The 56,916-nt window shown below is 69.5% G+C and carries 50 protein-coding genes and 1 riboswitch (2 of these 51 running past the window's edge); of the genes, 22 read left to right on the forward strand and 28 right to left on the reverse strand.

The window, feature by feature from the left end; genetic code table 11:
• The 4 genes from EIZ45_RS29965 to EIZ45_RS29980 form a co-directional block, all read right to left on the reverse strand.
• A protein-coding gene (locus EIZ45_RS29965; protein ID WP_238604301.1) for a S8 family serine peptidase crosses the window boundary here: on the reverse strand, positions 1 to 610 show its start. The gene continues 695 nt to the left of window position 1, outside the view; the window shows 610 of its 1,305 coding nt (coding positions 1-610); the start codon lies at positions 608 to 610; its stop codon lies beyond the left edge, outside the window.
• Positions 611 to 767: 157 nt separating this feature from the next.
• Complete coding sequence (locus tag EIZ45_RS29970; RefSeq protein WP_134667045.1) at positions 768 to 2,339, reverse strand: ATP-dependent DNA ligase; 1,572 nt, start codon at positions 2,337 to 2,339, stop codon at positions 768 to 770.
• A 69-nt stretch (positions 2,340 to 2,408) separates the two neighbouring features.
• Entirely contained in the window at positions 2,409 to 4,088 is a 1,680-nt protein-coding gene (locus tag EIZ45_RS29975) for a PstS family phosphate ABC transporter substrate-binding protein (RefSeq protein ID WP_134667043.1), read from the reverse strand.
• A 91-nt stretch (positions 4,089 to 4,179) separates the two neighbouring features.
• Positions 4,180 to 5,541, reverse strand: coding sequence for a PLP-dependent aminotransferase family protein (locus EIZ45_RS29980; RefSeq protein WP_134667041.1), 1,362 nt, complete (start codon positions 5,539 to 5,541; stop codon positions 4,180 to 4,182).
• Between the two features lie 88 nt (positions 5,542 to 5,629).
• On the opposite strand from EIZ45_RS29980, the gene EIZ45_RS29985 reads away from it, so the two are divergent.
• Positions 5,630 to 6,529 (forward strand): DMT family transporter, encoded by a 900-nt coding sequence (locus EIZ45_RS29985; RefSeq protein WP_240690803.1) that lies wholly within the window; start codon positions 5,630 to 5,632, stop codon positions 6,527 to 6,529.
• A gap of 3 nt (positions 6,530 to 6,532) precedes the next feature.
• On the opposite strand, the gene EIZ45_RS29990 is transcribed toward EIZ45_RS29985, so the two are convergent.
• On the reverse strand, positions 6,533 to 7,930 hold the full coding sequence (locus EIZ45_RS29990) for a class II fumarate hydratase (protein ID WP_134667039.1): 1,398 nt from the start codon (positions 7,928 to 7,930) through the stop codon (positions 6,533 to 6,535).
• Between the two features lie 165 nt (positions 7,931 to 8,095).
• Here EIZ45_RS29990 and EIZ45_RS29995 point away from each other — a divergent pair, with 165 nt between their 5' ends.
• Positions 8,096 to 9,067 carry an NAD(P)/FAD-dependent oxidoreductase gene (locus EIZ45_RS29995; RefSeq protein WP_134667037.1) on the forward strand — a complete coding sequence of 324 codons (972 nt, stop codon included), beginning with the start codon at positions 8,096 to 8,098 and terminating at the stop codon, positions 9,065 to 9,067.
• A gap of 1 nt (position 9,068) precedes the next feature.
• Here EIZ45_RS29995 and EIZ45_RS30000 read toward each other — a convergent pair whose 3' ends face one another.
• The 6 genes from EIZ45_RS30000 to EIZ45_RS30025 form a co-directional block, all read right to left on the reverse strand.
• Positions 9,069 to 9,821 (reverse strand): trypsin-like serine protease, encoded by a 753-nt coding sequence (locus EIZ45_RS30000; protein ID WP_134667035.1) that lies wholly within the window; start codon positions 9,819 to 9,821, stop codon positions 9,069 to 9,071.
• Between the two features lie 19 nt (positions 9,822 to 9,840).
• A complete protein-coding gene (glpX, locus tag EIZ45_RS30005; RefSeq protein ID WP_037816866.1) occupies positions 9,841 to 10,893 on the reverse strand; it encodes a class II fructose-bisphosphatase in 1,053 nt (350 codons plus the stop codon).
• Positions 10,894 to 10,982: 89 nt separating this feature from the next.
• The gene (locus EIZ45_RS30010; protein ID WP_037367840.1) at positions 10,983 to 11,207 is read right to left on the reverse strand and encodes an exodeoxyribonuclease VII small subunit; all 225 of its coding nucleotides are present in this window, start codon (positions 11,205 to 11,207) and stop codon (positions 10,983 to 10,985) included.
• Positions 11,204 to 11,659, reverse strand: coding sequence for a hypothetical protein (locus tag EIZ45_RS30015; protein ID WP_037816682.1), 456 nt, complete (start codon positions 11,657 to 11,659; stop codon positions 11,204 to 11,206). The genes EIZ45_RS30010 and EIZ45_RS30015 overlap by 4 nt, the downstream gene beginning before the upstream one ends.
• A complete protein-coding gene (gene xseA, locus EIZ45_RS30020; RefSeq protein ID WP_134667033.1) occupies positions 11,659 to 12,924 on the reverse strand; it encodes an exodeoxyribonuclease VII large subunit in 1,266 nt (421 codons plus the stop codon). The genes EIZ45_RS30015 and xseA overlap by 1 nt, the downstream gene beginning before the upstream one ends.
• Positions 12,921 to 13,556, reverse strand: a complete 636-nt coding sequence (locus EIZ45_RS30025; protein ID WP_037816679.1) for a lipid droplet-associated protein — start codon at positions 13,554 to 13,556, stop codon at positions 12,921 to 12,923. Before EIZ45_RS30025 ends, xseA begins: the two co-directional genes overlap by 4 nt.
• A 150-nt stretch (positions 13,557 to 13,706) precedes the next feature.
• Here EIZ45_RS30025 and EIZ45_RS30030 point away from each other — a divergent pair, with 150 nt between their 5' ends.
• A complete protein-coding gene (locus EIZ45_RS30030; protein WP_043828136.1) occupies positions 13,707 to 14,717 on the forward strand; it encodes a 4-hydroxy-3-methylbut-2-enyl diphosphate reductase in 1,011 nt (336 codons plus the stop codon).
• Positions 14,718 to 15,134: 417 nt separating this feature from the next.
• Here EIZ45_RS30030 and EIZ45_RS30035 read toward each other — a convergent pair whose 3' ends face one another.
• Both EIZ45_RS30035 and rmuC read right to left on the reverse strand, forming a co-directional pair.
• Complete coding sequence (locus tag EIZ45_RS30035) at positions 15,135 to 16,034, reverse strand: DUF6542 domain-containing protein (protein ID WP_167756593.1); 900 nt, start codon at positions 16,032 to 16,034, stop codon at positions 15,135 to 15,137.
• Positions 16,035 to 17,150: 1,116 nt separating this feature from the next.
• On the reverse strand, positions 17,151 to 18,065 hold the full coding sequence (gene rmuC / locus EIZ45_RS30040; RefSeq protein ID WP_037816668.1) for a DNA recombination protein RmuC: 915 nt from the start codon (positions 18,063 to 18,065) through the stop codon (positions 17,151 to 17,153).
• Between the two features lie 229 nt (positions 18,066 to 18,294).
• Between rmuC and EIZ45_RS30045 the strand changes: the two genes are divergently transcribed.
• Positions 18,295 to 19,449, forward strand: coding sequence for an exonuclease SbcCD subunit D (locus tag EIZ45_RS30045; RefSeq protein WP_167756594.1), 1,155 nt, complete (start codon positions 18,295 to 18,297; stop codon positions 19,447 to 19,449).
• On the forward strand, positions 19,446 to 22,409 hold the full coding sequence (locus EIZ45_RS30050) for an AAA family ATPase (protein WP_134667027.1): 2,964 nt from the start codon (positions 19,446 to 19,448) through the stop codon (positions 22,407 to 22,409). Before EIZ45_RS30045 ends, EIZ45_RS30050 begins: the two co-directional genes overlap by 4 nt.
• A 388-nt stretch (positions 22,410 to 22,797) precedes the next feature.
• Here the strand turns inward: EIZ45_RS30050 and EIZ45_RS30055 are convergent, their stop codons facing one another.
• Positions 22,798 to 23,301, reverse strand: a complete 504-nt coding sequence (locus EIZ45_RS30055) for a methylated-DNA--[protein]-cysteine S-methyltransferase (RefSeq protein ID WP_134667025.1) — start codon at positions 23,299 to 23,301, stop codon at positions 22,798 to 22,800.
• Positions 23,302 to 23,314: 13 nt separating this feature from the next.
• Positions 23,315 to 24,724 carry a DNA-3-methyladenine glycosylase 2 family protein gene (locus EIZ45_RS30060; RefSeq protein WP_134667023.1) on the reverse strand — a complete coding sequence of 470 codons (1,410 nt, stop codon included), beginning with the start codon at positions 24,722 to 24,724 and terminating at the stop codon, positions 23,315 to 23,317.
• Between the two features lie 102 nt (positions 24,725 to 24,826).
• Here EIZ45_RS30060 and ychF point away from each other — a divergent pair, with 102 nt between their 5' ends.
• Positions 24,827 to 25,909, forward strand: a complete 1,083-nt coding sequence (gene ychF, locus EIZ45_RS30065) for a redox-regulated ATPase YchF (protein ID WP_134667021.1) — start codon at positions 24,827 to 24,829, stop codon at positions 25,907 to 25,909.
• A gap of 59 nt (positions 25,910 to 25,968) precedes the next feature.
• Positions 25,969 to 26,541, forward strand: a complete 573-nt coding sequence (locus tag EIZ45_RS30070; protein ID WP_134667019.1) for a hypothetical protein — start codon at positions 25,969 to 25,971, stop codon at positions 26,539 to 26,541.
• A 53-nt stretch (positions 26,542 to 26,594) separates the two neighbouring features.
• Here EIZ45_RS30070 and EIZ45_RS30075 read toward each other — a convergent pair whose 3' ends face one another.
• Positions 26,595 to 27,185 (reverse strand): cysteine hydrolase family protein, encoded by a 591-nt coding sequence (locus tag EIZ45_RS30075; RefSeq protein WP_134667017.1) that lies wholly within the window; start codon positions 27,183 to 27,185, stop codon positions 26,595 to 26,597.
• Between the two features lie 102 nt (positions 27,186 to 27,287).
• Between EIZ45_RS30075 and EIZ45_RS30080 the strand changes: the two genes are divergently transcribed.
• A complete protein-coding gene (locus EIZ45_RS30080) occupies positions 27,288 to 28,274 on the forward strand; it encodes a GlxA family transcriptional regulator (protein WP_205670144.1) in 987 nt (328 codons plus the stop codon).
• A gap of 541 nt (positions 28,275 to 28,815) precedes the next feature.
• Here EIZ45_RS30080 and EIZ45_RS30085 read toward each other — a convergent pair.
• Positions 28,816 to 29,106 (reverse strand): 4a-hydroxytetrahydrobiopterin dehydratase, encoded by a 291-nt coding sequence (locus EIZ45_RS30085; RefSeq protein ID WP_134667013.1) that lies wholly within the window; start codon positions 29,104 to 29,106, stop codon positions 28,816 to 28,818.
• 24 nt (positions 29,107 to 29,130) lie between these two features.
• Positions 29,131 to 29,242, forward strand: a riboswitch (TPP riboswitch).
• 31 nt (positions 29,243 to 29,273) lie between these two features.
• Between EIZ45_RS30085 and EIZ45_RS30090 the strand changes: the two genes are divergently transcribed.
• From EIZ45_RS30090 to EIZ45_RS30100, 3 genes are read left to right on the forward strand one after another with little or no spacing between them, the layout of a single operon-like run.
• Entirely contained in the window at positions 29,274 to 30,341 is a 1,068-nt protein-coding gene (locus tag EIZ45_RS30090; RefSeq protein WP_078870612.1) for a thiamine ABC transporter substrate binding subunit, read from the forward strand.
• Positions 30,317 to 31,954 (forward strand): iron ABC transporter permease, encoded by a 1,638-nt coding sequence (locus EIZ45_RS30095; RefSeq protein WP_240690802.1) that lies wholly within the window; start codon positions 30,317 to 30,319, stop codon positions 31,952 to 31,954. Before EIZ45_RS30090 ends, EIZ45_RS30095 begins: the two co-directional genes overlap by 25 nt.
• Positions 31,954 to 32,961, forward strand: coding sequence for an ABC transporter ATP-binding protein (locus tag EIZ45_RS30100; RefSeq protein ID WP_134667011.1), 1,008 nt, complete (start codon positions 31,954 to 31,956; stop codon positions 32,959 to 32,961). Before EIZ45_RS30095 ends, EIZ45_RS30100 begins: the two co-directional genes overlap by 1 nt.
• Positions 32,962 to 32,970: 9 nt before the next feature.
• Here EIZ45_RS30100 and EIZ45_RS30105 read toward each other — a convergent pair whose 3' ends face one another.
• Genes EIZ45_RS30105 through EIZ45_RS30115 form a run of 3 tightly spaced genes read right to left on the reverse strand, consistent with a single transcriptional unit; the run spans position 32,971 to position 35,935 of the window.
• A complete protein-coding gene (locus EIZ45_RS30105) occupies positions 32,971 to 33,849 on the reverse strand; it encodes an ABC transporter permease (protein ID WP_134667009.1) in 879 nt (292 codons plus the stop codon).
• Complete coding sequence (locus tag EIZ45_RS30110; protein WP_134667007.1) at positions 33,846 to 34,850, reverse strand: ABC transporter ATP-binding protein; 1,005 nt, start codon at positions 34,848 to 34,850, stop codon at positions 33,846 to 33,848. The genes EIZ45_RS30105 and EIZ45_RS30110 overlap by 4 nt, the downstream gene beginning before the upstream one ends.
• Positions 34,847 to 35,935, reverse strand: a complete 1,089-nt coding sequence (locus EIZ45_RS30115) for an outer membrane lipoprotein carrier protein LolA (protein ID WP_134667005.1) — start codon at positions 35,933 to 35,935, stop codon at positions 34,847 to 34,849. Before EIZ45_RS30115 ends, EIZ45_RS30110 begins: the two co-directional genes overlap by 4 nt.
• A 145-nt stretch (positions 35,936 to 36,080) precedes the next feature.
• On the opposite strand from EIZ45_RS30115, the gene EIZ45_RS30120 reads away from it, so the two are divergent.
• Genes EIZ45_RS30120 through EIZ45_RS30130 form a run of 3 tightly spaced genes read left to right on the forward strand, consistent with a single transcriptional unit; the run spans position 36,081 to position 38,538 of the window.
• Entirely contained in the window at positions 36,081 to 36,791 is a 711-nt protein-coding gene (locus EIZ45_RS30120) for a response regulator transcription factor (RefSeq protein ID WP_037816645.1), read from the forward strand.
• Complete coding sequence (locus tag EIZ45_RS30125; RefSeq protein WP_134667003.1) at positions 36,788 to 38,113, forward strand: HAMP domain-containing sensor histidine kinase; 1,326 nt, start codon at positions 36,788 to 36,790, stop codon at positions 38,111 to 38,113. The genes EIZ45_RS30120 and EIZ45_RS30125 overlap by 4 nt, the downstream gene beginning before the upstream one ends.
• 23 nt (positions 38,114 to 38,136) lie before the next feature.
• A complete protein-coding gene (locus EIZ45_RS30130; protein WP_037816638.1) occupies positions 38,137 to 38,538 on the forward strand; it encodes a (deoxy)nucleoside triphosphate pyrophosphohydrolase in 402 nt (133 codons plus the stop codon).
• A gap of 21 nt (positions 38,539 to 38,559) precedes the next feature.
• Here EIZ45_RS30130 and trpS read toward each other — a convergent pair whose 3' ends face one another.
• Positions 38,560 to 39,525: a tryptophan--tRNA ligase gene (trpS, locus tag EIZ45_RS30135; RefSeq protein ID WP_037816636.1), complete on the reverse strand. Its 966-nt coding sequence runs from the start codon at positions 39,523 to 39,525 to the stop codon at positions 38,560 to 38,562.
• A 177-nt stretch (positions 39,526 to 39,702) separates the two neighbouring features.
• Here trpS and EIZ45_RS30140 point away from each other — a divergent pair, with 177 nt between their 5' ends.
• Positions 39,703 to 40,005 (forward strand): YciI family protein, encoded by a 303-nt coding sequence (locus EIZ45_RS30140; protein ID WP_043828161.1) that lies wholly within the window; start codon positions 39,703 to 39,705, stop codon positions 40,003 to 40,005.
• A 415-nt stretch (positions 40,006 to 40,420) separates the two neighbouring features.
• On the opposite strand, the gene EIZ45_RS30145 is transcribed toward EIZ45_RS30140, so the two are convergent.
• Complete coding sequence (locus EIZ45_RS30145; RefSeq protein ID WP_134667001.1) at positions 40,421 to 40,615, reverse strand: hypothetical protein; 195 nt, start codon at positions 40,613 to 40,615, stop codon at positions 40,421 to 40,423.
• 187 nt (positions 40,616 to 40,802) lie between these two features.
• Here EIZ45_RS30145 and typA point away from each other — a divergent pair, with 187 nt between their 5' ends.
• Positions 40,803 to 42,734, forward strand: a complete 1,932-nt coding sequence (gene typA / locus EIZ45_RS30150; protein ID WP_037816632.1) for a translational GTPase TypA — start codon at positions 40,803 to 40,805, stop codon at positions 42,732 to 42,734.
• A 216-nt stretch (positions 42,735 to 42,950) separates the two neighbouring features.
• Positions 42,951 to 44,681, forward strand: coding sequence for an ABC transporter family substrate-binding protein (locus EIZ45_RS30155; protein ID WP_134666999.1), 1,731 nt, complete (start codon positions 42,951 to 42,953; stop codon positions 44,679 to 44,681).
• A gap of 258 nt (positions 44,682 to 44,939) precedes the next feature.
• Here the strand turns inward: EIZ45_RS30155 and EIZ45_RS30160 are convergent, their stop codons facing one another.
• The 5 genes from EIZ45_RS30160 to EIZ45_RS30180 all read right to left on the reverse strand — a co-directional run bounded on the left by EIZ45_RS30160 (position 44,940) and on the right by EIZ45_RS30180 (position 50,930).
• Entirely contained in the window at positions 44,940 to 45,971 is a 1,032-nt protein-coding gene (locus EIZ45_RS30160) for an ABC transporter ATP-binding protein (protein ID WP_043828402.1), read from the reverse strand.
• Positions 45,968 to 47,065, reverse strand: a complete 1,098-nt coding sequence (locus tag EIZ45_RS30165) for an ABC transporter ATP-binding protein (protein WP_037816629.1) — start codon at positions 47,063 to 47,065, stop codon at positions 45,968 to 45,970. The genes EIZ45_RS30160 and EIZ45_RS30165 overlap by 4 nt, the downstream gene beginning before the upstream one ends.
• Positions 47,062 to 48,021: an ABC transporter permease gene (locus tag EIZ45_RS30170; protein WP_037816628.1), complete on the reverse strand. Its 960-nt coding sequence runs from the start codon at positions 48,019 to 48,021 to the stop codon at positions 47,062 to 47,064. The genes EIZ45_RS30165 and EIZ45_RS30170 overlap by 4 nt, the downstream gene beginning before the upstream one ends.
• Complete coding sequence (locus tag EIZ45_RS30175; RefSeq protein WP_043828404.1) at positions 48,014 to 48,994, reverse strand: ABC transporter permease; 981 nt, start codon at positions 48,992 to 48,994, stop codon at positions 48,014 to 48,016. Before EIZ45_RS30175 ends, EIZ45_RS30170 begins: the two co-directional genes overlap by 8 nt.
• Before the next feature lie 187 nt (positions 48,995 to 49,181).
• A complete protein-coding gene (locus EIZ45_RS30180; RefSeq protein ID WP_043828405.1) occupies positions 49,182 to 50,930 on the reverse strand; it encodes an ABC transporter family substrate-binding protein in 1,749 nt (582 codons plus the stop codon).
• A gap of 657 nt (positions 50,931 to 51,587) precedes the next feature.
• Here EIZ45_RS30180 and mshB point away from each other — a divergent pair.
• The 3 genes from mshB to EIZ45_RS30195 are packed head-to-tail and all read left to right on the forward strand — an operon-like array spanning position 51,588 to position 53,597.
• Positions 51,588 to 52,415, forward strand: a complete 828-nt coding sequence (mshB, locus tag EIZ45_RS30185) for an N-acetyl-1-D-myo-inositol-2-amino-2-deoxy-alpha-D-glucopyranoside deacetylase (protein WP_134666997.1) — start codon at positions 51,588 to 51,590, stop codon at positions 52,413 to 52,415.
• Positions 52,412 to 52,813, forward strand: coding sequence for a hypothetical protein (locus EIZ45_RS30190; RefSeq protein ID WP_043828442.1), 402 nt, complete (start codon positions 52,412 to 52,414; stop codon positions 52,811 to 52,813). The genes mshB and EIZ45_RS30190 overlap by 4 nt, the downstream gene beginning before the upstream one ends.
• Positions 52,806 to 53,597 carry a hypothetical protein gene (locus tag EIZ45_RS30195; protein WP_134666995.1) on the forward strand — a complete coding sequence of 264 codons (792 nt, stop codon included), beginning with the start codon at positions 52,806 to 52,808 and terminating at the stop codon, positions 53,595 to 53,597. Before EIZ45_RS30190 ends, EIZ45_RS30195 begins: the two co-directional genes overlap by 8 nt.
• Before the next feature lie 56 nt (positions 53,598 to 53,653).
• Here the strand turns inward: EIZ45_RS30195 and EIZ45_RS30200 are convergent, their stop codons facing one another.
• Positions 53,654 to 54,412, reverse strand: a complete 759-nt coding sequence (locus EIZ45_RS30200) for a site-2 protease family protein (RefSeq protein ID WP_134667109.1) — start codon at positions 54,410 to 54,412, stop codon at positions 53,654 to 53,656.
• Positions 54,413 to 54,635: 223 nt separating this feature from the next.
• Here EIZ45_RS30200 and EIZ45_RS30205 point away from each other — a divergent pair, with 223 nt between their 5' ends.
• Both EIZ45_RS30205 and EIZ45_RS30210 read left to right on the forward strand, forming a co-directional pair.
• Complete coding sequence (locus EIZ45_RS30205) at positions 54,636 to 54,959, forward strand: WhiB family transcriptional regulator (RefSeq protein ID WP_037355639.1); 324 nt, start codon at positions 54,636 to 54,638, stop codon at positions 54,957 to 54,959.
• Between the two features lie 457 nt (positions 54,960 to 55,416).
• On the forward strand, positions 55,417 to 56,916 hold the 5' portion of the coding sequence (locus tag EIZ45_RS30210; RefSeq protein ID WP_134667107.1) for a glycosyltransferase family 2 protein. It continues 1,806 nt past the right edge of the window; only the first 1,500 of its 3,306 coding nucleotides appear in the window; it begins with the start codon at positions 55,417 to 55,419; its stop codon lies off the right edge, out of view.

Genomic DNA, 56,916 nt, shown 5'->3' on the forward strand with positions numbered 1-56,916 from the left:
TGCGGTGCTCGGTCATGTAGTCGACCGCGTGCATCATTTCCGGCAGCCCGGCGAAGCCCTGCGTCTCGGCGACCGGGGTGGCGGCGACGACGATCTTCGCGCCCGGAGCCATCGCGTGCATCATCGTGACGTCGAGATCGGTTTCCCCGCCCCACGACTGGCAGGTGGCGGTGTCCACCCCGGGATCGGTGCACGCGGGCACCGCACCGGACGGCTGCAGCACCTCGACGTTCGCCGGCGGCAGACCGTGCTGCCGGGAGTACTCGTCCAGCACCTGCTTGACCTTGTCGTCGCCGAACGACACGAGCGTGGCCACGGTGGACCCGGCGCCGGTGATGCCCTGGTTCCACAGCTTCGTGGCGTTGTACGCGCCGCTTTCCTTCGGCAGCTTGGCCATCGCCGCGTTGAGCCGCGCCACCCGCTCGCGCACCGTGGTCGCGCCGACGAACGACTGCGCGGCAGCCGAGAAGTGGTGTCGCGGCGGCTGCTGCGGCGGTGCGGGCGCGGCACTGGCCGGTGCCGCCACCACGGTGGCGGCGAGCGCCACGCCCGCCAGCAGGGTCATCGGCCGCCCGAGTCCCCGGACGGCTGATTTCACCCGGAACGTCATGCTTTTCTCCTATCGACGCAGGCCAGTGCTCCCACTCTCGGGTACGCGGCCACGGGTGCGACATCGACTTTCGTCGGGCGTTTTCCTGAGCACAGCGGGGAAAACTGCCCGATGTCCGTAATGTGCCCACTCATCCGGAGGGCGGGCGCGGCGATCATCATCCGGATGCCTCCTCGGAACCGGACTGCTCCGCCTGGCTGGCGTCCGTCGCCGGACGGCTGCCGCGCAGCAGCCCGCGGACGGTGTCGATGGTGTCGGCCTCGCCGGGATCCTTGTCCGGCCGGTACCGCACCACTCGCGCGAACCGCAGCGCCAGCCCGCCCGGATACCGCGTGCTGACCTGCGCCCCGTCCAGCTCGATCTCGACTACCGTCTCCGGCCGCACGTGGACGGTCCACCGGTCCCGGTGCGTCTCGATCTCCTGGAACCGCTCAGTCTGCCAGGCCAGCAGCTCGTCGGTAAGGCCCTTGAACGTCTTGCCCACCATGATCGGCGGCCCGCCGTCCGGATCGCGCGCGCCGAGGTGCAGGTTCGACAGTTTGCCGGTGCGCCGCCCGTGGCCCCATTCCGCCGCCAGCACCACCAGGTCGATGGTGTGCACCGGTTTCACCTTCAGCCACGCGCGCCCGCGCCGTCCGGCCGCGTAGATCGAATCGAGGTCCTTCACCATCACGCCCTCGTGCCCGGCGTCCATCGCCGCGTCGAGCACTGCCGCCGGCGATTCCGGCCGGACCGAGCCGGGGATCACGTGTTCGCCCGCCACCCGGCGCAGCGCCTCGTTCCGTTCGGACAACGGCGCGTCGAGCAGATCGACCCCGTCCAGATGCAGGCAGTCGAAGAAGTACGGCCGCAGCAGCAACGCCCGCACCTGTTCGTCCCGCGTGCTGCCGAACCGGCTCATCGTTTCCTGGAACGGCCGCGGCCGCCCGTCGTCGGTGAGCGCGAGGGTCTCGCCGTCCAGCACCACCGATTCGCACGGGAGCGCCCGCACCAGTTCGACCAATTCGGCGACGCTGCCGGTGATTTCCCGCAGCGTGCGCGTGTACACGTGCACTTCCGCGCCGCGCCGGTGCACCTGGATCCGCGCACCGTCCATTTTGTACTCGACGATCGCGTTCCCGTGCTCCGTCACGGCTTCCTCCAGCGATTCCGCCGGCGACGCGAGCATCGGCCGCACCGGACGGCCCAGCTCCAGCCCGAATTCCGCGAGCGCCGCCGCGCCCCCGGTGAGCGCCGCCTGTCCGGTGACCGGCAGCCGCCCGGACAGCATGAACGCGCGCCGCACCTGGTCGACTTCGACCTCGGCTGCCGCCGCGACCGCGTCGACCATCACGCCTTCCAGCGCGCCCTGCCGCAGCTCCCCGGTGACGAGCCGGAACACGAACTCCTGCTCGGCCCTGGTCAGGCGGGAGAACAGCGCGGCGAGCACCTCCGCTCGGCGCTTCACCGAACCCGCGCCCGCCGCGGCCGCGACCTCGGTGAGCGCGACGTCGACCTCCGCCACTGAGACGGCAGGCGCGGCCGCGGGTTCGACGGCGAGGTCGGCGAGCGTGCGCCAGCCGGCGCCGAGCCGGTCCTGCGCGGTCTGCCCGGTGAGATACGCGATCACCGCGGGCAGTTCGCCGGGTTCGGCCGCGCGCAGCACGGCGGCCAGCACGGCAATTTTCGTTTTCCGTGACCGCGTGGCCGCCATTTCGGCGGAGGCGGTGACGAGGTCGGTGAACAACACCCGGCCATCATCGCCCCCGCCACCGACAAAAACTCCCGTTCCAGCCTCGACCGGGTGAAAAAGAGCTGGTCAGGCATCCGGACGAGTGCAGTACTGGTCCAGCAGCCCCTGTTTTGTCACACACGGCGTGTACCCTGCGTCCTGCAGTTCCGCCCGCGCCGTGCTGCTGCGCAGGTAGTCGAGGAACTGCTTCAGCAGCGAATCGTTCTCCGGCACGCCCTTGGTGTAGAGATACTCGACTGTCCAGAAGCGATAGCCCGCGTCGATGCTGGTCACGTCGGGGTAGCGGTCGTCGAGTTTCGCCATCGCGACGCGGCCGCCCGCCGCGGCGATCTTGGCCGCGGGCACGTCCGCGTAGCCGATGGCGCCGGGGGTGTCGCCGATCGCGCGCAGCAGTTCGTCGGTCTTGCCGCGTTCGCAGCGCACCACGGTGGCGTGCGGGTCGCGGGTCGGCGTCCGGCAGTCGTCCGAGGACAGTCCCGGCTCTGCGGCACCCAGCACTTTCTGCTCGAAAGTCTTGCGCGTACCCGATTCCTGCCCGCGCCCGACAACCCGGATCGGGACCGACGGACCCTCGCGCAGTTGCGCCCAGTCGGTGTACTTCCCGTTGAAGATGCCGCGCACCTGCTCAGTGCTCAGCCGGTCGACGCCGACGGCGCTGTTCACCACCAGGCTGTACACGAGCACTGCGACCGGTTGCGTGACCAGATCCGGCCCGGCGTCGGAAGCCTTGCCGTCGGAAAGCACTGCCATGCTGTCCTTTTGCTCCGCGGGCAACGGTCCCAGTTCGCGCACCGCGGACACGCTTCCGTCCGCTTGGGTCGTGATTTTCGCGCCAGGACACAGCTTCTGGTATTCGGTCGCGACGCTGTTCATGATGGGCGCGAACGCGCTGGATCCGTGCACTGCGAGGGATCCGTTGCCGCAGCCGGGTTCGGACCCACGCGACACGGCGACGAGGAGCATGCTCAGCAACGCCCCGGTCAGCAGCACTCCGATCGCTCCCGTGACCACCGGCCACGACAGCCAGCGCTGTTTGCGTTCGTCTTTGATTCGCCCGCCGCTGAGCCTTCCGGTGACGTCCAGTTCCTTGGATAACGGCCCGCCGCGCCAGTCGTCCGGCTCGCGCAGCACGACGACGAGTTTGAACTTTTCCCGCCGCTTCAAGGAAAGCTGTTCGAGGCGGACACCGTGCCATTGCGGTGCCGCGGCGGCCGGTGCGTCGGCTTGTCGCAGCAGCGCGGTCAGACGCTGCGGCAGCAACGCTCGCACACCGGACAGTCGCGCGGTTCCGTTTTCCGGCGTAGGCTGATCATGAGTGAAGAATTCAAGCCCGTTCCGTACCACCTCACGCAACCCGTCTTTGGCATCGGATACGCGCGCGTCCCACACCACCCGCCTGCCGAAGGTGAACTGCAGCGGGTGTTCCCAGTCGTCCGGGCCGATGTCGAAGCTGCCGGTGTTGCGGATGCGGATCACGACCACGCTGAGCGGTTCCAGCAGTTGCACGGTGCGCATGAGTTCCGGATCCGCTTGCACCGCACCGTTGTCCGAGTCGCTGAGCGTCACCGGGTTGAGGCCGATCTTGGAGTTGTAGAGCTCCCGGTAGAGCACGCGCCTGCGGCGGATCACGTAGCGGTCGATGACCGGGGCGAGGATGGTCGCGCCCGCGACGACGGCGATGGGCACGATGCCGCGGCTGGACGTGAGCACGTCGGCGAGTGTTCGCACTATTTCCCCGAAGCTCACGGTCGCCTCCCCCTTGCCTGCTCCCGAGAAGGTCAACCCTAAGCGTCAGCAACGGGACCCCTCCCCGGTGCACCAGGTGTTCACCAGCGGTTCAGCCGGCCGACGCGATCCGATCGACAGCGGCGCGGAGCCGGTCCGGAGGGAGCGCGGCGTACCCGAGCACGAGGCCCGGATATCCGGCTGAGGTATGGGAATAAGTCGACAAAGCCGGGGCGTGCACGCCTGCCGCAGCGAGTTTTTCCTGCAGCCGCACGTCATCGGTGCCGTCGGGCAACCGGACGACGAGGTGCAGTCCGGCGGCGATTCCGACCGGCTGCCACTGCGGAAGACGCTCGGTCAGGGCTTCGATCAGCGCGTCGCGACGAGCGCGGTACAGCCGTCGAGTACGGCGCAGATGCCGGTCGTAACCGCCGGTGGCGATCAGATGCGCGAGCGCGGCTTGCGGGAGCGGCGGGCAACCGAGGTCGTGCATTTCCTTGACCCGGGCCACGGCGTCGCGCAGCCGCCGCGGCGGAATGAGCCAGCCGATCCGCAACGCTGGCGCAAGAACTTTGCTGACGCTGCCGATGTACGCGACGTGATCCGGTGCGAGCGCGCGCATCGCGCCCAGCGCGGGACGGTCGTAGCGATGTTCGGCGTCGTAGTCGTCTTCGAGGATGAGCCCGCCGGTTTCCGCCGCCCAGGCAAGCAGTTGCCGACGGCGTTCCGGATGCAACGCGACGCCGAGCGGGAACTGGTGTGCGGCGGTGACCAACACGACGGAGCAGTCTGAAATGGACAGTGCTTCGACGTCGATGCCCTTGTCGTCGACCGGGATTCCGACCGGGGCCAGCCCGTGGTCGCGCAGCAGGTTCGCTTGGCCGTGGTGGCTAGGGTCTTCGACGGCGATGCGCTGGTCCGGCAAGGCATCTGCCAGCAACGACAACGCTTCCGCAGCTCCGCTGGTGATCACGATGTCGTCCGGGTTCGTCGGCAGCGCCCGGACGCGGCCGAGGTAGGCGGCCAGTTCCGCGCGCAACGCGGGGTGTCCGGTCGGATCGGGGTAGCCGAGACCGAGATCTGGGGTCGCGTTCAGGGCTTCTCGTTCGGCGGCAAGCCATTCTGCCCGCGGGAACGCCGACAACGCGGGCAGGCCCGGACGCAAGTCGAACTCCCAGGTCTGCGTTTTCGCTGCGCTGACCCGAGGATTCGGCGCGGGATCGTCGATCGGCGCGACGCGAGTGCCTGACCCGTGCTTGCTCAGCAGGTAACCCTCGGCGGTGAGCTGCTCGTACAACGCGGTGACGGTGCCGCGCGCGACCCCGAGCTGGCGCGCGAGATCGCGGCTCGACGGCAGCCGGGTGCCGACCGCCAGCCGCCCGGTGCGGATCGCGTCGCGCAGCGCGGCCTCGACGGCGCGGCCCCGGCGTCCTCCGGTGGCGGCGGGCAGGAGCAACTCCCGGATGGTCTCCACGGCCACGACAGTACGGCCAAGTGGTCCAGTTAGGCCAGTATTGAGTGGTCCTTCTGAATAGACCACTCTCCGCTGAAGACTGAGCGGCGTGAAACGGTCGATGGTGCTTTCAGGGGTGGCCGGCGCGGTGCTGGTCGGCGGATCGGTGCCGGTCACCGGCATGCTGGACGGGTATCCGGTGATCACCGGGCAGGCGTTGCGGTACGCGCTGGGCGGGCTTCTGCTGCTGGGCTGGGCGAAGGTCACGCGCAGTCCGCTGCCGCGGCCGAAACTGGGCGATCTGCCGACTCTGCTCGGCCTCGCCGCGACCGGGATGATCGGGTTCCAGGCCTGTCTGCTGCTGGCGCAGCGCTACGCGGAACCCAGCGCGGTGGCGGCGTTTCTCGGGGCCAGCCCGCTCGTGCTCGCGTTGATCGCGCCGATGCTGGACGGTCGCCGTCCGTCCGCCGCGCCGGTCGTCGGGTCGGTACTGGCCGGGCTCGGCATCGTGGTGCTGTCCGGCGGCGGATCCGCTTCCGCGCCAGGGCTGTTGCTGGCCGCGCTGGCGATGCTGTGCGAAGCGTCGTTCACCCTGCTCGCGGTGGGATTGCTGCGTCGGCTCGGGCCGTTGGCGACCTCGACGTGGGGCTGTTTCACCGCTGCGGCAAGCGGTTCCGTGGTCGGTACGGTGGTCGATCCGGCCGGAGCCTGGCGGTGGCCGAACGGGCGTGAACTCGTCGCGTTGCTGCTGCTGGCCGTCGTGGTGACCGCGGTGGCTTTCGTGCTCTGGTACAGCTGCGTCGTCGAATTGGGCGCGGACCGGGCGGGCGTGCTGATCGGGCTGATGCCGGTGTCCGGGCTGGCCGTGGCGGTGCTGATCGGGGCGCAACAGTTCGAGCTCAAGGACCTGGCCGGGGTCATCCTGGTCGCCGCGGGAGTCGCATGTGGACTGCGGAAACGCGAAGCGGCTCGCCCGGAATTGTCCGAGCGAGCCGCTACGATCGGCTGACCGCTACTTGCCGCCACGCGCCATCCGCAGCACATCGAGTGCCTCGTCCAGCTGTGCCTCAGTGAGCTTGCCGTCGCGGACGTACCCGCGCTCCAGCACGACCTCGCGGATCGTCTTGAGTTCCTTGAGCGCCTGCTTCGCCACCGCGGCCGCTTCCTCGTAGCCGATGTACTTGTTGAGCGGCGTGACGATCGACGGCGACCCCTCGGCGTACTGCCGCGCGCGCTCGACGTTCGCGGTGACCCCGGCGAACACCTTGTCCGCCAGCAGCCGCGAAACGGCCGCGAGCAGCCGCGCCGATTCGAGCACGTTGCGCGCGATGACCGGCAGGTTCACGTTGAGCTGGAAGTTGCCCGCCGCGCCGGCGAACGCGACCGCCGCGTCGTTGCCGACGACCTGCGCGACGACCTGCAGCGTCGCCTCCGGGATGACCGGGTTGACCTTGCCCGGCATGATCGACGAACCCGGCTGCAGGTCGGGCAACGCCAGTTCGGCCAAGCCGGTGCGCGGGCCGGAACCCAGCCAGCGCAGGTCGTTCGCGATCTTGTTCAGCGACACCGCGACCGTGCGCAGGTGCCCGGAAGTCTCGACCACGCTGTCCTGCGTCGCCTGCGCCTCGAAGTGGTTGCGTGCCTCGGTGAGCGGCAACCCGGTGATCTGCGCCAGCTCAGCCGACACCGCCGCGCCGAAGCCGTCGGGCGCGTTCAGGCCGGAACCGACCGCGGTGCCGCCGATCGGCAGTTCGCCCAGCCTCGGCAGACCGGACTGCAGCCGTTCGATGCCGAAGCGGATCTGCGCGGCCCACGCGCCCGCCTCCTGGCCGAGCGTGATCGGCACGGCGTCCATCAGGTGCGTGCGCCCGGACTTGACGACGTCCTGCCACTCCTCGGCGCGCGCCTCGATCGCGCCGGCGAGGTGCTCCAGCGCCGGGACGACGTCGGTGAGGACGGCCTCGGTGGCGGCGACGTGGATCGTCGTCGGAAAGGTGTCATTGGACGACTGCGAGGCGTTGACGTGGTCGTTCGGGTGCACGTCGCGGCCGAGCGCGCGACTGGCCAGCGTCGCGATGACCTCGTTCGCGTTCATGTTGGACGACGTGCCCGAGCCGGTCTGGAAGACGTCGATCGGGAAGTGCTCGTCGTGGCGGCCCTCGGCGACCTCGTCGGCGGCCTTCGCGATCGCGTCGGCGACGTCGGCGTCCAGGACGCCGAGCCGCGCGTTCACGCGGGCGGCGGCGGCCTTCAACAGGCCCAGCGCGCGGATCTGGGCGCGCTCGAGACCGCGGCCGGAGATGGGGAAGTTCTCGACGGCACGCTGCGTCTGCGCGCGGTAAAGCGCGTCGACCGGGACGCGGACCTCACCCATCGTGTCGTGTTCGATCCGGTATTCCTGTTCAGCCATACCCCCGATTCTGGCCCCGTTTCGCGCAACCGGCCGGGTGTTGTCGCCCACCTCGGTAACCCGCACCCGCCCCACCTCCGCCCTCAACGGAGTGGCATTGCCACACTGGCTACTCTCGATGTGTTCTCGATCACCGCCACCCACCACTGGCATGGAGCGAGCCTCATGGATTACGACCTCGTCGTCATCGGAGCCGGACCCACCGGCCTCTTCGCCGCCTACTACGCGGGATTCCGCGGCCTGTCGATGGCCGTCGTCGATTCGCTGCCCGAACCGGGCGGGCAGGTCACCGCGATGTATCCGGAGAAGATGATCTACGACGTCGGCGGGTTCCCCGCGATCCGCGGCCGTGATCTCGTGCAGGGCCTGGTGGACCAGGCCGCGCCGTGGAAGCCGGATTACCTGCTCGGCCGCAAGGCGGAGAAGCTGGAGAGCGTCGACGGCGGTCTCGAACTGACCCTCGACGGCGGCGACGTGCTGCGCGCGGGCGCGGTCCTGATCACCGCGGGCATCGGCGAGTTCACGCCCCGTCCGCTGCCCGCCGGAGACGGCTGGCTCGGCCGCGGGATGGTCCACTTCGTCCCATCGCTGGCGACTCACGCGGGCCAGCACGTCGTCGTGGTCGGCGGCGGGGATTCGGCGTTCGACTGGTGCCTGGCGCTGCATCCGGTCGCGGCGAGCGTGACCCTCGTGCACCGCCGCGCGAAGTTCCGTGCCGCGGAATCGATCGTGCGGCAGGTGCAGGAACTGGGCGTGCGACTGGTCACGGACGCCGAGGTGGCCCGGTTTGTCGAAGCCCCAGACGGTTCGCTGACGGCGGTCGACGTGACGGTGAAGGGCGGCGCGGACGAACAGCTGCGCGCGGACGCGGTGGTTGCGGCGTTGGGCTTTACCGCGGATTTGGGGCCGATCGAAAGCTGGGGCTTGGAAATCGATCACCGCGCGATTTCGGTGGATTCGACGATGGCGACGGCGCGGCCGCGCGTTTACGCGGCTGGGGACGTGGCGGCGTATCCGGGGAAGGTGAAGCTGATCGCGACCGGGTTCGGCGAGGCGGCGACGGCGGTGAACAACATCGCGGTGGCGTTGAATCCCGAGGCGCATTTGTTCCCGGGGCATTCGAGCAACGTCGAGTGACTCAGCCGGTTTTCTCCGCGATCCACGGCTGATACGCCACCGCCGAGGTCGCGATCGACGGTGCCGATCCGCACGTCGACGAGCGGTTTCCCGGGCGGCTGACCATCCCGGCCAGCGTCCACCGGTCGCCGTCGCGGATCAGTTCCGGGCCGCCGGAATCGCCGTAGCACGAGCCGGAACCGCCGGGGCTTTCCGTGCACAGCTCGGAGGTTCCGTCGAACCCCGCCGTGCATTTCGCGCCCTCCACCAGGTGCGTGTCCAGCTGGCGCAGCGTCTTCGACACCGGGCCGCAATTCGGCGTCGCGCACGTCTGGCCCCAGCCGATCACCCGGACCGGCGTGCCGGGCGACGCCGAACCGCCGATCGCGATCGGCGCGGCCTTCACCGGGGCCGTCAGCCGGATCAGGCCGACGTCGCCGGTTTGCGTTTCGGCGTTGAAATGCGGGTGCAGCACGAATTCCGCCGCTTTCGGAGTTTCCCCGCCCTCGTCCGCGTCGTTGCTGCCGACGCGCAACCCCATCGTCGCCGGGTCCTTCGCGGACAGGCAGTGCGCCGCGGTGACCACCCAGGTCGGCGTGATCAGCGCGCCGCCGCAGAACAGCGCGCCGCCCGAGGTGTGCAGGGACACCGCGAAGGGGTAAGGCTGGTCCGCGTCGGTTCCGCCGACGATCGAGGGCCCGGCGAACGCGCTGCCCGCGCTGAGCACGACTCCGATGAGGACAGTCAGCACCAGCGCGAACAGCCGTTTCGACACCGGGAAACTCCTTGGCAGATCAGGGAAGCGGAGGCACCGCGCCCTCGTCGAGTTCGAGGTTGCCGTCGAAGTTGACGGACGAGTACGCCCGCAGCTTCTCGAGGCGGTGGTAGCCGTCGATCATTCTGACCGTCCCGGACTTGGACCGCATGACGATCGACTGCGTCGTCGCGCCGCCCGCCCGGTAGTGGACGCCGCGCAGCAGGTCGCCGTCGGTGACGCCGGTCGCGCAGAAGAACACGTTGTCGCCGGTGACCAGGTCGTCGTTGAGCAGGATCCGGTCAAGGTCGTGGCCGGCGGCGAGTGCCTTCTCGCGTTCCGCGTCGTCCTTCGGCCACAGCCGGCCCTGCAGTTCGCCGCCGAGGCACTTCATCGCGCACGCGGCGATGATGCCCTCGGGCGTGCCGCCGATGCCGAGCAGCATGTCGACGCCGGTGGTCGGCCGGGCCGCGGCGATGGCGCCCGCGACGTCGCCGTCCGAGATGAACCGGATCCGGGCACCCGCCTCGCGGACCTCTTTGACCAGCTGTTCGTGCCGCGGCCGGTCGAGGATGCAGACCGTCACGTCGCTGACGCTGGAGTTCTTCGCCTTCGCCACGCGCCGGATGTTCTCCGCGACCGGGGCGGAAATGTCCACCTTGCCCGCCGCGTCCGGGCCGACGGCCAGCTTCTCCATGTAGAACACCGCGGACGGGTCGAACATCGCACCGCGCTCGGCGACGGCGAGCACGGCCAGCGCGTTCGGCATGCCCTTCGCCATGAGGGTGGTGCCGTCGACCGGGTCGACCGCGACGTCGCAGTCCGGGCCGTCGCCGTTGCCGACCTCTTCGCCGTTGAACAGCATCGGCGCTTCGTCCTTCTCGCCCTCGCCGATGACGACGACGCCGCGCATCGAGACGGTGGAGACGAGCTGGCGCATCGCGTCGACGGCAGCACCGTCGCCGCCGATCTTGTCGCCTCGGCCGACCCAGCGGCCGGCGGCCATCGCGGCTGCCTCGGTCACCCGCACCAGTTCCATGGCGAGGTTGCGATCAGGCGCTTCGCGTCGGCTGCGGTCACTGGCGGTGGTCATGGTGGCCTCCCGGAACACGGTTCGTCAGCGGGTGCCCAGTCTGTCAGATCCCTAGACCACCTGACCGATTCAGCAACGCATGGTGCACGTCACTCTGTGTCGTCGTCGGTCTCCACCGAGGCCAGCGCGGCCTCGATCCGCTCGCGGGCGCCTTCCAGATGCCGTTCGCACACCTTGGCGAGCCGCTCGCCCTTCTCCCACAGCTCGAGCGACTGCTCCAGCGAAAGCCCGCCTGCCTCGAGTTCCTTCACCACTTCGACGAGCTGATCGCGGGCCTGCTCGTAACCGAGTCCGGCGGTGTCTGCTTCGCTCACGTTCTCCGACCTTGTGGTGCACGGGGCTGTCGGCGCAGACTACCGCGCTCGGCCGACATTCCCGGGGAACCGGGTCCGGCCCGATGCGGGCCCGCGACCACCGCGCTGGCCATCGCGTGGTCGTATCCGACGAAGGCCAGCGCGAACTCCTGCCCGTCACCGTCCGCGATGGCGTCCTCGAGGTTCTCCTGCGCACTCGCCACGCGTCGCCGATGGCCGGTCCCTTCGGCGAACCACCACCGGACGCCGACGTGCTCGGACGTCGCCTCGGACAGCCGCCTGAGCTGCGGGGCCAGCCCGCGCCGGGCCGCGGTGCCGCAGCCGGCGAGCAGGGCGGTCCAGCATTCGTCGGCGGCCCGGTCGGTGACCAGGGCCTGCCGCAGCAGGAGACCGGCGTCGAGCCGGGCGGCGGCGTCCACCGTGAGCGGGAGGAACGCCGGGGCCCGGTGCATCACGGCCGGTCTCCTTCCGGTGCGGGTGTCGTCGGCTCGACGGACTCGGCCACCGCGTGGACCGCCCCGTCGGCGACCCGTACGCGCAGCTGCGCTCCGTCCTCGATCTGGGAGACGGAACGGAGCACGTGGAGGTTGCCTGCGGAATCCGTGAACTGGACGACGGCGTACCCGCGCTCCATCGTGGCCGCCGGCCCGAGCGCGGCCAGCTTGCCCCGCGCGTTCGCGACCTCCGCCTGGTCCTTGGCGAGCAGGCTGAGCATCGCGCGCCTGCCGCGTTCGCGGTGCATCTCGAGGTCGCTGAGGCGGCGTTCGATCGGACCCAGCGGATCGGCCAGCGACGGACGGCTGCGCAGCTGGGTCAGCAGCCGCGTCTCCCGGTCGACCCAGCCATGTAGCGCGCGCCTGCCGCGGTCGCGCATCTGCCGGACCCGCGCGGTTTCCTCGCGGACGTCCGGCACGATGCGCTTGCTCGCGTCGGTCGGAGTGGAACAGCGCAGGTCGGCGACATAGTCGAGCAGGGGAGTGTCCGGCTCGTGCCCGATCGCGCTGACGATCGGCGTGCCCGCGGCCGCGACCGCCCGGCACAGCGCCTCGTCGGAGAACGGCAGCAGATCCTCGACGCTGCCGCCGCCGCGGGCGATGACGATCACGTCGACGTCCGGGTCTTTGTCCAATATGGACAGTGCACGGAGGATCTGCGGCACCGCCTGCGAACCCTGCACGGCGGTGTTCAGCACCTTGAACAACACGTGCGGCCAGCGTGCCTGCGCGTTCGCCAGCACGTCCCGCTCAGCCGCCGACGCGCGTCCGGTGATCAGCCCGATTCCCTTGGGCAGAAAGGGAATCGGCCGCTTCCGTTCGCGGGCGAACATGCCCTCGGCGGCCAGCAGCTTGCGCAGCCGTTCGATCCGCGCGAGCAGTTCGCCGATGCCGACCGCGCGGATCTGGTCCGCGCGCAGGCTCAGCGTGCCGCGGCCGAAAAAGAACGACGGCTTGGCGTGGATGACCACGCGGTCGCCTTCGCGCAGCGGCGTCGGCAGTTCGCGCACCAGCCACATCGGGCAGGTGACGGACATCGAGACGTCCGCGGACGGGTCGCGCAGGGTCAGGAACGCGGTCTGCGTGCCGGGCCGCGCGTTCATCTGCGTGACCTGGCCTTCGACCCAGACGTCGCCGAGCCGGTGGACCCAGTCGCCGATCTTGCGCGCGACAGTGCGGACCGGCCACGGATTCTCCGCGCTGGTGGCGGGGTCGTTGCTCACTGGCCTTCCGCGGGGTCGCCCGGCTGTTCCTCGGCCTTGCGCGCGTTGCCGATCCGCCGCGCGAGCATGCCGACGAACGACGCCCGGTCGGCGTGGGACTTCTCGTACTCCAGCAGCTCTTCCAGCTGAGGCACGGTCAACCGGCGCAGCCGAGCGCGCAGCTGCGGCAGGGTCAGCTCGTCGTAATTGCCCAGGCCGGCCGGGCCAGAGGAGCTGTCGTTCTCGCCCTCGGAGTGCTCCTCGGCGAGTGCGCGGGTCTCCTCGACCCACGGATCGTCGATGGTTTCCGCGGCGAGATCCGGCGGCTGCGCGCGATGGCCGTTGGTGCGCGGCTCAGGCAGGTCGTCGACCGGCACGAGCGTGGGCCGGGACGGGGCGAACTCGGGCTCGGCGTCCTCGTCGAACGTGGCCCAGCTGGGCGTGTCCTCGACCGGACGCAGCATCGACAGCGCGTCGTCGCCCTTGATGGCCAGCTCGGTGACCTGCTGCTGGACGCGCATGGACAGCTGCAGCACCTGGCTCACGACGGTGACCGGCAGGCCGGTGAGCTGCTTCGGGAGCTCACGAACCCGCTCGGCGGTGGTGACGGCGAGGCCCGCGGCGACCCGGAGGGGGAGCGGGAGTGGCTTCATGGGTCCAGCGTGCCGCATCAGGGCTGTTCTGCCCAACCGAACGGGTGGCCAGAGGCGCCGGACGTGACGCCCGGCACAGCCTGAATGGCCGCCGCCATCATCCGAACGAGGACCTCAACCCCGGATCGGCACTGCCCGTACCCTGGAGGCATGACTTCTGCGAGTCCCGGAACCGAACCCGCCGGTACCCCGACGATCTCCCGGTCCGGCGCCGCCAAACGCGTGCTGCTCGCGAAGCCGCGCGGGTACTGCGCCGGCGTTGACCGCGCGGTCGTCGCCGTCGAGAAGGCGCTCGAGCTGTACGGGCCGCCGGTGTACGTGCGCAAGGAAATCGTGCACAACCGGCACGTCGTCGAAACCCTGCGCGAACGCGGCGTGATTTTCGTCGACGAGACGTCCGAGGTGCCCGAGGGCGCGCTCGTGGTGTTCTCCGCGCACGGCGTCTCGCCCGCGGTGCACGCCGAGGCCGAGGAACGGAACCTGCGCACCATCGACGCGACCTGCCCGCTGGTCACCAAGGTGCACAAAGAGGTCAACCGCTTCGCCAAGGACGACTACGACATTCTTCTCATCGGCCACGAGGGCCACGAGGAGGTCGAAGGCACGGCCGGCGAGGCACCGGACAAGGTGCAGCTGGTCGACAAGCCTGAGGACGTCGACAAGGTTGACGTGCGCGACCCGTCGAAGGTGATCTGGCTGTCGCAGACCACCCTGTCGGTGGACGAGACAATGGAACGCGTCGACCAGCTCCGCGACCGCTTCCCGACCTTGGCCGACCCGCCCAGCGACGACATCTGTTACGCCACCACCAACCGCCAGGTCGCGGTCAAGGCGATGGCCCCGGAATGCGACCTGGTGCTGGTCGTGGGCTCGAAGAACTCCTCCAACTCGAAGCGGCTGGTCGAGGTCGCTTTGAAGGCTGGCGCGTCGGCCTCGCACCTGATCGACTTCGCTTCGGAGGTCGACGAGGCGTGGCTCGAGGGCGTCTCGACGGTCGGGGTCACGTCCGGGGCCTCGGTGCCGGACGTGCTGGTGATGGACCTGCTGAAGTGGCTGGCCGAGCGCGGGTACGGGCAGGTTGACGAGGTGACTACGGCGAACGAGAAGATCGCTTTTGCGTTGCCTAAGGAGCTTCGGAAGGCTGTTAAGTCGGAGTCCTGAGGGTTTCGTTCGGTGGTGCGGTGGGCCGGTTGCGGTCTAGTCGGAGCGTATGGCGCGCCACTGTAGTTCGTGCTGAGTCACGACCCGGGGCGAGAGAATTCCTTTAGCTGCAATGAAAAGGCCGCCGATCCCAGTGTGGGGATCGGCGGCCTTTCCCGTTTGCCTTGTGTTGCCAGCTTCCGACGTGAGTTGGGTGCCCAGTCTTCGGCGGATGGCCCGGTTCCTGCGTGGCTTGCGCGCCCGGTCGGCCCGCGTCGGTTGGTCCAGCCCCGGCTCGGTCAGGTTTGTCGAGTGGTCTGATTTCGATGTGCCTTGCGCGCCCGGTTAGCTCTCGTCGGGTGGTCCAGCTCCGGCGTGCTTGCATGCTCGGTCAGCCATCGTCGGGTCGCCCGGTTCCTGGGTGGCCTGCGCGCTCGGTCAGCCCTCGTCTTCCCAAGGACGTTGACGGCGCGGCGGTTCCCTGCGCGGCGGACGCGGACGCCCGGGCGGCGGCTCGTCCCCGCGCGGCCGACGACGCGGCGGCGGAGCGTCACCCCGCGGATCACGACGGCGCGGATCCCCCTCCGGCGGCCGCGGCCGACGCCCTTCCGGCGGCGGCTTGCGACTACCGCGCGGAGCGTTCGGGTCCATCGGCTCGCGCCGCGGACGGGCACCCGGCTCGCCAGGCGGACGCGGCCGTCGCGGCGGGGGAGCGTCGAGATCCCGCGGCGGACGGCGACGGTTGCCCGGAGGCGGCGTCTGACCGGACTGCCCAGCGCGACCGGCAGGCGGCCGCGAGCGCGGACGGCTGGCGGCTTTGTCGTCGTCCTCGTCCCGGTTGCGAGGGACCTTGCCGTCCTTGATCTTGACCGGTGCGTCCGGGTCGCGTTCGCGGTAGATGCGGAAGAAGCCGAACAGCAGCGTGACACCGGTGGTGACCGCCATCGTCGGGAAGCCCTTGATCAGCGGCGTCCCGATGTTGAGCAGCTTCGACAGGGTGTCGCTGGCTTCCGGACCCCCGCCGGTCAGCAGCACCACACCCGGCACGGTGACGGCGAGCACCAGCGGCGGCTGCACCATCGGACCGAACAGTCCGCGTCTTTGCACCGCGCCGACCGCGATCACGGCCCCGAGGAAGTAGCCCGCCTTGAAAACAAAACCGAGGCTGCCGGTGGACTTCTCGTCGATGATGGCGCCGAGCACTGCCAAGCCGAAGCCCACGAGCACAGCCGCCCACCAGGGCAGGCCGCGCCTCGTGCCGACGACGAGACGCTCGTCCCACGGCACGGGGGCGTCATCGGCATCGGGATCGCTCTGGCGATCGCGTATCGCGGTCACGAGGCACACCGTAGCCCGTACTTGTCACGATCTTGTTGGCACTGCCGAGGACAGCACGAAGCAGCCACTCGACCGCATGACATTTCGTACGGTCGAGCGGTACCCGCGGTACGGCCTTCCCGCACCGCTCCGCCGAACGAGGAACCAGTGGACCAGACCTCTGACCAGCGGTGATACCGACGGTATGGTCCGGCTGCCCGTTTCCCGGCCCTGCGCTGACCCCAGGCTATGCCACCAGCCGACGACCGCGACGGCGGCGCCACCGGTCCTGTTCCGGAACATTCGCCGTTCTGGAACTTGACCGGGAATTGACGTTTCCGTGAGCCGCCTGAGCGTCCGGATCCTGCCCGCGCGACGTCGGAACCATGCCCTTTCGCTCGCCCCGGCGGCAGTGTCCAACCTGGACTTCGCCGTTCGTTCCGGGCAATCCGGACCTTGGTACCCGCTCGCCGCACTCAGCTGCAAGCCGCCGACCGTCGGCGCTGCGGACGATGACCGCTTGGGCCGCGTCACCGTGTTGGCCTCCGACGCGTGACCTCCGGCCTACCGCTCACCGGGACGTCGCTGGGCACTCCTCGGACGCCTGCCGCGCCACCGCCCGAGCGAGACCACGCTCCTCGTGCGAAGAGCGCCAGGGGCCGAGCCGCACCACGCCAGGCCGCGCAGTTGCTCCCTCGACGAGGCGCACTCCCGCTGGACGATGCCGAGCCAAATCGCCCGCCGAGGCACGCTCTGCCGGATCGCGCCACCTGACCCACGCCCGCCAAAGTGCACTGCCGTGGCTTACTCGGCCAGATCGCGCCGCCAGCGGCCATGCCGCCAGATCGCGCTGCATGGGCTCGGCTCGTCGGGACGTGCCACCGGATCCGTGTCCCGGACGCATGCCGCCGAACCGTGTCGCCACGGTCGCGCCTGCCAAGCCCGCGCAGATCGTCGCGCCAGACCAGGCAACCGCAACCTCGCCCTGCCCAACGTTAACCACGCTCCACGTGCGAGAGCATCAGCCCACGGCCGTCATCTGACGTCAGGAAGCCCCGTTGCGGAGCCCGCCCCGTAGGAGCACACCCTCGATCATCCGATCGCGACTGTCGAGCCCGCGGCCATCGCGCCGTGACCTCAACCAGCTGCCACCTCGTCTCCCTTCCGAAGCTGCGGCACCGGTGCCGGACTGCCTGACGCGTCGGTGAGCGGCGCGACGGTCGCGCGGAACGACTCCAGTGCCTCGAGTTCCCGGCGGCGGGCCGAGACGAAGCGCTGCAGATGCGTGGAGGACAGATTCAGCGCCTCCACCGCATTGCCCGCGGCTCGGTGTGCGGCGGCGGCGCCCGCGCGCACTTGCTCGACGTCCTCGACGAGCGCTCGGTCGCTGGCGGCGAACAGCGCTGCCGACGCGAGCACCCCGAATCCCGTGGGGCCGCACAGGAAGACGCGGCGGTCGATCAGCCAGCGCAGCAGTTCGGGATCGGTGTCGAGCGCGGCGACGACGGCCGCGTCGGATGGGACGAACATGATGGTGCCGTAAATCGCGTCCGCCCAGCGCTGGTAGCCCTTGCCCGCCAGCTCCGCCGCGCGGGAGCGCAGCTGCCGGACGTGGACGCGCAGCGCGTCGAGTCGTTCTTCCGGGTCGTCGGTCTCGACTGCCTCCGCCCAGATGGCCATGCTCGCTTTCGCGTCGACCGGTACCGCCCGGCCGCCGCCGACATTCAGCACCAGGTCGGGCTTCGCGCTTCCGCCGCCGCCCAAATCGGTCTGCAGGGTGAAGTGCAGTCCCTCCCGCAGTCCGAGTGCGCGCGCGGTTTCCACGAGCACCTGTTCGCCGAGTTCGCCGCGGCCGTGGATCGACGCGAACGCCACCTCGTACCGGCGCAGTGCGAGCTGCTGCTGGTCGCCTTTCGCACGCTCCGCCGCCACGAGCCGCGCGGCCGCGTCGGCGCGGCGCATTCCGTCGTTGTACAGCCGCCACAGCGCGACTACCGCGACGCACAGGAGCAGCGCGAGCACGACGGCCGCGGTGGTGATCACCGTCTCCACCCGGTCCTCCTCTCCGTCGGGTCCGGCGGGTGTCCGGACGCGAGACATCATGGCGGACCCCACCGACAAAAACCGGCACCCGCGGTCGCGCTGCGTAGCTGACCTGCGACTTTCCAGATTCGAGGCTGGGCGTGTCCGCGACGGACCTGATCGGATTCGTACACACGTTCGAGTGGGGTACCGGCGTGCCTCCCCGATTTCGTCGGGGTCTGCTCCTAACGTGGTCGCCGTGAGAGTCCTCCATACCTCTGATTGGCACGTCGGCCGCACGTTCCACGGCGCCGATCTGCTTACCGAACAGGAGGCCGCCCTCACGCACATCGCCGAACTCGTCGACCGCGAGTCGGTCGACGTCGTGGTGGTGGCCGGTGACATCTACGACCGAGCGGTGCCGTCCGCCGAAGCTGTCCGCGTCGCCACGGCCGCGATGACCCGGATCCGCCGGGCGGGCGCGGAACTCGTGGTCACGCCTGGCAACCACGATTCGGCCGCGCGGCTGGGCGCGTTCGCCGAATTCGCGGCGGCGGGCGGGCTGCACGTCCGCGCGACCGTCGAAGGCATCGCCGAACCCGTTGTGCTGCACGACGAACACGGCGCGGTCGCGTTCTACGGCATCCCGTATCTCGAACCCGAGCCGTCGCGACACGCCTTGGGCGTGCCGGAGGCGCGCGGCCACACCGGCGTGCTCGGCGAGGCGATGCGGCGTGTGCGGGACGACCTGGCCAGTCGTCCGAAGACTCGGTCCGTAGTGCTGGCGCACGCTTTCGTCACCGGCGGCGAGGCCAGCGAATCGGAACGCACCATCGCGGTGGGCGGAGTCGAGCAAGTCCCCGGCTCGGTGTTCGACGGCGTGGACTACGTCGCGCTAGGGCACCTGCACGGACCGCAGACGCTCGCGGAACACCTCCGGTACTCCGGAAGTCCGCTGGCGTACTCGTTTTCCGAAGCGCGGCAACGGAAATCAGTGTGGTTCGTGGATCTCGACGCCACCGGCCTGGCCGAGGTCCGCAGGCATGAGCTGCCAGTGCCGCGCCCGCTCGCGACGCTCTCCGGCGAGCTCGCCGCGTTGCTCGAGGACCCGGAACACGAGCAATGGCGCGAGCATTTCCTCTCGATCACGGTCACTGACCGAGTGCGCCCGATCGATGCGATGCGGTTGCTGCAGGACCGTTTTCCGTATGCAGTGCACATGGATTGGCGGCCCGACGGCGGGGTCGCCGGCACCGAACTGAAGTACGCCGAGGCGGTGCGCGGGCGCAGCGACATCGAGATCGCGCGCAGCTTCCTCGACGATTGCCGGGGTGCTCCGCCGACCGAACGCGAGGAGCGGCTCGTGCACCTGGCGCTCGAAGCAGCGAACCGGGCGGCGGTGGAGAAGCTGTGAGACTGCATCTGCTGGAGGTGGAAGCTTTCGGCCCCTACTCGGGGCGGGAGGTGGTGGACTTCGACGCCCTTGGCGCTGACGGTCTCTTCCTTCTCCACGGCGACACCGGAGCGGGCAAAACCACGCTGCTCGACGCGATCGCGTTCGCGTTGTTCGGCGTGGTGCCGGGCGCGCGCGGCGACGTCAAGCGGTTGCGATGCGATCTCGCCGAACCGGATCGGCAGACCGAGGTCGTGCTGGAGCTGACCGTGCAGGGTCAGCGGTTGCGGATCGTGCGCAGCCCGGAGTACCAGCGGCCGAAGAAACGCGGCGACGGATTCACCACGCAGCAGGCCCGGGTTTCGCTGACCTGGGTCGGCGAACCGCCCGCCGGGCTGCCGCCGGACGGGAGCATCCGCATCGACGAGGTGGCGCGCACCGTCGAGCGGCTGCTGGGCATGACTGCACCGCAGTTCTTCCAGGTTGTGCTGCTGCCGCAAGGAGAATTCGCGAAGTTCCTCCGCAGTGACACCACGGAGCGCGAGAAGCTGCTGGAGCGGCTTTTCGGCACCGAGCGGTTCTCCGACGTCGAACGCTGGTTCGCGGATCTTCGCGCGGAACGCGGCCGTGCGCTGGAAAAGCGGCAGCAGGAGGTCCGCGAGCTGCTCGCCCGTTACGCCCAGGAAGCGCAGCAGGAGCCGCCGGAGGAAAAGCAGCCGGAGTGGGTCGAGGCGGTGCTGACCGAGATCGCCGCCCGGGCCGAGGCGGCGGAAACCGAGGCAGCGCAAGCACGTTCGGCAGCGAAGTCCGCTGAGGTCGCGCTGCGCGAGGCCGAAGAGGACGCGGAAAAGATCCGCCGGGTGCGCACCGCACACACCCGGCTGACTCAGATCGCCGAGCAGGCGACCGAACGTGCTGAGTGGACGGAAGAAATCGCAGCGGCCCGGCGCGCTGCCGCGGTGGTTCCCGAGGCCGAGCTGATGGACCGGCGCACGGCCGAGCTCGGCGACGCACAGGTACTGGTGGCCGATCGGATCCGAGATCTCGCCGACCTCGGGTTCGATGCGGTCGGGCTCGCCGTCGCGGACTTGCGTGAGCGCGCGGGCTCCGTTCGCGAGGAGGCGGGCGCTCTCGCTGAGTTGGCGGCGGAAGCCAACCAGCAGAAGAGCGACGAGCAACGTCGTGCGGAGCGGCAGAAAGCCGCGGAGAAAGCCGCCGAGCAAGTTGCAAGGCTTGCGGAGCGGTTGGCCGAGCTGCCCGGTCGGATCGCTGCTGCGCGCACTGAAGCGACGGTAGCCGGGGAAGCGGCGGCGAAGCTGGACGGCGCGAAATCCCGCGTCGAAGAGCTGACGGTACTCACTCGCGCGGCAGAGGAGTTACCGCCAGCTGAAGCCAGAGTCGAGCGCGGCGAAGCGAAACTGCGCGAAGTGGTCGACGAGCATCAGGCGGCTCGGCAACGTCGACTGGATCTCCGCGAACGCCGTCTCGACGGCATGGCAGCAGAGCTGGCTGCTGGCTTGGCTGAGGGAACGGCGTGCCCGGTGTGCGGGTCGGCTGAACATCCGGCGCTGGCCAACCACGACGCGCCATTGGTGGACGCGGCCGAAGAACGTGCCGCGGAAGAAGCCGAGCAGAAGGCGTCGGCGTTGCGCCAGCGAGTGGTGTCCGCGTTGGAAGAGGCCAAGGCACGAGTCGTCTTCCTGCGCGAACGGCTGGACGGACGCACTGCGGAGGAGATCGCGACCGCGCTGACCGAAGCCAGGACGGTCGTCGCGGAACTCTCCGGAAAGGCACAGCGCAAGGATCGGCTGAACGCGAAGGTCGCTGAACTCGAGCGCGGTGCCGAGCAACTGGCCGAACAGCGGCGCCTCGCCGAGCAGACGGTCACCGAGGCGAACGGCGAGATCCGGGCGTTGGACGAACGGATGGCTGAACGCGAGCAGCGGCTGGTCGCGGGCCGGGGAGAGTTCCCGGACGTTCCCGCCCGGCGGCAGCACCTGCTCACGTTCGCCGGCGCGCTCGACTTGGCGGCGGAGGCTCATACCGCGGTGTCGGGAGCGGAGGCCCGGCTCGCGGAGCAGCGGGACCTGGTGGAGATCTCGTTGCATGCCAAGGGGTTCTCGACCTTGGAGGAAATGCGCGCCGCCGTCCGGACCGACGAGCAGATCACGAAGCTCGAACAGGGTCTCGCCGAGGCGGAAGCGACTGCCGCCGGTGCGCGGGAGATGCTCGCGCAGCCGGAGCTGTTCGGGATCTCGCCGGACGACGCCGTAGAAGTTGCGCCACTGGCGGAGCGGGCGAAGGAGACGCGGGCTCGGGCGGATACCGCTTTTGCCGCGCAGCAAGCGGTTTCGGCGCAGCGTCGCGAGCTGGTGAAGCTGGCCGGACGGTTGAGCAAGGCGCTGTCGGAGCTGGAGCCGTTGGAGGAGGAATACGCCGAACTCCGGGCACTGTCCGAAGTGGTCAATGGACGAGGGCAGAACGCGCGGAAAATGTCGCTGCGCTCGTATGTCCTGGCGGCTCGGCTGGAAGAGGTCGCGCTCGCGGCGACCGCGCGGTTGCGGACTATGAGCCAGGGGCGCTACTCGTTCGTGCACTCGGACGCGGCCGGCGCGCGCGGCACGAGGGGCGGCCTCGGCCTGGATGTGCTGGACGACTACTCCGGCGCCGTGCGCCCAGCGAAAACCCTGTCGGGCGGCGAGTCGTTCCTCGCGTCGTTGTCGCTCGCGCTGGGGTTGGCCGATGTGGTGGCAGGCGAAACCGGCGGTGCGCTGCTCGACACTCTCTTCGTGGACGAGGGTTTCGGCACCCTGGACGCCGAAACCCTGGACGTGGTGATGAACATCCTCGACGAACTCCGCACCGGCGGCCGCGTGGTGGGCCTGGTGTCGCACGTCGAGGAACTCCGCCAGCGCATTCCCACGCGGCTGCGGGTGCGGAAGTCCCGCGCCGGGTCGAGAGTGGAGTTGCAGATGGCTTGACGAGAGCAGGCTCGGTGCCTTGACCACGCTCGCCGCCTCAGCCAACCTGGCCCGGCGAACCCGGCGCAGCTGATCGGCGAACTCGGTCCGACCGAGCCACTCCAGCCCAGCCGACGAGCGAGGGCGGCCCGGTCGACCGGCGAACGCGGCCGGGCGAACCTGGCCCGGCCGACCAGCGGGCCTGGCCCGGCGCACACCCGCGCAGTTGACCGGCGAGCTCGATCCAACCGCGCCAATCCAGTCCGGCTGAGCAGCGAACCCAGCCGAGCGGCCGACCCAGCCAACCCGGCTCAGCTGGCCACCGAACTCGGCCCGGCGAACTGGGCTCAGCCGACCAGCGAACGCGGCTCAGCGAACTCGACCCGACCGAGCCAACCCGCGCGGGCCGTCAGGCGGCCTCTTCGTGGTGCAACAGCCACCGCTTAGCCGGCACGCCCCAGCGGAAGTTGCCGATCGCTCCGCCGGTCCGCACGACGCGGTGGCAAGGTACGAACAGGGCCGCCGCGTTGCGGGCGCAGGCGGTTGCTGCGGCGCGGACCGCGGAGGGGTTGCCGGATAGGGCGGCGTACTCCGCGTAGCTCACTGGGCTGCCTGCTGGGACCTTGCGCAGCATCTCCCACGCGTGCTCGCGGAACGGGCCGGAGCGTTGGCGTACCTCGATGTCGGCGACGGCGTCGAGGTCGCCGCCGTGGTAGCGGCGGATTGCGGTCGTCACCGGGCCAAGGTCGCGGCGTTCGGTCAGGGTCGCCGGGGTCAGGGACGGCGAGATGAGGGGCGTCAACTCGGCGACGTCGGCGGTCCAGCCGGAGGCCAGTACGGCGCCGTCGCCGGTCACTACTGCGGTGAACGGGCCGATGCGGGTGTCCAAAGTGGACCAGAAGGCGGTGGGCACGAGGAAAGTCTCCTTAAACGGTCACGGAACTGAGATACCGGCTGGCGTACGAGCTCCACGGCTGCCAGCCGCGTGCGGACGTCGCCAGGTCGATGCCCAGCTCGGCCGCGCCGCGGCGGACGGCTGGGTCGGCGGTCAACAGGACGTCGGGGGCGCCGAGCAGGCGCATCACGACGTAGTCGGCGGTGGCGGGATCGACGCCGGTCGCGAGCATTTCGGCGCGGAGTTCGTCGGCGTCCCGGCCTACGTGCAGGTCCAGTTCACCGGCGACGATTGCCGCGGCGACCTTCTTGACCAGCGGTTTCACGTCGGCTTCGGCGATGGCGGACGGGGTCGGGAAAAGGGTCGTCAGGGTGTCCATGGGCGGGTCGGCGGGCGGGACGGGCTCGCCGAGGGCGACAACGCCGGTCACGTCTTCGCCGAGCAGGGTGCGGAGCAGGACTTCCGGTCCGTCGACGGCGCCTGGCACGCGGATGCCTGGCGTGGCGGCGACCAGCGGGGCCAAGGCCTCGTCGGCGGAGAGCACGCGCGAGACGGCTTCCGGGTCGGCGTCCAGGTCCAGCAGGCGTCGTACGCGGCTGACGGCGCTGCTCAGGTCGCGCAGGTCCGAGAGCGCTAGGTCGCACTGCACATAGCCAGCGCGCGGGCTGACCCACGCTGACGCCGGGCCGTGCGGCAGGCGCAAAGTACGGCCGTAGCCGTCCTCGGAGACGGCTTCGATGCCTGGCAACGCCCGCGAGGCGTGGTAGCCCAGCACGCCCGCGGCGTCGAACGGGGCGCGGAACGGCAGGCGAAGGCTGAGCCGCGTCGCGCCGTTGGGTTCGTTGCGGTTTCCGCGGCGGAGCGAAGCCGCGCGCAGCTGCGACGGCGTCGTCGCGAACACCTCGCGGATTGTTTCGTTGAACTGCCGGATGCTGGAGAACCCGGCCGCGAACGCGACGTCGGTGAGCGGCAGCTGTGACATCTCGATCAGCAAGCGCGCCGAGTGGGCTCGATGGGCTCGGGCGAGGCGAATCGGGCCCGCGCCCAGTTCGGCGGTCAGCACCCGTCCGAGCTGGCGTTCCGAGTAGCCGAGTTGACGGGCCAAGCCGGGCACGCCTTCGCGCTCGACCAGGCCGTCCGAGATCAGCCGCATCGCGCGGGCGGCCAGGTCGGCGCGGACGTTCCAGTCCGGCGAACCGGGGACCGCGTCCGGCAGGCAGCGGCGGCAAGCGCGGAAACCACCGGCTTGTGCGGCGGCCGAAGTCGGGTAAAAGCGGACGTTCTGCGCCTTCGGCGTGAGCGCCGGGCAGGACGGGCGGCAGTAGATGCCCGTGGTGCGCACCGCCATGATGAACTGGCCGTCGAACCGCTGGTCGCGGGCGGTCACCGCGCGGTAGCAGCGCTCGGTGTCGCGCCAGATCGGAATGGTCGAGGTAGCCATGCGGTCGATGATGCCAGCAGGTGAGAGCCCTGACTGGCGGAAAACCGACACGACGTTACCGGGTCGGCGACGGTCCGCGCGCAGCACGTAGACTTACCGGCCGTGAGTCTCACCCTCGGTATCGTCGGCCTGCCCAACGTCGGCAAGTCCACCCTGTTCAACGCGCTGACGCGCAACGACGTGCTCGCCGCGAACTACCCGTTCGCCACGATCGAGCCCAACGTCGGCGTCGTGCCGCTGCCGGACCCGCGGCTGGACAAGCTGGCCGGGGTCTTCTCGTCGGAGAAGATCGTGCCCGCTGTGGTGTCCTTTGTGGACATCGCGGGCATCGTGAAGGGCGCGTCCGAGGGCGCGGGGCTCGGCAACAAGTTCCTCGCGAACATCCGCGAGGCCAACGCGATCTGCCAGGTCATCCGCGTGTTCGACGACCCGGACGTGGTGCACGTCGACGGCCGGATCGACCCGATGTCCGACATCGAGACGATCAACACCGAGCTGATCCTCGCCGACCTGCAGACGCTCGAGAAGGCGCTGCCGCGGCTGGAGAAGGAAGCGCGCACCAAGAAGGAAGCGCGGCCGGCGCTCGAAAACGCCCAGAAGGCCAAGGAAATCCTCGACTCCGGGCGCACGCTGTTCCAGGCGCAGAAGGACGTCGACGGCGAGGCGCTGCGCGAGCTGAGCCTGCTCACCACGAAGCCGTTCCTGTACGTCTTCAACGCCGACGAAGCCGTGCTCACCGACGAGGCGCGCCGCGAGGAGCTGGCGAAGCTCGTCGCCCCGGCGGACGCGGTGTTCCTGGACGCGAAGGTCGAGGCCGAGCTGCTGGAGCTGGACGACGAGGAGTCCGTGCGCGAGCTGCTGGAGTCCGTCGGCCAGCTGGAGCCGGGCCTGAACGCGCTCGCTCGCGCGGGCTTCCACACGCTCGGCCTGCAGACGTACCTCACGGCCGGTCCGAAGGAATCCCGCGCCTGGACGATCCCGCAGGGCGCGACCGCCCCGCAGGCCGCCGGCGTCATCCACACGGACTTCGAGCGCGGCTTCATCAAGGCGGAGGTCGTGTCGTTCGAGGACCTCGTCGAAGCGGGCTCGATGGCGGCCGCGCGTTCGGCGGGCAAGGTCCGCATGGAGGGCAAGGACTACGTGATGGCGGACGGCGACGTCGTGGAGTTCCGCTTCAACGTCTGACCGGTTTAGCGGCTGAGCACGGGCGCGAAATTGTCGGTCCTGGTTCGTAGGATCCTTCTATGCCCGTGCTCTTCACCCCGTCCTTGCCGGATCGCGCGGACGGAGGCCGTCTGGGTGGTGCGCCGCCCGTTGCGATCGAGGCGCATCCGCTCCTCGCGACCCACCGCTATTTGCTGACCGTCCCCGCAGCTCCCTGGGCGCAGGGCTACGAGGTTTCCGTGGTGCTGCGCAACGGATTCGACATCGGCGACAGCGACGTCCAGTACCCGGACATGGCGATGCGTGCGCTGGTGCACCCGCCCTCGCCGCGCGGGGAGCGGGCCGATCTGGGGTGGGCTGGGCTTCGCTCGGCGGCGCTCTCCGAAATGCCTGACGAGGAAGGCTCGATCGCGCTCGTCCAGTTCGGGGACGAGCCGGTGTTGATTCAAGACGAGCCGAGCTACGCCGACGCAGTGCGTGCCGACGGGCATCAGTTTCTCTTTCAGGTCAACGAAGAGGGCTGGCCGGTCGAGGGCGAGCTCGAGGACGTCATCGAGGAGTATCTCTGGGGCTACGGGTCGGTCTACTTCTACGGCACTCCGGGATCCGATGGGATCGTGCGGGAGGTGGTCGCGGGGTTCATCGACTTCTGACGAACCGGTCTCGGCAGGAGAAGACCCGCCGAGACCGAGACCGAGGCCGAGGTTCAGTTCAGCTCGGCAACACTCGGCACGACAACGCCGTAAAGATCCCCGATGGTTGCCAAAGCGCTGTTGTGCAGTTGATCCGCGCTGACTTCCCCAGCGGGAGTCGGCAACGGACGAGTCGCGCAGGCGTCGGCGACGACGGTCGGGTGGTTGCCGCGTAGGAACGCGCCTTCGGTGGTGAACGTGACGCACATGTTGGTCATGAACCCGGCGATCACCACGTTCTTGTGCCCGGCTTCGTCAACCCGTGCGCCCAGGTCGGTGTTCACGAAGGAATTCGGCGCGCCCTTGACGACGACCGGTTCGCCTTCGAGCGGGGCGACGTCCGGGTGGATGCTGCCGATCTCGGCTCGGACGTCGTACGGCGTGCCCTCGCCGCTGTCGTGGACGACGTGGATCACCTTCGCACCGGCGGCGCGGGCCTTGGCGAGCAACTGCCGAGCCGCGGTCAGCGCCGGGCGCCAGCCTTCCAGCTCCATCACGCCGCGGGTGTAGGTGTTCTGGTAGTCGACCAGGATCAGCGTCGCGTCGGCCAGCGTTGCCGGGGTCTGGTCGAAACCGTTCAGCTCCCGCAGCGTTTTCCTTGCCATGGTGGGGTTTCCTCTCGTTTCCGTTCCGCACGAGCGACGCTAGACTCGGCTTCGGATGTCGGCAATGACATGCAAAGCGCAGAAACCGACATGGGGGCGCGAATGAAGAGACTGGTGGTCGTCGTTCTGTTCGACCGGATCGACCTGCTCGACGTAACCGGTCCCGCTGAGGTGTTTTCCTTGCTGCAGCGGGAAATGGACCGTCCGACGGGCTACGAGGTGGTGCTCGCCGCCGAGACGCTGGACCCGGTGACCACCTCGGCCGGAGTGCGCGTCTTGCCCGACGTGACGTTCGCTGAGCTGGGGAGAAAGGCGATCGACACGTTGATCGTGCCCGGGGCCGTGACGACGGGCGGCAAAGGCGAGGTCGTCGCTCAATGCGACCCGGCCGTGGTCGAGCAGGTGCGCAGGATGGCTGGGCGGACGCGCCGGGTGGCGTCCGTCTGCGTCGGCGCGCACATCCTGGCGGCGGCGGGGCTGCTCGACGGCAAACGCGCCACTACGCACTGGTCGACGGCCCGGCAGCTGGCCGCGGAGCATCCCGAGGTGACGGTCGACGCGGATCCGATCTTCATCCGCGACGGGTCCGTGTGGACGGGTGCCGGGCTGAGCGCCTGCCTCGATCTCGCGCTGGCACTGGTAGCCGACGATTTCGGTCCGGAATCAGCCTCGCGGGTGGCTCGTCAGCTGGTGATGTTCCTGCGCCGGCCAGGCGGGCAGAGCCAGTTCAGCGTGTCGCTGGAGCCCGCGTCCGCGACCCGGCGGGTCGACGAGCTGCGGCAGTACATCGCGGCCCACCTCGCGGATCCGCTGACCGTCTCCGACCTCGCCGCGCACGCGCATGTGACGGACCGCCAGATCACGCGCGTGTTCAAGGCGGAGCTGGGGATGACCCCTGCCGCCTACGTCGAGCACGCCAGGGTCGAGGCCGCGCGGCATCGCCTGGAGACGACCGACGAGACGTTGTCGCGGATTGCCGGGACGTGCGGGTTCGGCACGGTGTCGACGTTGAACCGCTCTTTCCGGCGGACGCTGAACACGACGCCCAGCGAGTACCGGGAGCGGTTCCGGCTCGTCTCGAACGCCTGACCCGCGCCGGGGCAATTTCGGCGAACGTCCTACTCGCCCCGGTCACCCGGCAAAGATGCACCGGTGCGGATCGTTCTCTACGCCGTCTGGGGCGCTTCGGTCGTGGTCGGGCTCATCGGAATCGCCATGTTCTGGTTCATCCGGATGTTCCCGCTGCCGTGAACCGGCCGGGGCTCAGCCGAGCAGGCCGAGCACCACCATCGACAGGAGGACGACAGCGGTCGAGAACACCGCGACCCACGTGCGCTGTGCGGCGGTGAGCTGGGCGGATGTGCTGTTCATGGCGAGTCCTAGCGGGGCGAGTGCCGATGATTCCGCTGGGATAGCGCCTTGATCTAGCTCACTGTTACCGCTTGTGATCAAGGTCACGTCGGTTGCGCGCGGTGTGCCACAGCACGCCTCCCGCGGCGGCCACCATCAGGCCGAACGAACCCATTCCCACTACGAGTGCCTGGACCATGAGGCCTCCTTCCGTCGCGTCTGTCCGGAAGACGCGCGAAGGGGCCGTTCATGTTGCCAGGGTTGCCGACATCACACCTGGTCAGCGGGCCGCCAGTACCTCGTCGATCTGGCGGGCCAGCGCGAAATCGCGTTCGGTCAGGCCGCCGAGGTAGTGGGTGCTGAGGCGGAAGGTCAGGGTGCGCCAGCGGATGTCGATGTCCGGATGGTGGTCGGCTTCCTCGGCCAGTTCGGCCACCCGGCCCACCACCTCGATCGCCGCCGGGAAGGACGGGAGTTCGACCGTCCGCACGATGACGGCGTCCTCGCGTTGCCACTCCGGGACGGTGCCTAGGGCCTCTTCCACCGCTGAGTCGTTCAATAGCTGCGTCATCACTCCATGGTGTCGGCTACGCTGCGGCATTGCCACGGGAGTCCGGTACGCCGGGCTGAGAGGCGGGCCGTCAACCCGCGACCGTTCGCACCTGGATCCGGATCATGCCGGCGTAGGGAGGCCGTATCGCTCTCCCTCATCCGGCGCAGTGCAGGAGGGGAAGAATGATGTCGCGGACCGTCCGCACGGTGGCAGGCCTCGCCGGGGTCTCGATGCTCGCCAGCGCCTGCTCGCTGTCCAGCGGAGACTCGGGCGGGTCGTCCGCGAGCCAGGACCAGCAGACGCCGACCGTCACGCTGGTCACGCACGATTCGTTCGCCGCCCCGCAGGACGTGCTCGACGCCTTCCAGCGCCAGTCCGGGATCAAGCTCAAGATCCTCAAGTCCGGCGACGCCGGCGCGCTCACCAACAAGCTCGTGCTCACGAAGGGCAACCCGATCGGCGACGTCGCGTACGGCGTCGACAACACCTTCGCCTCCCGTGCGCTCAGCGAGGGCGTCTTCCAGCCCTACACCAGCCCGGAGGCCGACCGCGGCCCGCAGCGCTACTCCGTCGACCCGCAGCACCGGCTGGCGGCGGTCGACCTCGGCGACGTCTGCGTGAACATCGACCCGGCGTACTTCGCGAGCAAGGGTCTCCCGGAGCCGAAGAGCTACGACGACCTCGCCGACCCCAAGTACAAGGACCTGACCGTCGCGGAGAGCCCGGCCACCGCGTCGCCGGGGCTGGCCTTCCTGCTCGGCACGGTCGCGAAGTACGGCGAGAACGGCTGGCAGGGCTACTGGCAGAAGCTGAAGGACAACGGCCTCAAGACCGTCAGCGGCTGGGAGGAGGCCTACACCAAGGACTTCTCCGGCTCGTCGGGCAAGGGCCCGCGGCCGATCGTCGTGTCCTACGCCTCGTCACCCGCCGCTGAGCTCGGGGAGGACGGCAAACCGCGTACCAAGGCGCTGCTCGACACGTGCTTCCGCCAGGTCGAGTACGCGGGCGTGCTCACCAACGGCAAGCAGATCCCGCAGGCGCAGAAGGTCGTCGACTTCCTCTTGTCGCAGCAGTTCCAGACGACGGTCGCGGCGAACATGTACGTCTACCCGGCGCGTCAGGGCGTCGAACTGCCGGCGGGCTGGGCTACCGCGGCTCCGCTGCCGCAGGCGCCGGCCACGATGCCCGCGGACAAGGTGCAGGCTGGCCGGGAGAAGTGGATCGGGGAATGGCGCTCGCTCATGGGCGCGTGATCCCCGCGCGCACTGTCGGGCTCACGCTGCTCGGTCTGCTGCCGGTCGCGTTCCTGGTGGTGTTCTTCGCCTGGCCGGTCGTGGCGATCGTCGGCCGGGGGTTTTCCGCGGGCGGCGTCGACACCGTGCTCGGCGACCCGCAGACGTGGCGGCTCGCCGGGTTCACGCTGGCCAGCGCGGCCGCGTCGACCGTGGTCGCGGTGCTCGCCGGGCTGCCGGTGGCGTACCTCCTGGCGCGGGTGCGGCTGCCCGGGGTCGGGCTTGCGCGCACGATCGTGCTGGTCCCGTTCGTGCTGCCGACGGTCGTCGTCGGCTTGGCTTTCCGGGCGATCTGGCCGGACGGCGGCGTGCTGCCGCTCGTCCTGGCCAACGCCTTCTTCAACGTCGCCGTCGTCGCGCGGACGGTCGCCGGGCTGTGGGCGCACCTCGATCCGCGAGCAACCGAAGCCGCGCGGGCACTTGGAGCCTCGCCGTGGCGGGCATTCCGGTCGGTGACGCTGCCCGCGCTCGGCCCGGCCCTCGCGTCCGCTGCCGCAGTCGTGTTTCTGTTCTGCGCCACCAGTTTCGGCGTGGTGCTGATCCTTGGCGGCGGGAGCTACCGGACGCTCGAGACCGAGATCTACCTCCGGACGGTCGACCTGCTCGACCTCTCCGGCGCGGCCGCGTTGTCACTGATCCAGTTCGCCGCCGTGGTCGCCGCGCTGGTGCTCGGGGCGATGGCGCGCCGGAAGCGGGAGAACGCGGTGAAGCTGCGGTCCGCGCAGGTCACCGCACGTCGGCCGCGCGGCGGGGAGTGGTGGACGATCGGTGCCGCGGTCGTGGTGCTCGGCCTGCTGCTGACGCCGATCGTCTCGCTGCTCGTCGAGTCGGTGTCCGGCTCGGACGGATGGAGCCTCGCCGGATACCGGGCGCTCAACACCGTCGGGCAGAACGACGCCCTGCAGGTGTCCGGCTGGATCGCGGCGCAGAATTCGCTCGCCGCGGCCACCGACGCGACGCTGCTGGCGATGGCCGTCGGGCTGGTCGCCAGCGTCGTGCTGGTGGCGCTTCGGCGTTCGCCCGGCGGGCTCGCGCGCGGGATGGGCGAGACCATGGACGTCGCGTTGATGCTCCCGTTGGGCGTGTCCGCGGTGACCGTCGGCTTCGGCTATCTCGTGACGCTCGACGCGCTGCCCGGCGACCTGCGCACGTCGCCGTTGCTCGTGCCGTTCGCGCAAGCCCTGGTGATCATGCCGCTGGTGGTGCGGATGATCCTGCCGGTGCTGCGCGCGGTCGACGTCCGGCTGCGCCAAGCCGCTGCGACGCTCGGCGCGAGCCCGGCGCGGGTGTGGCGGGAGATCGACTTTCCGCTGGTCGCGCGGTCGGTGATGGCCGCGGCGGGCTTCGGGTACGTCGTCGCGCTCGGCGAGTTCGGCGCGACCAGCTTCCTCGCCCGGCCGGACGCGCCGACGCTGCCGGTGGCCGTTGCGACGCTGATCAGCAGGCCGGGGGAGCTGAACAACCAGATGGCGTACGCCTCGTGCGCCCTGCTCATGGTGGTGACTGTGGTGGCGGTGGCGCTGATCGACCGGTTCGGCTCGGTCCGCGGCCGCAGCACAGTCGGGGAGTTCTGATGGCGTTAACGGTACGGGACCTGACTGTCCACTATGGATCGTTCGCTGCGGTCCGCGACGCGCGGTTGGACATCGCCGACGGCGAGGTGCTCGCGTTGCTCGGACCGTCCGGTTCGGGCAAGTCGACGCTGCTGCGCGCGATCACTGGGCTGGAACCGGTGTCGTCCGGTTCGGTTTCGTGGGACGGCACTGATCTCGCCGCGGTGCCGGTGCACAAGCGCGAATTCGGTCTGGTGTTCCAGGACGGACAGCTGTTTCCGCACCGAGACGTCGCCGCGAACATCGCGTTCGGCCTGCGGATGCACGGCGTGCCCCGAGAACGGCACGCGGCACGCGTCGAGGAACTGCTCAAGCTTGTCGGCCTGGAAGGCTACGAACGGCGACGGGTGACCGAGCTGTCCGGTGGGCAGGCGCAGCGGGTCGCGTTGGCTCGTGCGCTGGCTCCGGAACCGCGCTTGCTGCTGCTGGACGAGCCGCTGTCCGGATTGGACGCTGGCCTCCGCGAGCAACTGGCGATCGACCTGGCGGATCTGTTGCGGCGCAGCAAGATCACCGCGCTGCTGGTGACGCACGATCAGGAGGAAGCGTTCACGCTCGCCGATCGCGTGGCGGTGCTCGATGCCGGGGAAATCCGGCAGGAGGGCGCGGTCCGGTCGGTGTGGAACAAGCCGGTGGACGACGACGTGGCGCGCTTCCTCGGCGTCACGACGTTCCTGGACGGCGAGGCGGCCGACGGCGTGGTGCGGACCGCACTGGGCGCCGTCGAACTCTCCGGAGTGGACGACGGTCCGGTGAGGCTCGGACTGCGCCCGCACGGCTTGAAAGTGTCCGCAGAAGGGGTGCCCGGCGAAGTGACCGCGGCGGTGCACCGGCGGGAGCATCTGCGGTTGGTCGTCCGCTGCGGAGAGTCCACTGTGGACGCGATCGCGCCGGCCGGGGCGGATTTCCGGGCGGGCGATCCCGTCCGGCTCGAACCGGATCCGGACGGGATCGCCGTGGTGGGCTGAACCCCCAGGTCAGCCGTCTCGGGTGACGAGGCGTCCGTAGGCCAGCGACAGGCCGACCACGATGTAGCAGGCCGCGCGGACCGCGCCCTCGCCGAACGTCGTCAGCATCATCGGATCCTGGAGCACCGCCGCCGGGGCGATCGTCCAGTCCTTGGTGAGCAGGAACGGGTGCAGCCACTTCAACGAGCTGAGGAAACCGAGGATGGTGAAGACGATGTTCATGGCCAGCACCGAGGCGACCACGAGCATCGGGTGCTCGGTCCAGCTCGACACCGCCAGCGCGACCGCGCCGACCGCCCACAGCTGCAGCACGATCCAGCCGCCGACGAGCAGGATCCGCAGCAGCGCCTCGCCGAGCGACAGCGTGGTGCCCGACAGCGTGAACAGCGAATCCGTGCCGTTGATGATCAACCCGGTGATCACGCCGGTCACGCACATCGAGAGCACCGCGACCACGGACACCGTCGCCACGCCGAACGCCTTGACCGCCAGCAGCCGTCCCCGGCTCACCGGCGCGATGAGCCAGCCGCGCAGCGTGCCGTGCGCGGCCTCGCCGGCGATCGCGTCCGCACCGGCCATCGCGGAGGCGAGCGGCAGCAGCAGCGTGAGCGTCAGGACCATCGCGGCGATCGGCAGTACGAACGCGTTGTTCACCGCGGACGCCAGCAGCGCGCCGCCGCTGTCGTCCGGCGCGTCGCTCCCGGAGCTCTCGCCGACCAGCGTGAGGCCGATCCCGACCACGATCGGCACCAGCGCCAGCAGCCCCAGCACGGCGAGCGTGCGCGGCCTGCGGAAGATCCAGCGCAGTTCCGCGGCGAACAGCCGGAACAACGGCACCGTGTCGTGCCCGGTCCGGCTCACCGGAACGGCGACCGCAGCGGTAGTCATGCGTCCCCCTCGGATTCGTCGCCAGCCGCCGATTCCCCTTCGGTCAGCCGCGCGAACAGGTCTTCCAGCCCGGTCCGCGCCCGGGTCGCCTCGTGCACTTCGACCCCCGCTTGCACGAGCACCTGCAGCACTCGCGGCGCGGGCGTCGCGGTGAGGTCGACGCGGACGCCGTCCGGGGTCAGCCGGGCCCCGATCCGGTTCTCCCGCAACGTTTCCACCGCGTGCTCGGCGTCCGGGGTGCGCACCAGCAGCGCGGCGTTCCCGGATTCCAGCAGATCGGCCAGTTCGCCCTGGGCGACCACCGTGCCGGACTGCAGCACCGCCACATGCGTACAGGTCGCTTCCACTTCGGCCAGCAGATGCGAGGACACCACCACGGTCACGCCGTCGGCGTGCAGATCGGCGATGATACGGCGGATCTCCCTGGTACCCGCCGGATCCAGCCCGTTGGTAGGTTCGTCGAGCACGACCATCCGGCGCGGCACCAGCAACGCGCTGGCCAACCCGAGCCGCTGTTTCATGCCGAGCGAATAGCCCTTGTACCGGCGGCGCGCGGCGGCGGAGAGCCCGACCCGGTCCAGCGCGGCGTCGACCGCGCCGGGGATCGCGGACGACGCCAGCCGCGGTTCGGCCGCGGCGAACCGCAGCAGGTTGTCGCGTCCGGACAGGAACGGGTGGAAGCCCGGCCCCTCGACCAGCGCGCCGACGTCCGGCAGAGCGTGCGCGGATTCCTCCGGCATCTTCCGGCCGAGCAGTTCGACCTCGCCCGCGGTCGGGCGGACGAGCCCGAGCAGCATCCGGATCGTGGTCGTCTTGCCCGAACCGTTGGGCCCGAGCATGCCGAGCACGGCGCCCTCGGGAACGTCCAGGTCCACGTGGTCCACCGCGACTGTGCCGCGGTAGACCTTGCGCACCCCTCGGGTGCGCGCGGCCAGCGGGACCGCCGGGGCGGGCGCCTCCTCGGAGACGCCCGCCCCGGTTTCGACCGCGGTGCTGGTCACTTGGCGCCCAGCGCTTCGTAGAGGACCTGCTCCGGGACCGCGCCGGCGGCGAACCGGCCGTCGTCGGTCAGGACCGCGCCGCCCACCTTCGTGGTGAAGAGGTAGCCGCTGCCCCACGGGCCGTTGACCCGCTTGGCGAACCGGCTCAGCATCTTCTGCACGTCAGGACCCTTTTCCTGGCCCTGCGCCTGCTGCTTCGCCTGCATCAGGTCCGCGGGCACCTTGCCGGTGACGACGGTGTCCCAGCCGTCGCCGACGAGCTTGGTGTCCTGCTTGGCCTCGTTCGCCAGCGCCTTGTCGCGCTCGTCGATCTTGGCCTGCTTCTCGGTCACCTTCGCGCCCTTGGGCGGGGTGAAGGCGAACAGGTCGGCCGACTGTCCGGCGAACTCGATCTTGCTGAACGCCAGCTCCAGCGCCGGGGCGGTGGTTCCGTTGCTCAGCACCGAAAGCCGCAGCGGCATCCGGGTCTGCGAGTCGACCGCGACGCGGATCTCGCGCAGCAGCGTGCGTTCGGTCGGCTTCGGCGTGAGGACCAGCTCGTACGCCGGCCGGTCGGCGACCGTGGCTGTGCCGTCGACCGCGACGTTGCTGCTCTCGCGCACCTTGGCCAGCAGCTGCTTGGCCGCGGTAGCCGGGTCGGGGGACTGGCCATCGACCGGCTGGTGCTTGGTCGCGACGTCCGCCGGGATGGTGGTCTTGGTCGCGCTGTTGGTCTTGGAGTCGTAGTCCCACACGGTGTTGCCGTTGTGGACGATCGTCTCCTGCGTCTGCCCCTTGGTCAGCGACACCTTCGTCTTGCCCGCGCCGTCGCTGAACACCTGCGCCGAGTCGATGCCGAGCGCGCTCGCCCCCGGGACCGCGCCGGTCGCCATTTTCGGCAGGCCGAGGTCGTTGCTCACCGTCACCGTGCCGTCGAACGGCGCGGGCTTCGCGGCGACCACCGACTGGACCAGTTCCTCCGCGCTGACCTGAGGCAGCTTCGGCGCGTCCCCCGCCGAGGCAGGCATCGCCACCACGACCAGTCCGCCCACGCCGAGCGCGGTGCCGACGACGGCCGCGGTGATGGCCTTCTTCTTCGGATCCATCTCGTCTCTCCCTGTGTTCCCGGGCTTTGGCGGGCCCGGCTCCCGGTGCAGACGTTCCACTGCCGAGGCTGAGATACCCCTGAATGTTCGGCCCGTTCAGCTGAGATGGCACTGAGAGTACGCGCGTCAACTGCACAAACCGGCCATGATGAGGATCGTGAAACCTCGGGTGCTGGTGGTCGACGACGAACCTGGTGTGCGCAAGGCGCTGCAGCGCGGCCTGCGCGCGGAGGACATGGACGTGGTCACCGCCGCGGACGGGCCGACCGGGCTGCAGCTCGCGCGCACCGGTTCGTTCGACGTCGTGCTGCTGGACATCATGCTGCCCGGCTTGTCCGGCTACCGCGTGCTGGAACGGCTGCGCGCGGAGAACGTGACCACGCCGGTGCTGCTCGTGTCCGCGAAAGACGGCGAGATCGACCAGGCCGACGGCCTCGACCTCGGCGCGGACGGTTACCTCGTGAAGCCGTTCTCGTTCGTCGTGCTGGTCGCGCAGGTGCGGGCGGTGCTGCGTCGTGCCGGGCCGGACGCGTCGCGCGGCGCGCTGAAACTCGGTGCGCTGGAGGTCGACCGGGCGCTGCGGCAGGTGCACTGGAACGGTCAGGACGTGCCGTTGAGCCCGCGCGAATTCGGTTTGCTGGAGGTGCTCGTCGGGCGCGCGGGGACGGTCGTGACGAAGGACGAGTTGCTGCGCGCGGTGTGGGGCGAGGAGCAGGCCGTCACGCGGAATCTCGTTGAGGTGTATGTGGGTTACGTGCGGCGCAAGCTCGACGCGGTCGGCGCGGGTTCGATCCTGCGGACGGTGCGCGGGCACGGCTATCTCGCCTCCGACGACCAGCTTGACGAGGTCAGGTGACCGGCTCGCCGTCGTCGTGGTGGGGCCGCCGGTCGCTGCAGGTCCGGATCACCGTGCTGGCCGCGGCGATCACCCTCGGCTGCCTGCTGGGCCTCGCCGCGCTGGCGGCGAACAAGCTCGACCCGCTGCTCACGGATTCGGTCGACGAGGAGCTGTCGGCCGCGCTCGTCCCGGCGACCAGCGCGGTTTCCGCCGGGACGCCGCTCGCCGCCGCGGACCCGGTAACGGTGCGGGTGCTGGACATCGCCGGGAATCCGGTGGACGGCCAGGCGCGGCCGAAGCTGACCGGCCAGGAGGTCTCGCAGCTCAAGGCGGGGTTGCCGGTGCAGTCGGACGGATCGCGCTGGCGCGGCGAGGTGGTCAGCGCGCCGAACGGCAGCCAGCGGCTGGTCGTCGCCGGGGCCGGGCTGGTCGGGTTCGCCGCCGCGGTGCATTACGGCGGGTTGTGGCTGGTCGTGGTCGCGCTGGTCGGTGCGCTGGTGGCAGCACTGGCGACCTGGCTGGTCGTGCGACTCGCGCTGCGGCCGGTGGCGCGGATGCGTGGTCTGGTGCGCACGCTGCCGCCGGGTTCGCGGCTGCCGCTGCCGACGTCGAACGACGAAATGCGCGCGCTGGCCGAGGAATTCAACGCGCTGCTCGAACGCCAGGAGGAGGTCAGCCAGCGGCTGCGTCGATTCACTGGAGACGCGGCGCACGAGCTGCGGTCGCCAGTCGCATCGATCCGGGTGCAGGCCGAGGTGGCGGTGACGAATCCCGATCCGGAACTGTCGCAGGAGACGCTCTCGGACATCCTCGAAGAGTCGGAACGGCTGTCCGGCCTGCTCGACGGCCTGCTCGCACTCGCTCGTTCCGACGCTGGCGAGGTGCCGCCCGCGGAACCGGTCGAGGTGGTGTCCGAGGTCCGCGCGGCGGTGCGCCGGCTGCCGTCCGGGGCGCCCGACACGCGGGTGAGCAGCGCGGTGGCGCAGGCCTGGGCGTCGGCGGCGCACCAGGAGGTCGAGCTGGTGCTGGACAACCTGCTGCGCAACGCCTGCCGGTACGCGTCCGGGCAGATCGTGGTGTCCGTGCTGGCCTCGCGCTCGAAGGTGCGGGTCGTGGTGGACGACGACGGTCCCGGCATCGCGCCCGAGCACCGGAGCAAGGTGTTCGACCGGTTCTACCGGGTGTCGGACGACCGGGCGCGCTCGTCCGGCGGTACCGGCTTGGGCCTGGCGATGGTCGCCGAAACCGTGCGCCGTCGCGGCGGCAACGTACGGGTCGGCGAATCGCCGGACGGCGGCGCGCGGTTCGAGGTCACCTGGCGGGCGGGCGCGGACCGGTGAATCCGGTGGGGGAGACTGAGCGCATGGACGCGGTCATCGTCGGGGCGGCACTGGTGCGCGACGGCAAGCTTCTTGCCCAGCAACGGGCTTGGCCGCCGCATCACGCAGGCCAGTGGGAACTGCCGGGCGGACGCGTCGAGGAGGGCGAGACCGAGGCCTTCGCGCTGGCCAGGGAATGCCACGAGGAACTGGACGTGGTGGTCACCGTCGGCGACCGGGTCGGCCCGGAAATCCCGCTGCCAGGCGGAAAAGTGCTGCGCGTGTACTCCGCCGCGCTGCTGTCCCCGGGCGACGAGCCGCGCGCGGTCGAACACACCGCACTGCGCTGGGTCGGACACGACGAACTGAACGAACTGGACTGGCTCCCCGCGGACCGGGACCTGCTGCCCGCGTTGAGCGCTCTCGTGAGTGCTGGCTCCCAGTAGAACCAGCACTCACGAGGCCCTTCAAGCAGCCCCGACCATCCGCAGCGCCGCCGACACCCGGTGCGAACTGCGATCGATCGCCCGTTCCGCCCCCGCCTTGCGCACCCGCTCCAGCTCGGCGACGTCGTCCAGCAACGCGCGCGTGCCCTCCCGCACCGGACGCAACTCCTCGATGACCGCGTCCGCGACAGCGTCCTTGAGCACGCCGTACGACGGATACTTCTCGGCCAGCTCGGCCGGATCACCGCCCCCGCACGCAGCCAGGATCTCGAGCAGGTTCGAGATCCCCGGCCGATTCTCCGGGTCGTAAACCGGCACCGAATCACCGTCCGTGCGCGCTTTGCGAATCTTGCGCCGCACCTGATCCGGCTCGTCCAGCACGAACACGACCCCGGCGGAATCCTGCGCGGACTTGGACATCTTCCGAGTCGGCTCAGCGAGGTCCTTCACCCGAGCCCCGGCAGGCGGCAACGTCGCCTCCGGAATGACGAACACCTCGCCGTAGGTGGAGTTGAACCGCCGGGCAAGCGTGCGAGCCAACTCGACATGCTGCCGCTGATCCTCGCCGACCGGCACTTCGTCCGCCCCCTGCAACAGGATGTCGGCCGCCATCAGCACCGGATAAGTCAGCAAACTGAGCCGCACCCCGGCCTGCCCCTTGGATTTCTCCTTGAACTGGATCATCCGCGCCGCCTCGCCGTACGAGCAAGTGCACTCCAGCACCCACGTCAGCGCCCCGAGCTCCCGGGCAAGATCAGACTGCACGAACACCCGCTCCGGCGCGATTCCCGCAGCCACCAGCACGGCAAGCTGCTCCGTCGCCAGCGACCGCAACTTCGCCGGATTGTGCGCGGTAGTCATCGCATGCAGGTCAGAGACGAAATACAGATCGTCCGGCCCGCCTTCCGCAGCCCACCGCCGCAACGCGCCGAGGTGGTTGCCGAGCTGAACGTGACCGGACGGAGTGATGCCGGACAACTGGACCATTGGATTTTCCCTCTCCCTTGGATGTTCGCCCCCGGGAGCAGGCACAAAAAAAGCCGCCCACCGGGGCGGCCTTCGCTGGTTTTTCAGCGCAGAGCTTCAGGGCCGCCAACGGGCGGCCACCACTGAGTGCTCTGGAAACGCATGCGACGAGCCTAGCACCGGACTACGGTTCGAACCATGTTCGTCGTCGTGCTCACGTACATCGTTCCGCTAGAGGAAATCGACCGCGCCCTGCCAGCGCACAACGAGTGGCTCACGAAGCAGTACGAAGACGGCCACTTCCTGGCCTCCGGAGGCCAACGCCCCCGCACCGGCGGCGTGCTGATCACCCGCCCCATGGAACGCGCACAGCTGGACGCGATCCTGGCCACCGACCCCTTCGCGATCGGCCAGCTGGCCACCTACGAAATCATCCACTTCCAGCCCACCAGGACGGCCCCCGAGCTGAACCTGGTGAACGAACTCTTGGACAAGAACTAGCGAATTCCGTGAGGGCCACCCTGAGGGAATCTGATTCCGTGAGGGTTCCCCTCACGACCCTCGGCTCGGCCGCCGCCCGCCTCGCGCCTGCTCGGGAAGCGCCCCAATGCCACATTGGGTGCGTCCCACGCACCGAACGCCACATTGGGTGCGTCGCATGCACCCAATGCCACATTGGGGCGCTAGCCCCACACCGCGAGAAACCGCCGCCGGTGTACGCAACTGTCGGTGCACCCACACCACCCCCGCACCCCGATACGAAGCTCTCCTGCGGTCTGGGGTGGCTTGTCAAGGCATCTTTCCCGCCTTGACAAGCCACCCCAGACCGTCAGCACAATCAAGCTTCGGGGTGCCCCACCGCACCCTCAAAAAAAGCAATGTCGCCGCCAGGCGACGAGCCGAAGACCAACGGCGATCAAGCAGCCTTAGCCACCTGCTTCTTAGCCTTCTTCAACGCCAAAACCGGACACTTCTTACACCGATCCTTAGACCGGCAGCACTTCTTCTTGACCTTCCCGGCCTTCATCAACTTCCGCACCACAGCCCGAGGATCGTCCGCGCCCTTTTTCCCCACCGCGCACTCCTCAAACCGGCCGTCAAGAACACCCATCAGGTTAGGTGAGCCTAACCGATCATAGGGCGTGGCGCTCCTCACACCAACCCAACAGGTATCCTGATTGAAGTCCGCGTGTGGCCAAAGCCGGTCAGCGAGAGCCGGTCGCTGTGTCCGGTGCCCGTCATCCCGTCCGCCGCGCGGTGCCACCCGCCTTTATTCTTCGAAGTTCAGGAGTCTTCGCGTGCCCGCAGCCAGCGCCACCGCGGTCGAAACCGGCCGCGCGTCCGGCAAGACCCGGCCCGACCTGCGCAACGTCGCGATCGTCGCCCACGTCGACCACGGCAAGACGACCCTGGTCGACGCCATGCTCCGCCAGTCCGGCGCCTTCGCCGAACGCGCCGAGCTGGTCGACCGCGTGATGGACTCCGGTGAGCTCGAGCGGGAAAAGGGCATCACCATTCTCGCGAAGAACACCTCGATCCACCGTCAGACCCCCGAGGGCACGGTCACCATCAACGTGATCGACACCCCGGGCCACGCCGACTTCGGCGGCGAGGTCGAGCGCGGCCTCTCCATGGTCGACGGCGTCGTGCTGCTGGTCGACGCGAGCGAGGGCCCGCTGCCTCAGACCCGCTTCGTGCTGCGCAAGACGCTCGAGGCGAAGCTGCCGGTGATCCTGCTGGTCAACAAGGTCGACCGGCCGGACGCGCGGATCTCCGAGGTCGTCGAGGAGACCCACGACCTGCTGCTCGACCTGGCCGGCGACATCGAGGACGCCGACCTCGACGCGATCCTCGACCTCCCGGTCGTCTACGCCTCCGCGCGCGCCGGCAAGGCGTCGCTCGAGCAGCCCGAGGACGGCGGCCTTCCCGACAGCGAAAACCTCGACCCGCTGTTCGAGACCCTGCTCCAGCACGTCCCGGCCCCGGCCGCGGACCTGGACGCCCCGCTGCAGGCGCTGGTCACCAACCTCGACGCGTCGAACTTCCTCGGCCGCATCGCGCTGATCCGCATCCACGCCGGCAAGCTGCGCAAGGGCCAGACCGTGGCCTGGATGCGCGAGGACGGCACCGTGCAGAACGTCCGGATCTCCGAGCTGCTCGTCACCGAGGCGCTCACCCGCGTCCCGGCGTCCGAGGCCAGCGCGGGCGAACTGGTCGCGATCGCGGGCATCCCGGACATCACCATCGGCGACACCCTCGCCGACGCGGAGAACCCGGTCGCGCTGCCCCGGATCACCGTCGACGAGCCCGCCATCTCGATGACCATCGGCGTCAACACCTCGCCGCTCGCCGGGCGCAACGGCGGCGACAAGGTCACCGCGCGGCTGGTCAAGGCCCGCCTCGACCAGGAACTGATCGGCAACGTCTCGATCCGCGTCCTGCCCACCGAGCGCCCGGACACCTGGGAGGTGCAGGGCCGCGGCGAGCTGGCGCTGGCCATCCTGGTCGAGCAGATGCGCCGCGAGGGCTTCGAGCTCACCGTCGGCAAGCCGCAGGTGGTCCTGCGCACGATCGACGGCAAGCTGCACGAGCCGTTCGAGCGCCTGTACATCGACTCGCCCGAGGAGCACCTCGGCGCGATCACGCAGCTGCTCGCGTCCCGCAAGGGCCGCATGGAGGACATGAGCGGCAACGGCACCGGCCGGATCAAGCTGGTCTACGTGCTCCCGTCGCGCGGCCTCATCGGCTTCCGCACCGACTTCCTCACCGAAACCCGCGGCACCGGCATCGCGAACCACGTGTTCGAGGGCTACTTCCCGTGGGCGGGCGAGATCCGCACCCGGCACAGCGGCTCCTTGGTCGCCGACCGGTCCGGCCCGATCACCGCGTACGCGATGATCCAGCTCGCCGACCGCGGCACGTTCTTCGTCGAGCCCGGCGCGGAGGTGTACGAGGGCATGGTCGTGGGCGAGAACCCGCGGTTCGAGGACCTCGACATCAACATCACCAAGGAAAAGAAGCTCACCAACATGCGGCAGTCCTCGGCCGACGTGATGGAGACGCTGGCCCGCCCGCGCAAGCTCAGCCTCGAAGAGGCGCTGGAGTTCTGCGCGAGCGACGAATGCGTCGAGGTCGCGCCGGAGGTCGTGCGGGTCCGCAAGGTCACGCTCGACATCAACACCCGCGCCAAGGAGCGCTCGCGGGCCAAGAGCCGCGACAACAACAGCTGAACCTCTCGCAGGTGAAAAAGGGCGCCTCCCGTTCCCGGGAGGCGCCCTTTCGCGTGAACCCCGGCAGCGGTTCGTGCGTCCACTCTTATGGCGGTATCCACTCCGGTGTCACGGAGAGGCGGCCGATGTGGGAATCTCGATGCCGGCCCCCGCCCTGGCGTGGCAGCATGTCCGCTCGGACCACGGAGCGCGGCGGGAACTTTCAGGAGGACGAGCGTGCGATTCGGACGCCGGCTTGCGCCGGTCCTGGCGCTGGCGGGAGTACTGCTCGCCGCGTGTTCGAACACCCCGCCGCCCCCGGTGGTCACGTCGGCCCCGCCGTCGAGCACGACCACCGCGGCGTCGTTGTCGCAGATCGTGGTCGGCGTGGACGACGTGGTCGGCGGCTACAACCCGCACAGCATCGCGGACTCGTCGACGATCACCACCGCGCTGTCGCAGCTGCTGCTGCCCTCGGTGTTCCGCCAGTCCGACGACGGCACGCGCACGCTCGACAAGACGCTGATGGTTTCCGCCGAGGTTGTCTCGCAGGTGCCGTTCACGGTCAAGTACGTGATCCGCCCGGACGCCTCGTGGTCCGACGGCGCCCCGATCGCCACCGAGGACTTCATCTATCTCGCCAACGCGATGAAGACGAACCCCGGCGTGATCGACCCGGCCGGGTACCGGCTGATCTCGGACATCGAATCCCGTGACGGCGGCAAGGGCGTCGAGGTCACCTTCAGCAAGCCGTATCCGGCCTGGCAAACGCTGTTCGACAACCTGCTGCCGCAACACCTGCTCAAGGACTCGCCCGGCGGCTGGACGAACGCCCTCGCGACGAGCTTCCCCGCGGTCGCCGGACCGTTCGCGATCAAAACGATCGACACCGCCCGCGGCGAAGCGACCCTCCAGCGCAACGACCGGTACTGGGAAAAGCCGGCCGCGGTCGACACGCTGATCCTGCGCCGCTCCGACGCGTCCGGCATCGCGACCGCGCTGCGCAGCGGCAACGACCAGTTCTCCTTGACCCGCACCGATTCCACCGGCTTGCAGCTGCTGAACGACCTGGGCTCGGCGGTCAAACTGCACACGGTGCCGCGTCCGCTGACCGCGTCGGTGCTGCTGCGCCCGGTGAGCGCGACGCTTTCCGACCCCCAAGTCCGCGCGGGCATCGCCGCGCTGCTGGACCGCGGAAAGCTGATCACGACCGGGGCGAAGGGCGGCCCGTCCGCGACGCTCAAAGCGGACGCCCAGGTCCTCCCGCCTTCAGCGAAGGGATACGCCCCCACCATTCCGGCCGGCCCGCCCGCCGCGCCGGACGCGACCAAGGCAGAGCAGTACTTCACCGCCGCCGGGTACAAGAAGGAAGCCGGCGTGTGGCGCAAGGGAAACAAGACGCTGTCGATCGTCCTCGCGTCGCCCGGCGAACAGGAACCGTACGCGTCGATCGCGAAGGAACTGGCGTCGGAACTGGTCGCGGGCGGCATCGAGGTCAACCAGATCAAACCGCAGCCGCGTGACCTGTACTCGTCCCTGCTGGCAATGCCGGTGGTGAACGGGAAACAGCAGGCGAGCCCGGACTCGAACAGCACCGTCGGCGTAGACATCGCCGTCGTGGGCCAACCCGTCGGCGGCGACCCGGCGACGGTGCTGGCCTCCAGCTACGGCTGCGCCCCGGAACCCGCGCCGGTGGACAAGACGAAGCCCGTGATCCCGGCGAATCCCGCGGGAATGTGCGACCAGAGCCTGCAGGCGACGATCGACTCCGCCCTTACTGGTTCGGCGACGATCGCCGACTCGCTCAAGACGCTGGAACCGCAGCTGTGGTCCCAAAACGTCGTGATCCCGCTGTTCCAGGAAGCCGAGACTTTGGCGGTGGGCAAGGGGATTTCCGGCCTGACGCCCGGTCCGCCGATGCAGGGGCCCTTCGGCTCGGCGGTGAACTGGACCCGCGGCGCGACCTGATCCGGTACGCGCTGCTTCTCCGCTCCGACGGATCTCGCCATCGCACACCGCCGCGCTCGGCTCGGTGCGAACGTCCGTGAGGGCCACCCTGAGGGAATCAGATTCCCTCAGGGTGGCCCTCACGGACGTCAGCGGGAGCGGGGAAGCCATGCCGCGCGGCCGACGCTGCGCATCGCCGTAGCGAGGCCCCCGGGGGCGGTCGGTCATGCAGAAGGGGCCTCGCACCGTTAAGCGCGAGGCCCCTTTCCGCATCTTGCGTCAGATCAACTGCAGACTCTCCGCGAAGTGGCAAGCCACCGGGTGCGCGTGCCCCCGGTCCACCAAAGCGGGCTCTTCTGTTTTGCACTTCTCGCGTCCGGCGTCGTCCAGCTGGTTCGCGAACTTCGGGCACCGGGTGCGGAACCGGCAGCCCGACGGCGGGTTGGCCGGGCTGGGCACGTCACCGGTGATCACGATCCGCTGCCGGGTCCGCTCCTTGCGCGGGTCCGGCACCGGGATCGCCGAGATCAGCGCCTGCGTGTACGGGTGCGCCGGAGTCTGGAACAGCTCCTCCGACGGCGCGGTCTCGACGATCTTGCCGAGGTACATCACCGCGATCCGGTCGGCCACGTGCCGCACCACCGAGAGGTCGTGGGACACGAACAGGTACGACAAGCCGAGTTCCGCCTGCAGGTCCTTCAGCAGGTTCAGCACGCCGGCCTGGATCGAGACGTCCAGTGCGGACACCGGCTCGTCCAGCACCAGCACCTTCGGCTTCAACGCGAGCGCGCGGGCGATGCCGATGCGCTGGCGCTGTCCGCCGGAGAACTCGTGCGGGAACCGGTTGCCGTGCTCCGGGCGCAGGCCGACGGTCTTCATCAGGTCGCGGACCTGCTGCTTGCCGCCCTTTTCGTACAGCCCGTGTATGCGCAGCGGTTCGGCGATGATCTCGTTCACCGGCAGCCGCGGGTCGACCGAGGCGTACGGGTCCTGGAACACGATCTGCATGCTTCGCCGCAGCCGCTGCAGTTCGCGCTTGCCCATCGTCGCGAGGTCTTTGCCCTCGTAGGTCACCTTGCCGCTGGTGAGCGGCTGCAGTGCCAGCGCGACCCGGGCGGTGGTGGACTTGCCGCAGCCGGATTCGCCGACCAGCGCGAGCGTCTCGTGCGGGTAGATGTCGAACGACACGTCCGACACTGCCTGCACGGCCCCGGAAACGCGGCGGATCAGGCCGCCGCCGCGGATGGGGAAGTGCTTGACCAGGTTATGCGCGGAGAGGACGGGCGCCTGCCCCGTCGTGGCCTCGCTCATCGGTTCGTCTCCGTGTCGGTCGCGGCGGCCTCCACGGCGACCGGGACGGCTGCCGCGTCGGCCGAGGTGGCGCTGAACAGCTCGGCCGGGTCCTTCCCGACGACCTGCTCGGTGAAGTGGCAGGCCGCGTGCTGGCCGTTGGGTCCCGCCACGAGCGCGGGCTCCTCCTCGTCGCAAATCGGCTGCGACAGCGGGCAGCGCGGGCTGAACGGGCAGCCCGGCGGCATGTTCTGCGTGGCGGGCGGCGAACCGGTGATCGGCGTGAGCCGGTCGGTCTTCACGTCCAGCCGCGGCAGGCTGCCGAGCAGGCCCAGCGTGTACGGCATCCGCGGGTTGTAGAAAATGTCGTCGACCGTGCCGGACTCGACGACCTTGCCCGCGTACATCACGTGCACCCGGTCCGCCTGCCCCGCGATGACGCCGAGGTCGTGCGTGATCAGCACCATCGCCGCGCCGGTTTCCTTCTGCGCGGCCTGCAGCGCCTCGAGGATCTGCGCCTGCACCGTCACGTCGAGCGCGGTGGTCGGCTCGTCCGCGATGATCACGTCCGGGTTGTTGGCCATCGCGATCGCGATCACCACGCGCTGGCGCATGCCGCCGGACAGCTGGTGCGGGTACTCGTCCGCGCGCTGCGCCGGGTTCGGGATGCGGACCAGGTCGAGCAGCTCGATCGCCTGCTTCTTCGCGACGTCCTTGCGCACGTCGTGGTGCGCGGTGATCGCCTCGGCGATCTGGTCGCCCACGGTGTACACCGGGTTCAGCGAGGTCATCGGGTCCTGGAAGACCATCGCGATGCCCTTGCCGCGGACCCGGTTCAGTTCCTTCTCGTTCGACTTCAGCAGGTCCTGCCCGCCGAACCGGATCGAGCCGGACACCTTCGCGGTCTTCGGCAGCAAGCCCATCACCGCGAGCGAGGTCACCGACTTGCCGGAACCCGATTCGCCGACGATGCCGAGCACTTCGCCGCGGCGAAGCTGGTAGTTCACGCCGCGCACGGCGCTGACCACGCCCTCGCTGGTCGGGAACTGCACGGTCAGGTCCTCAACGACGAGGACGGGATCGCCGCCGCGTCCTTGCGAGCCGTTCTCGGTCATGCGCGCACCTTCGTCTGCTGGGGGTCGAACGCGTCCCGCAGGCCGTCCCCGATGAAGTTGATCGTCAGCGCGATCAGGATGATGAAAATGCCCGGGAAGTAGAACAGCCACGGCCGCGTGTCGATCGCGGTCTGCGCGCTGCTCACGAGGAGCCCGAGCGAGGTGTCCGGCGGCTGCACGCCGAAGCCGAGGAACGACAGCGCCGTCTCGAGCAGGATGGCGATCGACACGAGGATCGTCAGGTTGACGATGATCGCGCCGAGCGCGTTGGGCACCAGGTGCCGGAAGATGATCCGGCTGTCGCTCGCGCCGAGCGCCTTCGACGCCTCGACGAACTCCTTCTCGCGCAAGGAAAGCACGACACCGCGCGCCACCCGGGACACATACGCCCAGTAAAGCCCGCCGATGACGACCGCGATCAGCCACCACGTGCCGCCGGACTGGTGGCCGAGCACCGCGGCCACCGCGAGCAGCGGCAGCGTGAGCACGAGGTCGGCGATGCGCATCAGGACCGTGTCGAGCCAGCCGCGGTAATAACCGGCGACCGCGCCCCACACCGTGCCCACGACGGTCGCGAAGATCGCGACGAGGATCGAGATCTGCAGCGAGATCTGCGTCCCGCGCATGACCTGCGCGAGGGTGTCGTGGCCGACCGCGTCGGTGCCGAACGGGTGGTCGCCCGAGGGCGGCGCCGAGTTCTGGTCGGTGATGTCGGCCGCGTTGTACTTCCAGATCGCGGCTCCGACATAGGCGAACAGGATGATCAGCACGAACACGACGAGGCTGATCATCGCGAGCCGGTGCTGCAGGAACCGCCGGAAAACCAGCTGCGCCTGGCTGCGCTCCTTGACCGTGAACTCGCGTTCCGGCGCGCCCTGCGGGGTCTGCGGGTCGTCCGGAGCGAACCGAGCGCCGCCCAGGGTGGTGGGCGGGGTGTCGAATACGTCGTTAGGCATAGCGGATCCTCGGGTCGAGCAGGCCGTAGAGCAGATCGGCGACCAAGTTGAGCAGGATGATGAACGTGGCCGCGATGAGAAGCCAGGCTTCCACCGCGTACACGTCGCTTCGCTTGATCGCGTCCAGCAGGAAAGCGCCCGCGCCTTGCCATTGGAACACGGTCTCGGTCACCACGGCACCGCCGAGGATCGAGCCGATGTCGAGAGCGGTCACCGTCGTCAGCGGGATCAGCGCGTTGCGCAGCGCGTGCTTGCGCGTCACCGTCCAGCGCGGCAGGCCCTTGGCCCGGGCGAGACGGACGTAATCGCTGTTGAGCACCTCGAGCATGGACGCGCGCTGGTAGCGGCTCCAGGCCGCGTAACTGGTCAGCGCGAGCGAGATCGTCGGCAGGATCAGGTGGCCGAGCACGTCGCCGAACTGGGACCAGAACCCGCCCGCGGCGACCACCGACGAGGAACCGATGGTGTAGAAGACCTGGTCGCCGACCGTCGTGTTGATCGAGATGCCGATCTGCTTCAGCACGAGGGCGAACCAGAACGACGGCATCGACAGGAAGAGGAAGCCGAAGAAGGTCGCGGTGTAGTCGAACTTGGAGTACTGCCGCGACGCGCTGATCACGCCGATCAGCACGGCGAGGATCAGCGCCACCACCATGGCGAGCACGATCAGCCGCAGCGTCACGCCGAACCGGCCGAACACCTCGTGGCCGATGTTCATGGTGGACTGGACCGAGGGCCCGAAATCACCGTGCAGCACGCCGGTGATCCAGTGCCAGTACCGCTCGAGAATCGGCTGGTCGAGATGCAGCCGGATGCGTTCGAGCTCGATGGTGCGAGGGGGCGGCGGCGGGTTTCTCGCGATCAGCGGGGTCAACGGGTTGGCCGAGAGCGACACCATCACGAAGACGACGAACGTCGACAAGATGAGGATCGGCACCGAGACGAATAGCCGGCGCAGTGCGAAGGCAAGCATGGAGGTCTTCCTGCTCTGGACGGTGTTCTGCCATCGCCCGCCGCTCGTGGTGGCAGGGCCTAGGCGACGTAACGGGGCAATCGTGGTGTTCGGGAACTAAAAGGGCAATTGTTCGCGGATACGGTGAAGGGCCGGCTTTGCGGCCGGCCCTTCACCGGTTGTCCTGCGGGAATCTACCGGTCGTTGATCACTTCCGGATGCCCCACTCCTGCATGTTGTACACCGGCCCGTCGAGGGTCGAGTTGTTGCGGATGTTCGCGATCTTGTCCGACGAGGCGATGAAGGTCGGCTTCTGGTACAGCGGAAGCACGTACGCGTCTTCGGACATGATCTGGTCGGCCTGGTTGAGCAGGTCCGCCGCCTTGGTCTGGTCGGTCTCGGCGTTGGCCTGCGCCATCAGGCTGTCGACCTGCGGGCTGCTGTACTTGCCGTAGTTGTTGCCCTGCCCGGTGCCCCAGTTCTGGATCGCGCCGCCGAACGGGAACGGCGAAGCGACCCACGCGAACACGATGACGTCGTAGTCGCCGCTGGTGGTGGTCTGACCGAGGTCGTCGGTGGACTGGACCTTCACCTTGACGCCCAGCTGAGCCGCGGTCTGCGCGAACAGCTCGCACTCGTTCTGCCGGATCTGGTTGCCGACGGTGTAGCGGATGCGCAACTCGGGGATCGGCTTGCCGCTCGGGTCGGACAGCTGGTTGTTGGCCAGCTTGTAGCCCGCGTCGGTCAGGATCTTCTTGGCCTTCTCGATGTCACCGGAGCCCTGGCCGGTCGCGCTCACCGTGTCCTTGTAGCCGGTCTGCTGCGGCACGAAGTTGTGGTTGTTGAGCGGCTCGACCTTGTTGGTGAACTGACCGACGGTCTTGGCGATCATGTCCTTGCGGTTGATCGCGGTGAACAGCGCCTGGCGCAGCGGCTTCTGGGAGAGCGCCGGGTTCTTCAGGTTGAAGTCGAAGTGCTCCCAGGTCAGGCCGAGCCCGATGAACGAGGAGATGTTCGGCATGTTCTTGACCTGGTTGACCAGGTCGACCTGCGGCTGCGGGTAGATGACCTGCACCTCGTTGTTCTGCAGTGCGGTCGGCTCCTGCGTCGCGTCGGTGATCACCCGGAACACGACGCTGTCCAGCTTCGGCTTCGCACCCCAGTACTTCTCGTTCGGGACCTCGGTGACCGACTGGTTGTTGACGAACTTCGAGATCTTCCACGGGCCGCCGGACCAGGTCGGGACGGTCTCGGAGAACCACTTCCAGGATGCCGCGAGGCCTTCCGGGGTCTTGATGTCGCCGTGCTGCGCGGCCAGGTGCGCCGGATAGATCGCGCCGCCGGAGCTCCAGAGCAGCTTCCAGTCGGTGAAGGGCTTGTCGAACACGACCGTCACGGTCTTGCCGTTGTCGGAACCGGTGACGGACTTGACCTGGTCGTAGCCCGCGGTGCTGGCCGCGGCGCAGCCGGGGCAGTCCTTGCCGTTCTGGACCTTGTAGTTGTAGATGAAGTCGTCGGCGGAGAACGGGGTGCCGTCCGACCAGGTGGCCTTCGGGTTCAGCTTGTAGACCACCGTCTGCGGGCTGGTGCTGGTGACCTCGGCCGACTCGACGAAGTCCTTGTTCAGGACCGGCTTCAAATCGGGCGTCGCGTAGAAGGTGTAGGGCAGCAGGCCCTTGGTGACCTCGCCGGTTTCGAAGACGTTGCCCTCGGCCGAGATGACGAGCCAGTTCGGCACGTTCTTCTCGATGGCGTAGGTGACGCTGCCGCCCTGCTGGAGCTGATCGGCCTGCGCCGAGTTGCAGGTGTTCGGGTTCTTGTCGCAGTCGGCGAATGCCTGCCCGGTCTGCACCGCGCTGTTGCCGCCTCCGCCACCACCGCATGCGGAGAGCAGAAGGGCCGCGCCCGCGACGAACGCGCCGAGTTTCGCGGCGCGCGACCTAGTCGTCACTAACATTCATTCTCCTTGCTCGACGCCGTCGCGGGTTTGCGAGGCGGCTCTTCCTGACGCGCAAGCACCGATCGGTATCGCGTTGCTCACCGTAGCCGTGAAACTTAGGCATTGGACAGACGGCAAACCTATCGATCCGGACACTCTCAGTGAGATCGTTGCGGAACAGATATCTCGTGCCCCCTGGTTGCACCGTGGTTTCCGCACTTGATCGACTACGGTCAGTAGTTGATCACGGAAATTCGGAACCGGTTCGAGTGGCAGTTCAGTCCAGCGGACCGAGAGGCCCGGCGGACAATAACCGCCCCGTTCCGTACGCGGTACCCCAGCTAATGGAGTAGTCACGCGGCCGCGACGAACCCGAAGTGACAAGAAATTGGTCCGATCTCGTGAAGCGAAAGAACGCGCCCGCCGCCGAACGCGGACACGGCGGCCCGGACGGCGAAAGGTGCTCGGTGGGTGTTCCGAGCATCTTGCGTCCTCGCCCGCGTATTCCGAACCGCGGAACGTTCCGCGGAAGGGAACGCCCACGGTCCGGGACGCTGGTCCGACGTGGTGGGATGCGAATGCATTTTCCCGTGCACGTTGCCGATTTCCGGTCCTGAGCGCCGCGCCGGGGGTCGGCCTCCCGGGCGTGGCCGCGACGGTCATTAACCTGAGGGCGTGAAGCGGAAGCTGCTGCTGGTCCACGCCCACCCGGACGACGAAAGCATCGCCACCGGCGGCGTCATCGCCCGCTACGGCGCAGAAGGCGCTGAGGTGTGCGTCGTGACCTGCACGCTCGGCGAAGAGGGCGAAATCGTCCCGCCGCGGCTCGCGCGGCTCGTCGCGGCAGAGGCCGACCAGCTCGGCGGGTACCGGTCCGGGGAAATGGCCGCCGCGGCCGCCGCGCTCGGCCTTGCCCGGCACGAGTACCTCGGCGGCATCGGCCGGTGGCGCGATTCGGGCATGGCGGGCACGCCCGCCGCCGAGCATCCGAGGGCGTTCACCGGCGGGTCGGCGGTGGAGCAGACCAGTCAGCTGCGCGAACTCATCGACGATTTCGCCCCGCAGGTAGTCGTCACCTACGACTCCTTCGGCGGCTACGGCCATCCCGACCACATCCGCGCGCACGAGATCACCATGGCGGCGGCTCCGGACGCCCCGTCGGTCCAGCGGGTCTTCCACGTGGTCCAGTCCGAGGCCGCGCTCGCCGTCGGGCTCGCCGAACTGCGCGCCGACGGAACATCACCGTTCCGGGTGGCTGACGACGGCGAGCTTCCGTCCACTCCGGACGGCAAGATCACCACCGTGGTCGACATCTCCGCGCACCGGCAGACGAAGCTGGCGGCACTGCGCGCGCACGAAACCCAGCTGACCGTGGTCGACGGCGCGGTCAGCCACTTCGCCCTGACCAACAGCATCGCGCAGCCGATCCCGTCCGCCGAATACTTCGTGCTCGCCCACGGCGACGCCGCCGGAGCCGAGACCGATCTGTTCGGCGGGTGGTGACGGTGTCCGCCCCGCTCACTCGCGACCAGCGGCTGATGCTGGTGCTGCTGGCGTTCGACGCGGTCGTGCTGGCGCTGCTCGAACTGTTCTTCCTCCCGCTGCGGGTCGGCCCGCTCGGCGAGGTGCCGCTGCCGATCACCGCGGTGGTCGGCGCGGTCACCACGCCGTGGCTCGTGCTGACCGCGGCGAAGCTTGTCCGCCCTGGGCTCTCGTTCGTGCCGTTGCTGGTGTGGGTACTCGTCGTGTTCGGGGTCGGCCTGTTCGGTCCGGGCGGCGACGTCGTGCTCGTCCAGGACTGGCGCGCGCTGCTGCTGCTCGGCGCGAGCGCCCTGCCCGCCGCGCTGGTCCTCGGCGGCGGGCTGGGCCGGGCCGCGGCGAAGGGAGGCGTCCGTGTCTGAGGCCATTTCGGACCGTCAGGTCGTGGCGATCCTGCGTCCGTTCGTCCGGGCCTGCGCGCCGATGATCGACGCGCTGCGCGAGGCCGACCCGTTCGGCATGCAGGCGCGCGCCCGGCGCGGCGAGGGCGAATTCTCCGACGCCGGGTTGAAGAAGAAAATGCTCCGCGCCCTGACCTCAGTGAAGGTGCCGGGCACCGCGGGGTGGGCGGGGATGGACATCGACCAGCGCGCGAGCTGGTGGGTCAACCGCGTCGGCAGGCTCACCTCGTTGCTGACCTCGATCCCTGGGCTCGGCGGCGCGCTCGCCGACCGGCTGCCGGTGCAGGACACCCTCGGCGCGGCGTCGCAGGGACTGGTGCTGTGCGCGATCGCGGGGGAGTACGGCGTGACCGACGTCGGCAGCCGGGTCCGGCTGATCGCCTCGGTGCTGTTCGAACGCGACATCGACGCCGACCTAGCGTCGGGAGCGAAGCACGACAAGTCCGCGAAGTCCGCTGAGGACAGTGAGACCGCGCGGCTCACCGAGGAGCTCGACGAATCCCACCGCAAACACGGCAAGGTGACCGCGAAAGCCGTCGCCAGCACGCTCTGGCACCTGGGCAAGTCGCTGTGGGGGATCACCGGCGAACTCGAGAAGCGCCCGCGCGGCCGATGGTTCCACCGGGCACTCGGGATGCTGCCGGTGGTCGGCGCGGCGGGCGACTACCTCGGCGAGCGCTCCGGGCTTAAGAAGGTCTGGAAGCGCGCGCACGCGTGGCTCATGACCCACCGGGAGTGGGCCTGATCGTCGTCGTGAGTGGCTATGCCGGTTCTAACCGGTATAGCCACTCACGACGCCCCTCAGTGCCAGAAGAGGAACGCTCTCTGCCCGATGTAGGCCGCGGCCGCGTTCCCGCCGAGCGGTTCGTAGATGTGCCCGGCGATCGTCCAGAGCAGATCCGACACCGGCCGGAAAAGAAAGAGCAGCGCGAACAGCACCAGCGGCGCCCACGGCCGCACCCGCGCGCCGAACGCCCGCGCCTGCGGCGAGAGGTACGGCTCCAACGCGCCCCAGCCGTCCAGCCCCGGCACCGGCAGGATGTTGATCAGGAACGTCATCATCTGCAGCAGCGCGAGGTACGACATCGCGTAGAAGAGGCCGGTCGCCATCGGGATCAGCATCGTCGCCAGGCACAGCGCGGCGCCGACGGCGAGGTTGCTGAGCGGACCGGCCAGCGAGGTCCACGAGGCCGTCGCGCGATTGCGCAGCGCGCCGCGGTTGATCCACACCGCGCCGCCCGGCAGCGGGATGCCGCCGATCAGCAAGAAGATGAGCGGCAGCACGAAGGACAGGACGGGGTCGGCATAGCGCCGGACGTCCAGCGAGAGGTACCCCTTGTGAGCGATCTCGTGATCACCGCCGCGGAAGGCGACGAAGGCGTGCCCGAACTCGTGGAGCGTCAGCGACGCCATCCAGCCGCCCAGGACGAGCAGCACGACGCCCGCGATGAACATCGGGTCGCGGGAACCGAGAAGAGTCGTGGAATCACCGTATGCAGCCAGGAAACCACCGGCGACGGCGACGGCGAGGATGCCGAGGAAGATCGGGCTCGGACGCACTGCTGATCTCTGCACCCCACCAGTCTTCCGTATGCCCGGTGTGAAGTCTTCGGCGTGTCCCCTTGCGCACCCGGGCACAGAGATCCCCCGAACTCGCTACTCGGCTTGACCTGGCCGCACTACACAGGTGTAATCACAGTGATGTCATTCGCTGTCGGAGGGGGCAGCGGGTGTCGTTTCACCACCGCCAGCCTGGGGAGTGCGTAGGAGCGAGGAGGCGGACGTGCGGTTGGAAGCGGACAACAGGGAATGGGGGCACGTCGTGGGTTGGGGAGAGAACCCGGAGCAGCAGCTCGGGGATCTGACCGACCTTTTCGACGTCCCCGAGGAGCAGGACTGGCAGGAGCGCGCCCTGTGCGCGCAGACCGACCCGGAGGCGTTCTTCCCCGAGAAGGGCGGCTCGACCCGCGAGGCCAAGCGGATTTGCCTTGGCTGCGAGGTCAAGGACGACTGTCTCGAGTATGCGCTGGCGCACGACGAGCGCTTCGGCATCTGGGGCGGACTGTCCGAACGGGAACGTCGCAAGCTGAAGAAACGGGCTGTCTAAACGGGTTTCGGTTCCCCCGGTCCACGCGGACCGGGGGTGCGCCCCGCCGTCGGCACGGCGGTGAGCGAGTGCTGCGGCTGGCGCGCCCGCGGCGGGATGGGAGTCCTCGCCGAGGTGGCGCCGGGCACATTCGCCGGATTCGTGCGGCCGCCTCCAAGGCGGCGGCCATGAGGGCAGAAGTACCGTCACAGCGGCCGGAAAATCGGTGCTGTGCCGTGGTTCTCTTTGTGATCTTCGTCTTCCGCCGCTGAAACCCCGGTGTGCCGCGGATCTCGCGGCTGGATCGGGTGTCGGTGCGTCGCTTGAGCGCGCCGGTTCGGCGGTCGCGGACTTTTTCTCGTGCTCGGTTCGTCCACGCGGTGGGATCCGCCGGACGCGCGGCGTGGGCCGGTGCCCGCGCGTCCGCGCAGGCCGTAGGGTGACCGCACCCATCGTCCCGTCCGAGCAGGAGCCGTTCTTGCCTCGCACCGTCGTTCCGCCCGCTGTGCGGACGTTGCCCGTTCTGGCCATTGTGGTCTGTCACGACGGCGAAGAATGGCTGCCGCTGGCGCTTTCCGCGTTGCGGCGCAGCACAGTCCGTCCGCGGCACGTGCTCGCCGTGGACACCGGATCCACCGACCGTACCCCGAAACTGCTCGCCGACGCAGCGCAACCGGGGGCGGCCGCCGAGGAGCCGGTGCTGTCCGGAGTTGTCACTCTGACGAGTGAAACCGGGTTCGCGGAGGCGGTCGCCGCGGGCGTCGCGCACGCGGTGGAACGGTGGGGCGACCCGGGAACGTGGCTGTGGGTGCTGCACGACGACTGCGCCCCCGAACCCGACTGCCTCGACCAGCTCGTGCGCGCCGCGGAGGAAAACCCGTCCGCGAAAGTGCTCGGGCCGCTCGGCACCGACTGGACCGATCCGCGGCTGATCGTCGAGGCGGGGCTGTCCACCGACGCCTCCGGGCACCGCCAGCAGATGGCCGCGCCGGACGGCGCACCCAGCGAGGTCCTCGCCGTCCCGAGCGCCGGATCGTTGGTGCAGCGGGAACTCTGGGACGCGCTCGGCGGCTACGACGAGGACTTCCCGTTGCTGCGCGAGGATCTCGACTTCGGCTGGCGCGCCAACGCGGCGGGCTCGCTCGTGCTGTCGGTGCCCTCCGCGCGCGTCCGGCACGCTCGCGCCGTGTCCACCGGACAGCGCACCCCGGACGCCGCCGGTCGTCCGCTGGCCGCGCTGAACCGTTCGCACGGCGTACGCGTCTTTCTCGTGAACTGCTCGACCCCGTCCTTCTGGTTCGGGCTCGTCCGGCTGCCGGTCCTGTTGGTGCTGCGCGCGTTCGTCTTCTTCGTGCTGCGGCGCACCACCGAAGCGGGCGCGGAACTGGCCGCGCTCGGATACCTGTGCGGGGGCAAGGGAAATCTCCGCGCGGCCCGGGCGCGGCGGCGCGAGCAGCCGCGACCCGGCACTGTCCGCGGGCTCTTCACGAGCCGGATCGCGAGGCTGCGCAACGCGATCAGCGCCGGGGTGGTTGGACTCGTCCGGCGCGGGGTACAGAGCGATGTAGCACTCGGGACGGTGCCGGAAAGCGTCGAGCAGGAGTCGGCGTGGATTCCGCCGGAGGCGCTCGCCGCGTCCGGCGCGCGTCCGGTCGGTCCGGACGCCTTGCCCGCCGGTGCGCTGCGCGGGCTGAGCACTCGCGGCCGGGGACTGCGCCGGCCGGGCACGGTCGTCGCGGTAACACTGCCGGAAGCGCCGGTGTCCGAAGAGGACACTGAACCGGCCGAGGAGACCGCCGCTCAGCCTTCGCCTTCGCCCCGTCCGGAACCCGCCGCGCCCGAACCGGATCTGGTGTTCGTGGAGGTCAACCGGCGACGCGTGCTCGCCGCGACCGTCTTCGCGCCGCCGGTGGTGCTGGTCGTTCTGCTCACCGCGCTGGCCTTGGTGCTCAACCGCGGCCGGCTCGGTCTCGACCTG

The organism is Amycolatopsis sp. CFH S0740 (assembly GCF_004522315.1).
Lineage (GTDB): Bacteria > Actinomycetota > Actinomycetes > Mycobacteriales > Pseudonocardiaceae > Amycolatopsis > Amycolatopsis nivea.

What these genes read in the sequence shown, in the direction of transcription:
- EIZ45_RS29990 (WP_134667039.1), bottom strand. Translation starts at nt 7,930, where the DNA reads ATGGCTGAACAGGAATACCGGATCGAACACGACACGATGGGTGAGGTC.
- EIZ45_RS29995 (WP_134667037.1), top strand. Translation starts at nt 8,096, where the DNA reads ATGGATTACGACCTCGTCGTCATCGGAGCCGGACCCACCGGCCTCTTC.
- glpX (WP_037816866.1), bottom strand. Translation starts at nt 10,893, where the DNA reads ATGACCACCGCCAGTGACCGCAGCCGACGCGAAGCGCCTGATCGCAAC.
- EIZ45_RS30015 (WP_037816682.1), bottom strand. Translation starts at nt 11,659, where the DNA reads ATGCACCGGGCCCCGGCGTTCCTCCCGCTCACGGTGGACGCCGCCGCC.
- EIZ45_RS30025 (WP_037816679.1), bottom strand. Translation starts at nt 13,556, where the DNA reads ATGAAGCCACTCCCGCTCCCCCTCCGGGTCGCCGCGGGCCTCGCCGTC.
- EIZ45_RS30030 (WP_043828136.1), top strand. Translation starts at nt 13,707, where the DNA reads ATGACTTCTGCGAGTCCCGGAACCGAACCCGCCGGTACCCCGACGATC.
- EIZ45_RS30060 (WP_134667023.1), bottom strand. Translation starts at nt 24,724, where the DNA reads ATGGCTACCTCGACCATTCCGATCTGGCGCGACACCGAGCGCTGCTAC.
- EIZ45_RS30070 (WP_134667019.1), top strand. Translation starts at nt 25,969, where the DNA reads ATGCCCGTGCTCTTCACCCCGTCCTTGCCGGATCGCGCGGACGGAGGC.
- EIZ45_RS30075 (WP_134667017.1), bottom strand. Translation starts at nt 27,185, where the DNA reads ATGGCAAGGAAAACGCTGCGGGAGCTGAACGGTTTCGACCAGACCCCG.
- EIZ45_RS30080 (WP_205670144.1), top strand. Translation starts at nt 27,288, where the DNA reads ATGAAGAGACTGGTGGTCGTCGTTCTGTTCGACCGGATCGACCTGCTC.
- EIZ45_RS30085 (WP_134667013.1), bottom strand. Translation starts at nt 29,106, where the DNA reads ATGACGCAGCTATTGAACGACTCAGCGGTGGAAGAGGCCCTAGGCACC.
- EIZ45_RS30090 (WP_078870612.1), top strand. Translation starts at nt 29,274, where the DNA reads ATGTCGCGGACCGTCCGCACGGTGGCAGGCCTCGCCGGGGTCTCGATG.
- EIZ45_RS30095 (WP_240690802.1), top strand. Translation starts at nt 30,317, where the DNA reads ATGGCGCTCGCTCATGGGCGCGTGATCCCCGCGCGCACTGTCGGGCTC.
- EIZ45_RS30100 (WP_134667011.1), top strand. Translation starts at nt 31,954, where the DNA reads ATGGCGTTAACGGTACGGGACCTGACTGTCCACTATGGATCGTTCGCT.
- EIZ45_RS30105 (WP_134667009.1), bottom strand. Translation starts at nt 33,849, where the DNA reads ATGACTACCGCTGCGGTCGCCGTTCCGGTGAGCCGGACCGGGCACGAC.
- EIZ45_RS30115 (WP_134667005.1), bottom strand. Translation starts at nt 35,935, where the DNA reads ATGGATCCGAAGAAGAAGGCCATCACCGCGGCCGTCGTCGGCACCGCG.
- EIZ45_RS30120 (WP_037816645.1), top strand. Translation starts at nt 36,081, where the DNA reads ATGATGAGGATCGTGAAACCTCGGGTGCTGGTGGTCGACGACGAACCT.
- EIZ45_RS30130 (WP_037816638.1), top strand. Translation starts at nt 38,137, where the DNA reads ATGGACGCGGTCATCGTCGGGGCGGCACTGGTGCGCGACGGCAAGCTT.
- trpS (WP_037816636.1), bottom strand. Translation starts at nt 39,525, where the DNA reads ATGGTCCAGTTGTCCGGCATCACTCCGTCCGGTCACGTTCAGCTCGGC.
- EIZ45_RS30140 (WP_043828161.1), top strand. Translation starts at nt 39,703, where the DNA reads ATGTTCGTCGTCGTGCTCACGTACATCGTTCCGCTAGAGGAAATCGAC.
- EIZ45_RS30145 (WP_134667001.1), bottom strand. Translation starts at nt 40,615, where the DNA reads ATGGGTGTTCTTGACGGCCGGTTTGAGGAGTGCGCGGTGGGGAAAAAG.
- EIZ45_RS30160 (WP_043828402.1), bottom strand. Translation starts at nt 45,971, where the DNA reads ATGAGCGAGGCCACGACGGGGCAGGCGCCCGTCCTCTCCGCGCATAAC.
- EIZ45_RS30165 (WP_037816629.1), bottom strand. Translation starts at nt 47,065, where the DNA reads ATGACCGAGAACGGCTCGCAAGGACGCGGCGGCGATCCCGTCCTCGTC.
- EIZ45_RS30170 (WP_037816628.1), bottom strand. Translation starts at nt 48,021, where the DNA reads ATGCCTAACGACGTATTCGACACCCCGCCCACCACCCTGGGCGGCGCT.
- EIZ45_RS30175 (WP_043828404.1), bottom strand. Translation starts at nt 48,994, where the DNA reads ATGCTTGCCTTCGCACTGCGCCGGCTATTCGTCTCGGTGCCGATCCTC.
- EIZ45_RS30180 (WP_043828405.1), bottom strand. Translation starts at nt 50,930, where the DNA reads ATGTTAGTGACGACTAGGTCGCGCGCCGCGAAACTCGGCGCGTTCGTC.